The sequence below is a fragment of the Stutzerimonas chloritidismutans AW-1 genome, from assembly GCF_000495915.1.
Classification (GTDB): domain Bacteria; phylum Pseudomonadota; class Gammaproteobacteria; order Pseudomonadales; family Pseudomonadaceae; genus Stutzerimonas; species Stutzerimonas chloritidismutans.
The window spans coordinates 1-55,580 of record NZ_AOFQ01000029.1 but is presented as its reverse complement, the minus strand read 5'-3'; the positions used below and the strand labels follow the sequence as shown (position 1 = coordinate 55,580).

General features: G+C 64.3%; 57 protein-coding genes and 2 pseudogenes (1 of these 59 running past the window's edge). 21 read left to right on the top strand and 38 right to left on the bottom strand.

The genetic code is table 11. From position 1 onward, the window contains the following. From F753_RS34620 to bioB, 10 genes are all read right to left on the bottom strand, one after another. Positions 1-779, bottom strand: partial view of an acyl-CoA dehydrogenase C-terminal domain-containing protein gene (locus F753_RS34620; protein ID WP_023445084.1) — the beginning only. It extends 1,000 nt beyond the left edge of the window; the window shows 779 of its 1,779 coding nt (coding positions 1-779); its start codon is at positions 777-779; the stop codon falls past the left edge of the window. A gap of 139 nt (positions 780-918) precedes the next feature. Further along, the gene (locus F753_RS34615; protein WP_023445083.1) at positions 919-2,208 is read right to left on the bottom strand and encodes a GGDEF domain-containing protein; all 1,290 of its coding nucleotides are present in this window, start codon (positions 2,206-2,208) and stop codon (positions 919-921) included. Positions 2,209-2,391: 183 nt separating this feature from the next. Continuing rightward, positions 2,392-3,813, bottom strand: a complete 1,422-nt coding sequence (ltrA, locus tag F753_RS34610; protein ID WP_017517123.1) for a group II intron reverse transcriptase/maturase — start codon at positions 3,811-3,813, stop codon at positions 2,392-2,394. Positions 3,814-4,293: 480 nt separating this feature from the next. Further along, on the bottom strand, positions 4,294-6,099 hold the full coding sequence (locus F753_RS34605; RefSeq protein WP_023445082.1) for a phenylacyl-CoA dehydrogenase: 1,806 nt from the start codon (positions 6,097-6,099) through the stop codon (positions 4,294-4,296). A gap of 373 nt (positions 6,100-6,472) precedes the next feature. Next, on the bottom strand, positions 6,473-6,721 hold the full coding sequence (locus F753_RS34600) for a hypothetical protein (RefSeq protein WP_014818868.1): 249 nt from the start codon (positions 6,719-6,721) through the stop codon (positions 6,473-6,475). A gap of 87 nt (positions 6,722-6,808) precedes the next feature. Continuing rightward, positions 6,809-7,495: a dethiobiotin synthase gene (bioD, locus tag F753_RS34595; RefSeq protein WP_023445081.1), complete on the bottom strand. Its 687-nt coding sequence runs from the start codon at positions 7,493-7,495 to the stop codon at positions 6,809-6,811. Further along, entirely contained in the window at positions 7,495-8,310 is an 816-nt protein-coding gene (gene bioC / locus F753_RS34590; RefSeq protein WP_023445080.1) for a malonyl-ACP O-methyltransferase BioC, read from the bottom strand. The genes bioD and bioC overlap by 1 nt, the downstream gene beginning before the upstream one ends. Further along, the gene (locus tag F753_RS34585) at positions 8,303-9,028 is read right to left on the bottom strand and encodes an alpha/beta fold hydrolase (protein WP_023445079.1); all 726 of its coding nucleotides are present in this window, start codon (positions 9,026-9,028) and stop codon (positions 8,303-8,305) included. Before F753_RS34585 ends, bioC begins: the two co-directional genes overlap by 8 nt. Further along, complete coding sequence (bioF, locus tag F753_RS34580; protein WP_023445078.1) at positions 9,021-10,199, bottom strand: 8-amino-7-oxononanoate synthase; 1,179 nt, start codon at positions 10,197-10,199, stop codon at positions 9,021-9,023. Before bioF ends, F753_RS34585 begins: the two co-directional genes overlap by 8 nt. A gap of 117 nt (positions 10,200-10,316) precedes the next feature. Beyond that, positions 10,317-11,375, bottom strand: coding sequence for a biotin synthase BioB (gene bioB / locus F753_RS34575; protein WP_023445077.1), 1,059 nt, complete (start codon positions 11,373-11,375; stop codon positions 10,317-10,319). Between the two features lie 93 nt (positions 11,376-11,468). Between bioB and F753_RS34570 the strand changes: the two genes are divergently transcribed. Both F753_RS34570 and F753_RS34565 read left to right on the top strand, forming a co-directional pair. Next, entirely contained in the window at positions 11,469-12,173 is a 705-nt protein-coding gene (locus F753_RS34570; protein WP_023445076.1) for a ComFC family protein, read from the top strand. 71 nt (positions 12,174-12,244) lie between these two features. Continuing rightward, a complete protein-coding gene (locus F753_RS34565; RefSeq protein ID WP_023445075.1) occupies positions 12,245-13,219 on the top strand; it encodes a serine/threonine protein kinase in 975 nt (324 codons plus the stop codon). Positions 13,220-13,356: 137 nt separating this feature from the next. Here F753_RS34565 and F753_RS0124855 read toward each other — a convergent pair whose 3' ends face one another. Further along, a complete protein-coding gene (locus F753_RS0124855) occupies positions 13,357-14,196 on the bottom strand; it encodes a 23S rRNA (adenine(2030)-N(6))-methyltransferase RlmJ (protein WP_023445209.1) in 840 nt (279 codons plus the stop codon). Positions 14,197-14,331: 135 nt separating this feature from the next. Here F753_RS0124855 and F753_RS49075 point away from each other — a divergent pair. Then, positions 14,332-14,955, top strand: a pseudogene (locus F753_RS49075) (NAD(P)H-dependent flavin oxidoreductase); the annotation flags it as partial. On the opposite strand, the pseudogene F753_RS49715 reads toward F753_RS49075, so the two are convergent. The 6 genes and pseudogenes from F753_RS49715 to rutA all read right to left on the bottom strand — a co-directional run. Beyond that, positions 14,941-15,051 (bottom strand): annotated as a pseudogene (locus tag F753_RS49715) (FMN reductase); the annotation flags it as partial. The pseudogenes F753_RS49075 and F753_RS49715 overlap by 15 nt on opposite strands. Before the next feature lie 13 nt (positions 15,052-15,064). Then, the gene (locus F753_RS34560) at positions 15,065-15,655 is read right to left on the bottom strand and encodes a malonic semialdehyde reductase (protein WP_023445073.1); all 591 of its coding nucleotides are present in this window, start codon (positions 15,653-15,655) and stop codon (positions 15,065-15,067) included. Positions 15,656-15,665: 10 nt separating this feature from the next. After that, on the bottom strand, positions 15,666-16,463 hold the full coding sequence (rutD, locus tag F753_RS34555) for a pyrimidine utilization protein D (protein ID WP_023445072.1): 798 nt from the start codon (positions 16,461-16,463) through the stop codon (positions 15,666-15,668). A 64-nt stretch (positions 16,464-16,527) separates the two neighbouring features. Then, a complete protein-coding gene (gene rutC, locus F753_RS34550; protein WP_023445071.1) occupies positions 16,528-16,914 on the bottom strand; it encodes a pyrimidine utilization protein C in 387 nt (128 codons plus the stop codon). Between the two features lie 79 nt (positions 16,915-16,993). Next, positions 16,994-17,740: a pyrimidine utilization protein B gene (gene rutB, locus F753_RS34545; RefSeq protein ID WP_023445070.1), complete on the bottom strand. Its 747-nt coding sequence runs from the start codon at positions 17,738-17,740 to the stop codon at positions 16,994-16,996. Beyond that, complete coding sequence (gene rutA, locus F753_RS34540) at positions 17,740-18,822, bottom strand: pyrimidine utilization protein A (RefSeq protein WP_023445069.1); 1,083 nt, start codon at positions 18,820-18,822, stop codon at positions 17,740-17,742. The genes rutB and rutA overlap by 1 nt, the downstream gene beginning before the upstream one ends. A 282-nt stretch (positions 18,823-19,104) precedes the next feature. Here rutA and rutR point away from each other — a divergent pair, with 282 nt between their 5' ends. From rutR to F753_RS34520, 4 genes are all read left to right on the top strand, one after another. Then, complete coding sequence (rutR, locus tag F753_RS34535; RefSeq protein WP_031297577.1) at positions 19,105-19,815, top strand: HTH-type transcriptional regulator RutR; 711 nt, start codon at positions 19,105-19,107, stop codon at positions 19,813-19,815. A gap of 2 nt (positions 19,816-19,817) precedes the next feature. Beyond that, positions 19,818-20,282, top strand: coding sequence for a hypothetical protein (locus tag F753_RS34530; RefSeq protein WP_156924035.1), 465 nt, complete (start codon positions 19,818-19,820; stop codon positions 20,280-20,282). Positions 20,283-20,477: 195 nt separating this feature from the next. Then, positions 20,478-20,852, top strand: coding sequence for a VOC family protein (locus F753_RS34525; RefSeq protein WP_023445066.1), 375 nt, complete (start codon positions 20,478-20,480; stop codon positions 20,850-20,852). A 15-nt stretch (positions 20,853-20,867) separates the two neighbouring features. Next, the gene (locus F753_RS34520; RefSeq protein ID WP_023445065.1) at positions 20,868-21,317 is read left to right on the top strand and encodes a GIY-YIG nuclease family protein; all 450 of its coding nucleotides are present in this window, start codon (positions 20,868-20,870) and stop codon (positions 21,315-21,317) included. A gap of 34 nt (positions 21,318-21,351) precedes the next feature. Here F753_RS34520 and F753_RS34515 read toward each other — a convergent pair whose 3' ends face one another. The 3 genes from F753_RS34515 to F753_RS0124850 all read right to left on the bottom strand — a co-directional run bounded on the left by F753_RS34515 (position 21,352) and on the right by F753_RS0124850 (position 24,042). After that, positions 21,352-22,533, bottom strand: coding sequence for an MFS transporter (locus tag F753_RS34515; RefSeq protein WP_023445064.1), 1,182 nt, complete (start codon positions 22,531-22,533; stop codon positions 21,352-21,354). A 92-nt stretch (positions 22,534-22,625) separates the two neighbouring features. Next, entirely contained in the window at positions 22,626-23,615 is a 990-nt protein-coding gene (locus tag F753_RS34510) for a GlxA family transcriptional regulator (RefSeq protein ID WP_023445063.1), read from the bottom strand. 97 nt (positions 23,616-23,712) lie between these two features. Then, entirely contained in the window at positions 23,713-24,042 is a 330-nt protein-coding gene (locus F753_RS0124850; protein ID WP_023445062.1) for a glutathione S-transferase C-terminal domain-containing protein, read from the bottom strand. Between the two features lie 354 nt (positions 24,043-24,396). Here F753_RS0124850 and F753_RS34505 point away from each other — a divergent pair, with 354 nt between their 5' ends. Both F753_RS34505 and F753_RS34500 read left to right on the top strand, forming a co-directional pair. Further along, positions 24,397-25,521, top strand: a complete 1,125-nt coding sequence (locus F753_RS34505) for an alkene reductase (RefSeq protein WP_031297571.1) — start codon at positions 24,397-24,399, stop codon at positions 25,519-25,521. 88 nt (positions 25,522-25,609) lie between these two features. Further along, complete coding sequence (locus F753_RS34500) at positions 25,610-25,915, top strand: ArsR/SmtB family transcription factor (protein WP_014819114.1); 306 nt, start codon at positions 25,610-25,612, stop codon at positions 25,913-25,915. 93 nt (positions 25,916-26,008) lie between these two features. Here F753_RS34500 and F753_RS34495 read toward each other — a convergent pair whose 3' ends face one another. Beyond that, the gene (locus F753_RS34495) at positions 26,009-26,806 is read right to left on the bottom strand and encodes a helix-turn-helix transcriptional regulator (RefSeq protein ID WP_023445059.1); all 798 of its coding nucleotides are present in this window, start codon (positions 26,804-26,806) and stop codon (positions 26,009-26,011) included. A 94-nt stretch (positions 26,807-26,900) separates the two neighbouring features. On the opposite strand from F753_RS34495, the gene F753_RS34490 reads away from it, so the two are divergent. Beyond that, on the top strand, positions 26,901-27,359 hold the full coding sequence (locus tag F753_RS34490) for a carboxymuconolactone decarboxylase family protein (protein WP_015275696.1): 459 nt from the start codon (positions 26,901-26,903) through the stop codon (positions 27,357-27,359). 39 nt (positions 27,360-27,398) lie between these two features. Here F753_RS34490 and F753_RS34485 read toward each other — a convergent pair whose 3' ends face one another. Next, entirely contained in the window at positions 27,399-27,857 is a 459-nt protein-coding gene (locus tag F753_RS34485; RefSeq protein WP_023445058.1) for a hypothetical protein, read from the bottom strand. A gap of 275 nt (positions 27,858-28,132) precedes the next feature. Here F753_RS34485 and F753_RS34480 point away from each other — a divergent pair, with 275 nt between their 5' ends. Continuing rightward, entirely contained in the window at positions 28,133-29,158 is a 1,026-nt protein-coding gene (locus F753_RS34480) for a CNNM domain-containing protein (RefSeq protein WP_023445057.1), read from the top strand. Positions 29,159-29,205: 47 nt separating this feature from the next. On the opposite strand, the gene F753_RS34475 is transcribed toward F753_RS34480, so the two are convergent. From F753_RS34475 to F753_RS34455, 5 genes are all read right to left on the bottom strand, one after another. Beyond that, the gene (locus F753_RS34475; protein WP_023445056.1) at positions 29,206-31,434 is read right to left on the bottom strand and encodes an esterase-like activity of phytase family protein; all 2,229 of its coding nucleotides are present in this window, start codon (positions 31,432-31,434) and stop codon (positions 29,206-29,208) included. A 173-nt stretch (positions 31,435-31,607) separates the two neighbouring features. Continuing rightward, positions 31,608-32,006 carry an SMU1112c/YaeR family gloxylase I-like metalloprotein gene (gene gloA2, locus F753_RS34470; protein ID WP_023445055.1) on the bottom strand — a complete coding sequence of 133 codons (399 nt, stop codon included), beginning with the start codon at positions 32,004-32,006 and terminating at the stop codon, positions 31,608-31,610. Between the two features lie 69 nt (positions 32,007-32,075). Next, positions 32,076-33,002 carry a DMT family transporter gene (locus F753_RS34465; protein WP_023445054.1) on the bottom strand — a complete coding sequence of 309 codons (927 nt, stop codon included), beginning with the start codon at positions 33,000-33,002 and terminating at the stop codon, positions 32,076-32,078. A 105-nt stretch (positions 33,003-33,107) separates the two neighbouring features. Further along, entirely contained in the window at positions 33,108-34,400 is a 1,293-nt protein-coding gene (locus F753_RS34460; RefSeq protein WP_023445053.1) for a PQQ-dependent sugar dehydrogenase, read from the bottom strand. Beyond that, complete coding sequence (locus F753_RS34455; protein ID WP_014819122.1) at positions 34,397-34,846, bottom strand: DUF2231 domain-containing protein; 450 nt, start codon at positions 34,844-34,846, stop codon at positions 34,397-34,399. The genes F753_RS34460 and F753_RS34455 overlap by 4 nt, the downstream gene beginning before the upstream one ends. 380 nt (positions 34,847-35,226) lie before the next feature. Between F753_RS34455 and F753_RS34450 the strand changes: the two genes are divergently transcribed. The 6 genes from F753_RS34450 to F753_RS34425 are packed head-to-tail and all read left to right on the top strand — an operon-like array spanning position 35,227 to position 41,378. After that, the gene (locus tag F753_RS34450) at positions 35,227-36,237 is read left to right on the top strand and encodes an isopenicillin N synthase family dioxygenase (protein ID WP_023445052.1); all 1,011 of its coding nucleotides are present in this window, start codon (positions 35,227-35,229) and stop codon (positions 36,235-36,237) included. Then, positions 36,234-36,620, top strand: a complete 387-nt coding sequence (locus F753_RS34445; protein ID WP_023445051.1) for a VOC family protein — start codon at positions 36,234-36,236, stop codon at positions 36,618-36,620. Before F753_RS34450 ends, F753_RS34445 begins: the two co-directional genes overlap by 4 nt. A 25-nt stretch (positions 36,621-36,645) precedes the next feature. Continuing rightward, positions 36,646-37,749, top strand: a complete 1,104-nt coding sequence (locus F753_RS34440) for a BMP family ABC transporter substrate-binding protein (protein WP_023445050.1) — start codon at positions 36,646-36,648, stop codon at positions 37,747-37,749. Further along, positions 37,746-39,323, top strand: a complete 1,578-nt coding sequence (locus F753_RS34435; protein ID WP_023445049.1) for an ABC transporter ATP-binding protein — start codon at positions 37,746-37,748, stop codon at positions 39,321-39,323. Before F753_RS34440 ends, F753_RS34435 begins: the two co-directional genes overlap by 4 nt. Beyond that, positions 39,316-40,452, top strand: a complete 1,137-nt coding sequence (locus tag F753_RS34430) for an ABC transporter permease (protein ID WP_023445048.1) — start codon at positions 39,316-39,318, stop codon at positions 40,450-40,452. The genes F753_RS34435 and F753_RS34430 overlap by 8 nt, the downstream gene beginning before the upstream one ends. Then, entirely contained in the window at positions 40,452-41,378 is a 927-nt protein-coding gene (locus tag F753_RS34425; protein ID WP_023445047.1) for an ABC transporter permease, read from the top strand. Before F753_RS34430 ends, F753_RS34425 begins: the two co-directional genes overlap by 1 nt. A gap of 12 nt (positions 41,379-41,390) precedes the next feature. On the opposite strand, the gene F753_RS34420 is transcribed toward F753_RS34425, so the two are convergent. Then, the gene (locus F753_RS34420) at positions 41,391-41,771 is read right to left on the bottom strand and encodes a hypothetical protein (protein ID WP_023445046.1); all 381 of its coding nucleotides are present in this window, start codon (positions 41,769-41,771) and stop codon (positions 41,391-41,393) included. 217 nt (positions 41,772-41,988) lie between these two features. Here F753_RS34420 and F753_RS34415 point away from each other — a divergent pair, with 217 nt between their 5' ends. Next, positions 41,989-43,389, top strand: coding sequence for a diguanylate cyclase (locus tag F753_RS34415; RefSeq protein ID WP_031297565.1), 1,401 nt, complete (start codon positions 41,989-41,991; stop codon positions 43,387-43,389). Between the two features lie 10 nt (positions 43,390-43,399). Here the strand turns inward: F753_RS34415 and F753_RS34410 are convergent, their stop codons facing one another. Further along, positions 43,400-44,230 carry an NYN domain-containing protein gene (locus F753_RS34410; protein ID WP_023445044.1) on the bottom strand — a complete coding sequence of 277 codons (831 nt, stop codon included), beginning with the start codon at positions 44,228-44,230 and terminating at the stop codon, positions 43,400-43,402. 128 nt (positions 44,231-44,358) lie between these two features. On the opposite strand from F753_RS34410, the gene F753_RS34405 reads away from it, so the two are divergent. Continuing rightward, complete coding sequence (locus F753_RS34405) at positions 44,359-45,087, top strand: DUF1294 domain-containing protein (RefSeq protein ID WP_023445043.1); 729 nt, start codon at positions 44,359-44,361, stop codon at positions 45,085-45,087. A gap of 47 nt (positions 45,088-45,134) precedes the next feature. On the opposite strand, the gene F753_RS34400 is transcribed toward F753_RS34405, so the two are convergent. Beyond that, the gene (locus F753_RS34400) at positions 45,135-45,479 is read right to left on the bottom strand and encodes a zinc ribbon domain-containing protein YjdM (protein ID WP_023445042.1); all 345 of its coding nucleotides are present in this window, start codon (positions 45,477-45,479) and stop codon (positions 45,135-45,137) included. 119 nt (positions 45,480-45,598) lie between these two features. Then, positions 45,599-46,102: an acyl-CoA thioesterase gene (locus tag F753_RS34395; RefSeq protein WP_014819134.1), complete on the bottom strand. Its 504-nt coding sequence runs from the start codon at positions 46,100-46,102 to the stop codon at positions 45,599-45,601. A 335-nt stretch (positions 46,103-46,437) separates the two neighbouring features. Here F753_RS34395 and F753_RS34390 point away from each other — a divergent pair, with 335 nt between their 5' ends. Beyond that, positions 46,438-47,124, top strand: a complete 687-nt coding sequence (locus tag F753_RS34390; RefSeq protein ID WP_023445041.1) for a c-type cytochrome — start codon at positions 46,438-46,440, stop codon at positions 47,122-47,124. On the opposite strand, the gene codA is transcribed toward F753_RS34390, so the two are convergent. The 7 genes from codA to phhA all read right to left on the bottom strand — a co-directional run bounded on the left by codA (position 47,118) and on the right by phhA (position 54,070). Further along, positions 47,118-48,353: a cytosine deaminase gene (gene codA, locus F753_RS34385; RefSeq protein ID WP_023445040.1), complete on the bottom strand. Its 1,236-nt coding sequence runs from the start codon at positions 48,351-48,353 to the stop codon at positions 47,118-47,120. The genes F753_RS34390 and codA overlap by 7 nt on opposite strands. Before the next feature lie 13 nt (positions 48,354-48,366). Continuing rightward, a complete protein-coding gene (codB, locus tag F753_RS34380) occupies positions 48,367-49,644 on the bottom strand; it encodes a cytosine permease (protein WP_023445039.1) in 1,278 nt (425 codons plus the stop codon). Positions 49,645-49,993: 349 nt separating this feature from the next. After that, a complete protein-coding gene (cynS, locus tag F753_RS34375; protein ID WP_023445038.1) occupies positions 49,994-50,443 on the bottom strand; it encodes a cyanase in 450 nt (149 codons plus the stop codon). Positions 50,444-50,527: 84 nt separating this feature from the next. Beyond that, positions 50,528-51,289 (bottom strand): phytanoyl-CoA dioxygenase family protein, encoded by a 762-nt coding sequence (locus tag F753_RS34370; protein WP_023445037.1) that lies wholly within the window; start codon positions 51,287-51,289, stop codon positions 50,528-50,530. A gap of 201 nt (positions 51,290-51,490) precedes the next feature. Continuing rightward, on the bottom strand, positions 51,491-52,687 hold the full coding sequence (locus F753_RS34365; protein ID WP_023445036.1) for an amino acid aminotransferase: 1,197 nt from the start codon (positions 52,685-52,687) through the stop codon (positions 51,491-51,493). Further along, positions 52,687-53,043 (bottom strand): 4a-hydroxytetrahydrobiopterin dehydratase, encoded by a 357-nt coding sequence (locus F753_RS34360; RefSeq protein WP_011914586.1) that lies wholly within the window; start codon positions 53,041-53,043, stop codon positions 52,687-52,689. The genes F753_RS34365 and F753_RS34360 overlap by 1 nt, the downstream gene beginning before the upstream one ends. A gap of 241 nt (positions 53,044-53,284) precedes the next feature. Further along, positions 53,285-54,070, bottom strand: coding sequence for a phenylalanine 4-monooxygenase (gene phhA / locus F753_RS34355; protein WP_023445035.1), 786 nt, complete (start codon positions 54,068-54,070; stop codon positions 53,285-53,287). 250 nt (positions 54,071-54,320) lie between these two features. Here phhA and F753_RS34350 point away from each other — a divergent pair. Beyond that, positions 54,321-55,580, top strand: a 1,260-nt coding sequence (locus F753_RS34350) for a sigma-54-dependent transcriptional regulator (protein ID WP_023445034.1), incomplete at its 3' end; no start/stop codon positions are given.

Sequence of the window (55,580 nt, the reverse complement as noted above, 5' to 3'; positions counted from 1 at the left end):
CCCATCTTGTGCTCGATGGAACCGCAGGACAGCGAGTTGCGCTCACCCAGGGTGCCGTCCTCGTTGACCATCACCTTCGGCACCAGGAACAACGAGATGCCGCGGGAGCCAGCTGGCGCATCCGGCAGCTTGGCCAGCACCAGGTGGATGATGTTCTCGGTCAGGTCGTGCTCACCGCCAGTGATGAAGATTTTGGTACCGCTGACCTTGTAGGAACCATCGGCCTGAGGCTCGGCCTTGGTGCGGATGATGCCCAGATCGGTGCCCGCATGCGGCTCGGTCAAGCACATTGAGCCGGACCAGACACCGGCATACATGTTCGGCAGGTACTTCTGCTTGAGCTCCTCGCTGGCGTGGGCGTAGATCGACAGGCAGGCGCCGGACGTCAGCATCGGATAGAGGCCGAAGGCCAGGCTGGCGGAGTTCATCATCTCCTCAACCTGAGCCGAGATGACCTTGGGCATACCCATCCCGCCGAACGCCGGATCGCCACCGACACCGACCCAGCCGCCTTCGGCGTATAGCTGATAAGCCTCGCGGTAGCCGGCGGGCGTAGAAACCGCCCCGGCGTCCCAGCGGCAGCCTTCTTCGTCACCGCTGCGGTTGAGCGGCGCGATGCTGTTGGCGGTGATCTTGCCAGCTTCCTCGAGAATTGCATCGGCCGTCTCGGCATCGACCACCTCGGCCAGCGCTGGCAGCGACTGCCAGAGTTTCGGCGCGTCGAAGACTTCATTCAGGACAAAACGCATGTCGCGCAGCGGCGCTTGGTAGTCAGCCATGGCAAGGTTCCTCGCAAGACACTGGGTTGCGGCCACTATGGGCCGTTTCCAGCGAGTCTAACCGAATAACCAGGACAGGATTAAGCGTCTTTTTATGACCAGATAGTTTTGACCAGTCACTATCAATACCGATGCAACCCTAACGCGAATGCTCGGCCATGCGCACCGCGCCGCGGCCACTGCCATGCGCTCGCAAACAGTTTCTTCCTGCTTTTTTTGCACTGTACAGCGCTTGGTCGGCGGCCTTGATCACCTCTTCCGGACTGCGCTGCTCGCCTTGTCGCTCCGCCACTCCGATGCTGATGGTCACCGAGACCTGGTTCGCCGACGCCGCTCCCCGGGCCATACGGCCGCGCCGATCATCCTTCGGCCGATTGTCTGCGTCACGCAGCTGCAGGGCATAAGCCTCCACCGACTGGCGTACCGCCTCGAGGTGCGGCAGGCACTCCTCGATACTGTGCCCAGGAAATACCAGAGTGAATTCCTCACCGCCATAACGATAGGCGCGCCCACCGCCGCCGATCTTGCGCAGCCGGCTGGCAACCATCTTCAGCACCTGATCACCGACGTCGTGACCATAGGTATCGTTGAAGCGCTTGAAGTGGTCCACATCAGCCATCGCCAGCACATACTGCCGCCCCAGGCGCTGCAGTCGCTCATTCAGAGCGCGACGCCCAGGCAGGCCGGTCAGCTCGTCACGAAAGGCCATGAGATAAGCCTCATGAGCGATTGCCGTCACCAGCATCAGCAGCACATGGCTGCTCAGAATGTTGAGGGCGGCATAGCGGCTGAACGTCTGCGGCAGCATCAGCAGAATGCCGAGCAGCGCGATGATCTGCGCCGCATGGGAAGGTCGCGGCTGGCGAAGGTACTGGACGATCAGCAATACCAGCGCCACGAGGAACACCGGATACGCCAGCTGGATGAGCGGTAGCCAGTCGGCCTTGAGCGCGGGCCAGCGAATCACCACCAGCCAGGCATGTAACGCTTCCGGAAACCGCTTTGCCAGCGCCACGGCGACGACGCCGACGGCAAACAGCACGGCGGCACGGGCCAGGCCGTCCTGCGCCAGGTGACTGCGCTCTCGCCACACGCCATACAGGCCGTAAAGCAGCGGCAGTAGCAAGCTGCAGAGATGAAAGGTCAGTGCAGCATCGTCCAGCAGAGTGCCATGCGCCCGGTAGTGATCGGCGTGGATATCGAGGAGGAAATAGGCAAGATAGACGCAGAGCAGCAGAAACAGCTCGCGGATGCGGCCGTACATCATGCAAAGCGCACCGCCGAGCAACAGCAGTACGGTCGGCAGGACGTTATAGAGCGACGTGAAGAACTCGTTCAGCGAAACCTGACGCGCGATGACCTCTCCGCCGAGCAACAGGGCCAATGGCGCGAGAAAATGGCTGAAGCGAGGCGGGACGGTACGCGACACGGCAACTCCGGCATGCTGCCGAGAAAAGCTAGCATTTTGCCTTCTTGCTCCCAGTTGTGCAGCCGAAATACCGGCGAAGATGCGGCAAAAGCAGTACAACGTCTGGATCGGGATCGGGTAGGAGGCGGCCTCACGGCCGCCGTCCTCCCACACCACCGTGCGTACGGTTCCGTACACGGCGGTTCAGGCCATGCGGTTAAGCCGATTGATCGTATCCAGTATCGAGACCAGTCCAAGTCTGTCCCATAGCTTCTTCGGCAGCGCCTGATTCATATGCGGCGCTCCTGAGTTCCACCACGGGCCTCGGCCATTGAAGGCCGACTTGCAGGCACGCTCCTCGCTCAATCCCAGGCGCATCAGGTTGCGCGCCCTCGTAGAGGGCTGCTTCCATTGCCGCCAGATGACACAGCGAAGTTTGTGCCTGACCCAGCCATCCAGCTCTTCCAGTGGACGCTTGCTCTGGCTGAGCTTGAAGTAGCCTGCCCAGCCTCGCAGCACCGGGTTTACCCGCTCGATGACATTCGCCATCTTGTGGCCCCGCACCCCTCGCAGCAGTTCCCTGAGACGGTCGCGCACACGGCGCAGGCTCATGGTTGCCACTCGCAGTCTAGGCAGCGAGTGCCAACTCATCCCATACCCCAGGTAGTCGCATTTCCACGACCCAGCCACGCGACTCTTGTCCCGATTCAGTCTCAGTTTCAGACGGTGATTCAGGAACCGCTCGACACTGGCCAGCACTCGTTCGCCAGCACGCGGACTACGGACATAAATGTTCGCGTCATCGGCATAGCGCACGAAGCGATGGCCTCGCCGCTCCAACTCACGGTCGAGTTCATCGAGCAGGATGTTCGACAGCAGCGGCGAAAGCGGGCCGCCTTGCGGCGCCCCCTCCTGCCGATGGCTGACAACCCCGTCCGACATGACGCCCGCTTCGAGGTAACGGCGGATGAGTCTGAGCACCTGTTTGTCTTCGACATGGCGCTCAACACAGAACATCAGGATGTCGTGGTTGACCCGATCAAAGAACTTCTCCAGATCGAGTTCCACGCAACACCTATGACCCGCCGCCACATGGGTGCGGGCCATCTCGACAGCCTGGTGAGCGCTTCTGCCCGGACGGAAGCCGTAGCTATAGTCCGAGAACAGCGGATCGAAGATCGGCGTGAGCTGTTGCAGCAGGGCTTGCTGGATCAGGCGATCCACGACACTGGGAATGCCCAGTTGCCGCATACCGCCCTGCGGTTTGGGAATTTCGACCGCCCGCACTGCCTGGGGATGGTATTCACCTGCCAGCAGCCTGACCTTCAGGATGGGCCAATACTGTTTCACGTAGCCTGCCAAGTCGGCGACCGTCATGCCATCGGCACCCGGCGCCCCCTTGTTGCTGACCACGCGCTGATACGCACGCTTGAGATTCGCCGGTGCAAGCACCCGCTCCATCAGCGTGTCCGGCTCCGCGTTCATCCACGTCACCGACGCCGCCGATACCTCTGCGCTGTCAGGCGTCATCCTCGGCCTCTGGCCGGGACTCGGGGTGACAGTCTTCTCTTGGAGAAATTTCTGCATTTCGGTTATCGACGAGACGCTGACGCCTACTGGCGGCATGACCTGTTCGGCCCTTGATGGCGTGGTTGACCGCCACTTACTACGGCCTCGGCTGACTTCTGCACGCCCATCCCGTCGCCTCTCGACAATCGGTAGCACAATGGCAAGCGTACAGATCTCCCAGGGTAATTCGCGCGACCTTCCTGCTTATGCCTGTCGGATCTACGTCGCAGCGTTCCGTGCAAGTATCGGGCTTTGGCGATTATGGCCACCTCACCCCGCTGCGCCGCCTCATCCGCTTCCTGTTCGTCAGGCCAGCATTTTGCCTCGGGCTTCCTTCAGATTCGCAGTCGCCCGCGACACCCTTGCCTTCAGCTAACACTTCCCCTTGCCGGGTGTGTAGAGGACTTTCACCTCCAAGTCGCCAGGCTCACCACCACAGTGAACCCGACAGCGCCAGTCACGGCGCTACGCGCCATGCCTGGCGCACCACAAAAAAGCCGCTGCAAAGCAGCGGCTTTTCTTTACAACCTCAACCCGTCAGTAACCGAGAGCGAAGTCTTCCTCAGCCATCTGCATCAGGTTGTCGGCACCGGACAGCATGGCGTCGACATGCATGCGGGTACGCGGCAGGATGCGCTGGAAGTAGAATCGCGCGGTCTGCAGCTTGGCCTTGTAGAACGCCTCCTCGGAGGTGCCCTCAGCCAGTTTCTCGGCAGCAACCCGAGCCATGTCAGCCCAGAAATAGGCGAGACAGGCGTAGCCGGAATACATGCAGTAGTCGACCGACGCCGCACCGACCATTTCACGATCCTTCATGGCCGCCATGCCGATCTTCATGGTCAGCTCGCCCCACTCCTTGTTCAGCTGATTCAGGGGGGTAACGAACTCCTTGATGGCTTCGTTGCCTTCCTGGTTCTGGCAGAACTTGTGCACGATCTTGGTGAAGGACTTCAGCGCCTCGCCCTGGGTCATCAGCACCTTGCGGCCCAACAGATCCAGCGCCTGGATACCGGTGGTGCCCTCGTACAGCATGGAGATACGCGCGTCACGCACGTTCTGCTCCATGCCCCACTCGGCGATGAAGCCGTGACCACCGTAGATCTGCACGCCGTGGTTGGCAGCTTCGAAGCCCACTTCGGTCATGAACGCCTTGGCGATCGGCGTGAGGAAGGCCAGCAGCGTGTCGGCCTGCTTCTTCTGCTCTTCATCCTGGCTGTTCTTGACGATGTCGACCTGCTTGGCGGTGAAGTAGACCATCGCGCGGTTGCCCTCGGCGAACGCCTTCATGGTCAACAGCATGCGACGCACGTCCGGATGCACGATGATCGGGTCGGCTGGCTTTTCCGGCGCCTTGGGGCCGCTCAGCGCGCGCATCTGCAGGCGCTCACGAGCGTACTTGATGCCGCCCTGGAAACCGATCTCGGCATGTGCCAGACCCTGCAGCGCGGTACCCAGACGTGCGGTGTTCATAAAGGTGAACATCGCGTTCAGGCCCTTGTTCGGCGGACCGATCAGAAAACCGGTGGCGCCGTCGAAGTTCATGACGCAGGTCGCGTTGCCGTGGATGCCCATCTTGTGTTCAAGCGATCCGCAGTTCACACCGTTGCGCTCGCCCTTCTCGCCTTCGGCGTTGGGCAGGAACTTGGGCACGATGAACAGGGAGATGCCCTTGGTGCCAGCCGGAGCATCGGGCAGGCGAGCCAGAACGATATGGACGATGTTCTCGGCCATGTCGTGTTCACCGGAGGAGATGAAAATCTTGGTACCGTTCAGCTTGTAGCTGCCGTCGGCCTGGGGCTCCGCCTTGGTGCGCAACATGCCCAGATCGGTACCGCAGTGCGGCTCGGTCAGGCACATGGTGCCGGTCCACTGGCCGGACACAAGCTTGCTCAGATAGGTGTGCTTCTGATCGTCGGTACCGTGGGTAGCGATGGTGTTCATGCAGCCATGAGACAGGCCGGGGTACATGCCCCAGGACCAGTTGGCCTGACCGATCATTTCGCTGATCGCCAGACCGAGGGACTCGGGCAGACCCTGACCGCCGTGGTCGACGTCATGGGCCAGGCTCGGCCAGCCGCCTGCCACGTACTGTTCGTAAGCTTCCTTGAAACCGGTCGGTGTCTTCACGCCCGACTCGCTCCAGGTGCAGCCTTCGATGTCGCCGACGCGATTCAGCGGAGCGAGTACCTGCTCACAGAACTTCGCGCCCTCATCGAGAATCGCGTTGACCATGTCCGGGGTGGCGTCTTCACATCCCGGAAGGCTCTGATAGTGCGCTTCGTAGCCGAGCAGCTCGTCACGTACGAAACGGATATCGCGCAAGGGGGCCTTGTAGTCGGGCATAGCGTAAACCTCAGCGGTGAGTTCTTGTAACAAGCTGACCGGGCGACCCAGCCATCTGAATTCGATTTCGACCGTCGGACTACCAGCCCGAAGGGTCAAACAGGCGTTTGAAACATACGTTTCGACCTGAGCGATGTCAAGCGCGGAACAGGGCACCACTTATCGGCTGAATCAGCCAAATTCAGGTCGAGCGAAGGCCACGCCTGGCGAATTCGGGAACAGGAAATCTGATGTTGCAAAGACGCAGCAAGCCCGGCGCCTGCCGAGCTGACTGGCGGATACGAAGATGCAGGAAGGAGAAAGCGAAGCTGGCCGAGCGCATGAATGACGACTCGAATCAGCAAGGAGAATCGATGAGCGCCGGAGTACGCGATCAGGCCTGGGTATCGATCAGCGTGCCGAGGACTTCGTCAGCGCTCTGGATCATACGGGCACCTGCCTTGGCACTGTGTTCACCGACCTTCAACTGGATTAGCTGCTCGGTGATTTCGGTGACCGCCTGGGAGTTGCCCAGCACTGGCGCGTTGGCGGAGGCAATGGACGAAGCGGCCTGCTCGACGCGCTGCTGACCGCCCTGGTAGGCACTGAGGCCCGCGCCCAGAAGATTATTGGTGATTTGCATGGTGACTCCACGCGCTATCAGGTTGCCAGCATTCAAGCAGATGCCGACACGTACCGCAAGGCGCGAGTCGCCGCAATGCGCGTCCGCTCACACCGGCTGCAACGCGGGCAACGTCAGGTAGCGCGCGACCTGACGCGCCGTTGGCGCAGTGAGGCGAGGCACCTGGCCAAGGCAGGGTGCCGGTAGCAGCTCAGCGAGCGTGGCGAGGTTGTCATCCAGCCGCGACGTGGCAGGGTCGATGATATTCGCCACCCAGCCAGCCAGCGCCAGCCCGTCGCGGGCGATCGCTTCGGCACTGAGCAACGCATGGTTGATACAACCCAAGCGCACCCCTACTACGAGAATGACCGGTAAACCCAGCGCCGCGGGCAATGCCGACAGATACTCACGCGCATTCAGCGGGACTCGCCAGCCTCCCGCGCCCTCGACCAGAGTGACGCCGGCCTGCCGGGCCATTACCGGTTGCACGGCCTCGATCAGACGAGCGACGGTCAGTTCGACACCCGCTTCGCGGGCGGCTATGTGCGGGGCAATGGCCGGCTCGAACGCGAACGGATTGACCGTCGCATAGTCCAGCGCAAGGCTGCACTCGGCCAGCAGGGCCAGCGCATCGCTGTTACGTAAACCCTGCTCGGTCCGCTCGCAGCCTGAGGCGACCGGCTTCACCGCCGCGGTGGACAACCCCGCCAGGCGCGCTGCATGCAGCAGGCCCGCGGCGATAGTGGTCTTGCCAACATCGGTATCGGTGCCGGCAATGAAGAAAGCGCGATGCATCATGGCTCCTTGTGCAGAATGCCGTAGATCACCTGATAGGTCGCCGGAAGCCCCTCGGGACGGCGGAATCCTTCGTAGGCCTCGACCAGCGCGCGGATGCGTGCACGCCCGGTCAGTCCATCCGGGCGACCCGGGTTCAGGTTGTGCGCACCCAGCGCCTTGAGCTCATGGGTCAGCTGGCGCAGATCGGGGAAATGCAGCACTTCCGGGCGCACTTCGAGACTCGCCAATCCCAGACCGCAGCCCCTACACAGCGTCTGGTAGGCCTCCCGCGAGCGGAAGCGGTTGACGTGAGCGAAGCCGTCCACCGCCTGCCAGCTGTCCCGCAGCTCCTGCAGGGTACCGCTGCACAGACTGGTGAAGGCAAAGATGCCGCCCGGACGCAGCACCCGCCGCACTTCGCTCAGCACGCTGGCGAAATCCTCGCACCACTGCAGTGCCAGGCTCGAATAGATCAGGTCGACAGTGCCATCACGCAGCGGCAGCCGCTCGGCGTCACCGGTGACGAAATGCCGTGCGCCGCCCTGCGGCCGTGCATGGCGCAGCATGCCCTCGGCGATATCCAGTGCCAGGCCATCGGCCTCCGGAAAGGCCGCAGCCAGGACGCGGGAGAAGTAGCCGGTGCCGCTGCCAAGATCGAGCCAGCGGCCAGGTTGCCGAGTGGAGGGCAGTCGGGCCAGCAATTGATTGCCAACCTGTCGCTGCAGCGCGGCGACGCTGTCGTAACTGCCCGCAGCACGGGAAAACGATGCCGCGACCTGGCGCTTATCAGGCAACCGCGCCGGCGGACGCTCGCTGAGCGATGCTTCAGTCATCCTCGCCATCACCCATAAACGCCAGCATTGCCGTCGCCACGTCGTCGGCACGCTCCAGCGGCAGGCCGTGGCTGGCATTGGCCAGCACATCGACTTCCACATCCGGCAGACAGGCCAGCAGCGCATCTGCCGCTGACGCCGGCACCAGCGCATCACCATCGGCGAACAGATGCAGCTGTGGCCCCACATAACCTTGCAGCGCCTCGCGGCCGTCCAGCTCGGCGAGCAGACGCAGCCCGGCGGCAGCCACTGACGAAGGCTGCTCGAGCAGGCTAACCTGCAGTTGCCGCGCCAGCGTCCGCGGATCGTAGGCACTGCGGCTACACAGCAGGCTGAAGCGCTTGAGCGTGTCATCCGGCCCGAGTCGGAAGGCCTCCTCGAAGGCATCGAACGCTTCGGCAGGCATCGCCGTCGGCCAGTCGTCACGGCTGCGGAAGCAGGGATTGCTGCAGAGGGTGATCAGCCCCGGACAGTTGTCGCCACGCCGCGCGGCCAATTGCGTCGCCAGCATGCCGCCCAGCGACCAACCGGCGAGCCAGCTGTCGACGGGCAGCCGCGCATCCAGCTCATCGAGCCAGGCCTCGGGGCGATCCAGCGTCGGCAGCGGGGCAATGTCGACCTGCAGCCGTGGCTCGCGGTCGCGCAATAGCTCGGCCAGGGGTTCAAGGGCGGCCGAGCTGAACGCCCAGCCCGGCAGAAGAATCAGTCGATCACGCATCCTCGTTCTCCTTGGGCAACAGGGCCCAGCACTCGGCCAGCGCTTCCAGCAGGCGGTCCAGCTGTCCCTCACTGTGGCTCGCCGTGAAGGTGATCCGCAGCCGTGCGCTGCCGGCCGGAACGGTTGGTGGGCGAATCGCGCCGACCAGGATGCCGCGCTCACGCAGCAATGCCGACAGCCTCAACGCCCGTTCGCTGCTGCCGACCAGCACCGGCTGGATCGGTGTCGGGCTGGCCATCAGTGTCAGGCCGATCTGCACCGCGCCTTCGCGGAAACGCGCCACCAGCCGGTTCAGCTGATCGCGGCGCCAGCCCTCGCTACGTAAAAGCTCCAGGCTTTTCAGTGTGGCACAGGCCACCGCAGGCGGCTGGCTGGTGGTGTAGATGTACGGTCGCGCGAACTGGATCAGCGTTTCGATCAGCTCCTCGCTACCGGCGACAAAGGCGCCTGCGGTGCCAAACGCCTTGCCCAGCGTGCCGACCAGTACCGGAACATCATCCATGCCCAGACCGAAATGCTCGACGATGCCGGCGCCCGTCGCGCCCAGCGGACCGAAGCCATGGGCATCGTCGACCATCACCCAGGCGCCACGCTGCTTCGCCGTGGCACAAATCGCCGGCAGTTCTGCGAGATCGCCGTCCATGCTGAATACGCCATCGGTCACCACCAGAGTATTGCCGCTGGCTTTCTCCAGGCGCTTGGCGAGGCTTTCGGCATCGTTGTGCAGGTAGCGCGAGAAGCGCGCGCCGGAGAGCAAACCGGCGTCGAGCAGGGAGGCGTGATTGAGGCGATCCTGCAGCACCGTATCGCCCTGCCCGACCAGCGCCGTCACCGCAGCCAGATTCGCCATATAACCGGTGGAAAACAGCAGCGCCCGTGGTCGGCCGGTGAATTCGGCAAGGGCTTCCTCGAGCTGGTGATGCGGCGTGCTGTGGCCGATCACCAGATGCGAGGCGCCGCCGCCCACACCCCACTTCGCAGCGCCCTGCTGCATGGCGTCAATCACCTCGGGATGATTGGCGAGGCCCAGATAGTCGTTGGAACAGAACGCCAGCAGGCGGTCGCCATCGACCATCACCTCCGGCTGCTGCGGCGCTTCCAGCAGCGGCCGTTGACGATAGAGATGGGCCGCGCGGCGCTCGGCGAGACGGGCGGAGATATCGAAGCTCATGGGTGCACCGAGAGGAGATGGATGACCACGCGCGGGTCATCCAGCCTGCAAATGGGTTGGCCTGGCCAGCGGCGGATGCGTGCAACCGATGCCGCACTCATCCACCGGACCCGATCATCAGACCGCGGCGTTGTAGAACAGCTTGCTGTCGCGCTGCTCGATCAGCGCCTGCTCGATGGCCGCCTGGTGTACTTCGTCGGCATGCTCGTGGCGCTCTTCCGGCTTGATGCCCAGACGCGCGAACAGCTGCATGTCCTTGTCCGCCTGCGGATTGGCGGTGGTCAGCAGCTTCTCGCCGTAGAAGATCGAGTTGGCACCAGCGAAGAAGGCCAGGGCCTGCATCTGCTCGTTCATCGCCTCACGACCGGCGGACAGCCGCACATGGGATTTCGGCATCATGATCCGCGCCACGGCTAGCATGCGGATGAAGTCGAACGGATCGACGTCCTGCTCTTCGGCCAGCGGCGTGCCCTTGACCTTGACCAGCATGTTGATCGGCACAGATTCCGGGTGCTCCGGGAGGTTGGCCAGCTGGATCAGCAGGCCGGCGCGATCGTCCAGCGACTCGCCCATGCCGAGAATGCCGCCGGAGCAGATCTTCATCCCCGCCTCGCGCACGTAGCTCAGCGTCTCCAGACGCTCACCGTAGGTGCGGGTGGTGATGATGTTGCCGTAGTACTCCGGCGAGGTGTCGAGGTTGTGGTTGTAGTAGTCCAGCCCCGCCGCCGCCAGCGCCTTGGTCTGCTCCTGATCGAGCTTGCCGAGGGTCATGCAGGTTTCCAGGCCCATCGCCTTGACCCCTTCGACCATCTTCAGCACGTAGGGCATGTCCTTGGCCGACGGGTGCTTCCAGGCGGCACCCATGCAGAAGCGCGTCGAGCCGATGGCCTTGGCTTCGGCCGCCGCCTCCAGCACCTTCTGCACCTCCATCAGCTTTTCCTTGTCCAGGCCGGTGTTGTAGTGGCCGGATTGCGGGCAGTACTTGCAGTCTTCCGGGCAGGCGCCGGTCTTGATCGAGAGCAGCGTGGAAACCTGCACGCGGTTGGCATCGAAGTGCTGGCGGTGCACGGTCTGCGCCTGGAACAGCAGATCGTTGAAGGGTTGCTCGAAGAGCGCCTTGACCTCGGCGAGGGTCCAATCGTGACGCGTAATAATAGAGGCGGAGGTGGCGCTCATGGGCATTCCTTGTAATTAATAGCGGCTCGGCGGCCTGGCACGGATGCGGAATGTTTAGCCAAGCTCGATACGCTGTCAACCAGGAAAGGAATCATGGTTTACAACTGGTCAATTAATATACAGCACTGCCTGCTGTGCGATGAACCTTGCGACGGTCACCCACTGTGCGGCCCTTGCGAAGCCGAACTGCCCTGGCTCGATGGCCGGTGTGCAACCTGTGCCGTGCCACTGCCGACACGCGGGCTGGTCTGCGGCGAATGCCAGAAAAGGCCGCCAAGCTATGACCACGTCGAGGTGCCCTGGCGCTTCGCCTTTCCCGTGGATGCGCTGATCACCCGCTTCAAGCACCAGGCGCGCTGGCCATTCGGCCGCCTGCTTGGCGAGCGCCTGGCGCTGCATCTGCAACATGCATTCACCGACGGGCTGCCGCAGCCGGACCTTCTTGTACCCGTGCCGCTGGCACGCCGACGCCTGCGCCAACGCGGCTTCAATCAGGCGCAGATGCTGGCCCAGTGGCTGGGCGGCGCGCTGAAACTGCCGGTCGACGAGCATCTGCTGGAACGCGTCGTCGATACGCCCCCGCAGCAGCAACTGGACGCCGCCACGCGACGGCGAAATCTGCGCCAGGCGTTTTGCCTGGCGCCGGGCAACGACATCAAGGGCCGCCATCTGGCGCTGATCGACGACGTGCTGACCACCGGTGCGACCGCCGAGGCGCTGGCGCGACTGCTCAAGCGTGCGGGTGCGGTGCGAGTGGACGTCTACTGCCTGGCACGCACGCCCAAGCCAGGCGACTGATAGCGGCGGACGCGCGGTTGTTTAAAAGCCCCGGTGCAATACACTGATCGGTCTATTCTGCGGAGCCGGTCATGTCTCATCCCTTCGATACACTCACGCCGGACCTGGTCCTCGACGCTGTGGAAAGCATCGGTTATCTCAGCGATGCCCGCGTGCTGGCGCTCAACAGCTACGAGAACCGCGTCTATCAGGTGGGCATCGAAGACGAGACACCACTGATCGCCAAGTTCTACCGGCCCGGTCGCTGGAGCAACGAGGCGATTCTCGAGGAGCACCAGTTCAGCCTGGAACTGGTCGAGCACGAGGTGCCGGTGGTGGCGCCGCTGGAACGCAACGGCACGACGCTATTCGAGCACGCGGGCTTCCGCTTCGCGCTCTTTCCACGCCGCGGTGGTCGCGCGCCGGAGCCGGGCAATCTCGACCAGCTCTATCGTCTCGGCCAGCTGCTGGGGCGGATGCATGCGATAGGTGCAAACCGGCCGTTCGAGCATCGCGAAACCCTGGACGTACAGAATTTCGGCCACGATTCGCTGAATAGCTTGCTGGAAGGCGGCTTCGTGCCCAAAAGCCTGCTGCCGGCCTACGAGTCGGTGGCACGCGATCTGCTCAAGCGGGTCGAAGACGTCTTCGCCAACACAGACTTCACCCCGATCCGCCTGCATGGCGATTGCCACCCGGGCAACATCCTCGCCCGCGACGATGCCTTTCATCTGGTCGATCTCGATGATTGCCGCATGGGCCCATCGGTGCAGGACCTGTGGATGATGCTCGCCGGCGAGCGCCATGAACGTCTTGGTCAGCTGGCCGAACTGGTCGACGGCTACAACGAATTTCATGATTTCGCCCCGCGCGAGCTGCCGCTGATCGAGGCGTTGCGCGCGCTGCGGCTGATGCACTACAGCGCCTGGCTCGCCCGCCGCTGGGACGATCCGGCCTTTCCGATGAGCTTTCCCTGGTTCGGCAGCGAGCGTTACTGGGGCGACCAGGTGCTGATCCTGCGCGAACAGATATCGGCGCTGCAGGAAGAGCCGCTCAGGTTGTTCTGAGGCATGGTGTGGCTGCGGACCCGTGACTGTGGATGTGAAAAGCGACATCCACCCTACGAATCCCGGCGTCTGCGTAGGGTGGATCGCGCTTTATCGATCCACCGTGTGGACGTCCACACGGTGGCGGTCTCCGCGACTCAGGCCTCCTCGATCAGCCAGTCCAGCCGCCAGCTGCCCTGGCTCTGCGCCAGCTGCTCGACCAGCCACGGCAACAGCTCACGCAGCTCTTCCTCCACCCCCCACGGCGGGTTGACGATAGCCAGACCCGAACCGCTCAGGCGGCTGGCGTCGTCGGCGGGGTGGACGAACAGTTCGGCACGCAGCAACTTGGGCGCCCCGCTGCGCGCCAGGTCCTGATAGAAGCGCTTGAGCTGGCGCTCGTCCTTGATCGGATACCAGATCACGCCGATGGTCTGGCGCATACGGCCGAGCGCTTCCTTCAGCGCCGTCACACAGCGGCTCAGTTCGTCGGCCTGTTCGAACGGTGGATCGATCAACAACACCACGCGCTTTTCCTGCGTCGGCATCAGGGCCCGCGGCACATGCCAGCCCTCGCCGCGGTGCACGGCCACGCGGCGGTCGCCGGCCATGTTGTCCTTGAGCAGCGCGCCGTCCTCGGGATGCTTTTCGTTGAGCTGCAGACGATCCTGCTCGCGGGTCAGTTGTCGCGCCAGCTCCGGCGAGCCGGGGTAATAGCGCAGCGCCCCGCCCGGGTTGAGCTGGCGGATCACGCCGAGGTAGTCATCGAGCAGCGCCGGGTGCGCCTCGGCCTGCCAGATGCGGGCGATGCCCTGCAGCCACTCGCCGGTGCGGCTGGCCTGGTCGCCGGCCAGGTCGTAGAGGCCGACGCCGGCATGGCTGTCGAGGTAGGCGAAGGGCGCCTCCTTGCGCGACAGCAGGGCGAAGATCCGGCTCAACACCAGGTGTTTGAGCACATCGGCGTGGTTGCCGGCATGGAAGGCGTGGCGGTAGTTCATCTGATCCTCCTCGAGAGCCGCGCAGTTTACCCGTCCGCCTTGCGCCGCGCAGGTCCGGCATGACCGGCGTCGTTTTCCCCGGCCACCGACTAGGGCTACAGTGCCCACCCACGACGACTGAACGGAGCTGACCTCATGGACCTGCGCGATCTTTTCGGCATCGAGCACCCGATCATCCAGGCGCCCATGGCCGGCGCGCAGAATCACCTGCTGGCCGCGGCGGTCTGCGAGGCCGGCGGGCTGGGCTCGATCCCGGCCGGCATGCTCAATGCCGAGGCGCTGGACGCCGAGCTGACCGCCATCGAGGCGCTGACCGACCGACCCTACAACGTCAACTTCTTCTGCCACCAGACGCCAGCCGCCGACCCGACGGCCTTCGACGCCTGGCACCGGATGCTCGCACCCATGTTCACCGAGTTCGCCATCGACCCGGCAGGCATTCCCACCGGCGCCACCCGCCAGCCGTTCGATGCGGCAATGGCCGCGGTGCTGGAGCGGCACAAGCCGGCGCTGGTCAGCTTCCACTTCGGCCTGCCGGCGCCCGATCTGCTGCAACGCGCCCGCGCCACCGGGGCGAAGATCGCCTCCACCGCGACTACGGCCGCCGAAGGCCTCTGGCTGCAGCAGCACGGTGTCGACCTGGTGATTGCCCAGGGCCTGGAAGCCGGCGGCCACCGTGGCATCTTCCTTAGCGAGGACCTGACCACCCAGCTCGGCACCTTTGCCCTGCTGCCGCAACTGGTGGGTGGTGATGATGTTGCCCGCCGCGCCCAGCCGCGCCATGGCATCACGATAATCTTCACGAATCACTGGAGCGCTGAATTGACTGGTGGTTTCGCATTGAGCCAGTTGCATGATCGGTTCTCCATCAGGCGAGGACGCAGGCGCGGTCGAAGGGCAGGCGTGGCAGGCGGTCGCGCAGCTTGCTGGCGTCGCCGTAGCCGAGGTTGATCAGCAGATTGGATTTCCAGCTCGTACCGGCGAAGAAGGCCTCGTCCAGTGCCTTGCCGTCGAAGCCGGACATCGGTCCGCAATCGAGCCCCAAAGCGCGGGCGGCGAGGATCAGGTAGCCGGCCTGCAGCGAGCTGTTGCGCAGCGCGTTCTCGGTGATCAGTGCCGGTTGCCCGGCGTACCAGCTGCGGGCGTCGGCAAAGGGGAACAGCTCTGCCAGGGTTTCCGGAAAGTCCTCGTCATAGGCGACGATCACCGTGACCGGCGCGGCCATGGTCTTTTCGAGATTGCCCTTGGACAGGCAGGGCGCGAGCTTTGCCTTTCCCTCCGGCGTGCGTACGAAGACAAAGCGGCCGGGGCAGCTGTTGACGGCGGTGGGGCCGAGGCGGACGTGCTCGTAGAGTTGTTCGAGCAGGGCATCCGGCACTGCTTTGTCGAGCCAGGCGCTGTGGGTGCGGGCCTCGCTGAACAGCGTGGCGAGGGCATTCGAGTCGATGGGGGCGTGCATGTTCGGGTCCTCAGGCTGCTGCGACCTGGCCGCATTGCTCGGCAAGATGGTCCAGCAGGATCTGGTTGAAGGGTTCGCTGTCGCTGACGCTGGACGCGTGGCCACCGTAGTTCAGCAGTGCCAGCTGTGCGTTGGGCATGACGTCGGCCAGGTGCTGCGAACGCTGCCACGGCACCAGCATGTCGTCGCGGTTGGCGATCAGCAGGGTCGGGGTGGTGATGCGCGGCAGCTCGGCCTCGATATCGAAGGCCAGCAGTGCCTCGATACGCCGCACCAGATTCATCGTCGCTGGGAAATGCGCCAGTGCATGGGCATCGTCGCGTGCCAGTCGCTCGCTGTTGGCTGCGATCCAGTCGGCCGGGTAGAGGAACAGCGACTGCGCCTGCACATAGGCCGCCGGGCCGCTGTCGTGCAACAGCTTCAGGCGTACTGCGAAACAGCGGGCGCTGTGCGGGTTGGGGCTGCTCCAGGCATTGATCGGCACCAGGCTCTGCAGCAACTGCGGCCGCAGCAGGGCGATCTGCAAGCCGACCAGCCCGCCGAGTGCATGGCCGATGAAATGGCAGCGGCGGATGCCCAGGGCGTCCAGCAGCTCCAGTAATTCCACTGCCATGGACTCGATGGAATAGCCCGCCGGCAGGTTCGCCGGGCTCCTGTTGGTCCCCAACTGGTCGTAGACCAGCACCCGGTAGTCCTGGGTCAGCGCCGGCAGCTGCGGTGTCCAGAAGGCGGCGGCGCCGCCGAGGCCGGAGCTGAGCACCAGGGTCGGCGCATCCGGCTTCATGCGGCCATGAAGTTCGTAGTGCATGTCATACCTCCGCGAGGTCGATCAGCGGGCCGCCGGCGTGCCGGCTGGCCCGCTCTGGCAGGCGCTATTGGCCGACGTGGGCGATGCTGGCGATCTCGATCAGGGCATCGGGCTTCACCAGCCCGCACTGGATGCAGTAGCGCGCGGGCTTCTCGCCGGGGAAGTACTCGGCGTACACCTCGTTGACCTTGGCGTAGTTGGCCCAGTCGGTGAGCATGATCATGTTGAAGGTGACGTCGTGCATGCTGCCGCCAGCGGCTTCGACCACGCCCTTGATGGTTTCCAGCACATGGCGGGTCTGCGCGGCGGCGTCGCCGACGTGGACCACGTTGTTGTCCTTATCGAACGGCAGGGTGCCGGAAACGTAGACCACGCCATCGGCCATGGAGCCGGGCACGTACGGGGCGAGCGGTTTGCCGGAGCCGGCGGGGATGATGGATTGCTTGGGCATGTCGTTGATTCCTTGCAAGGCATTCAGGCGAACCCGGCGGACGCCTCTGCGGGCGCCGCGGTCGGGCACTCGGGTGTAATCAGCTGGCGACCGCCACCTCTGGCGCGGTCGCGAAGCTCCGGCAGAAGGCGTCGACGCTGGAGACCCAGCCGAAGAACGTCTCGATGTTGTACAGCGCCGCCTGCTGGGCGAACTCCGGCCCGGCCTGGTGCGTGGCATCGGCCAGCACCACACCGAAGTACTCCAGGTGGAACCCGTCGCGCAGGGTCGACTCCACGCACACATTGGTGGCGATGCCGGTGAACACCAGGTTGCGGATGCCACGGGCACGCAGGGTGCTGTCCAGCTGCGAATTGAAGAAACCGCTGTAGCGCGGCTTGGGCACCAGGATGTCGCCGGGCTGCGGCGCCAGTTCATCCACCAGCGCGTAATCCCAACCGCCCTTGGCCAGCAGCGTGCCGGCCAGTTCCGGGCGCTTGCGCATGGTCTTCAGCGCGTTGGACTTGTGCCAGTTCGGCGAACCCGGCCCGCCCGCCTCGACATAGCCTGCGTCCCAGCCGTTCTGCAGAAAGATCACCTGTATGCCGGCGGCGCGAGCCGCGCATAGTGCCTGGCGGATTTTCGCGATCACCGGCTGGGTCGCCGACACGTCGAAGCCGGCCAGATCCAGGTAGCCGCCGCGGCTGGCGTAGGCGTTCTGCATGTCCACCACGATCAGCGCGGTTTCGCTGGGCTTCATTGCCAGCGGCTCGGGCCGCGCCGGCAGCCGCACGGGTTCGTCGGGCGCGCTCAGGCCGTAGCCCGAGATCTGTTCGACGGCGCTCATCAGGCCGACTCCTTCAGCGCGTTGATGTGCCGGCGGCTCTGCATCAGCGGCTGGATCTTCTGGCCAAAGGCTTCGACGCCCTCGAGAAAGTCGTCGAAGGTCAGCATCACGCCCTGCATGCCCGGCACCGTGGCGATCTCGTCGAGCATCCGCGCTACGTTGGCGTAGGAGCCCACCAGCGTGCCCATGTTGATGTTCACCGCCGAGGTCGGATCGGCCATCTGCCGGATGTTGCTGTCCGCGCCCTTGTCGGCTGCGCCCTGCTCGCCGAGCCAGGCGATGGCTTCCTCGTCGGCGCCGGCCTTGTAGTGCTCCCACTTGGCCCGAGCGGCTTCGTCGGTTTCGTCGGCGATCACCATGAACAGCACACAGGAGGTGACATGTCGGCCGGTCTTGGCGCAGGCCGTCTGCAGCCGTTCGGCGGCCGGGGCGAAGGCGGTGGGAGTGTTCACGCCCTTGCCGAAGCAGAAGTTGTAGTCGGCGTACTGCGCCGAGAACGCCATGCCGGCATCGGATGAGCCGGCGCAGATGATCTTCATGTCCGCCTGCGGTGTCGGGCTGACGCGGCAGTCTTCCATCTGGAAGTGCTCGCCCTTGAAGTCGCTGCGGCCGGTGGCCCAGAGGTCGCGCAGCACCTGGGCGTACTCGCCGAGATACTGATAACGGGTGCCGAAGAACTCATCGCCCGGCCACATGCCCATCTGCGTGTATTCCGGTTTCTGCCAGCCGGTGACGAGATTCACGCCGAAGCGGCCGCCGGAGATCGAATCGATGGTCGAGGCCATGCGCGCGACGATGGCCGGCGGCAGGGTCAGGGTGGCGGCGGTGGCGAACAGCTGGATCTTGCTGGTGACCGCGGCCAGGCCCGCCATCAGCGTGAAGGATTCCAGGTTGTGCTCCCAGAATTCGGTTTTGCCGCCGAAGCCGCGCAGCTTGATCATCGATAGGGCGAAGTCGAAACCGTAGCCCTCGGCCTTCTGCACGATGGCCTTGTTCAGCTCGAAGCTCGGCATGTACTGCGGCGCATTCTCGGAGATGAGCCAGCCGTTGTTGCCGATCGGAATGAAAACACCAACATCCATGGGTAGCACCTCTGTACGCAATGGCTAGAAAGCGCTGCCCGAACGTGACGGGCAGGGTCGAAGGTGCGTTAGCAGGATGCAGGCCAGAAAGCGAATTGCCTTTCTTATCAACGATATAAGTTGCTTGTGTGGTGCGATGTGGACCATTTGGTCTGAATCGGAGCACCTGGTTTGTGCGCGGCGCACGAAGATCGTGCAGCAGTCGCAGCCGCCTTCGTCGCTCGTGCGCCACACGCTCACCGCGCTACAGTAGCGACTCGTTCGAACCCAGCCGGTAATCCCGTGACAGATCAGCCTCCCGTTCCGCCCCGCAAGCGCCTCACTGCCAGCAAGACCCCTCGGCTCAAGGGCGCGACCCGCGTACCGAGTGCCAGCGCGCAGGACCGGCGCCTGCGCATGATCGAAAGCAAACGCGCCAGCATCCTCCAGGCCGCGCTGGAGCTGTTCTCCCGTTTCGGCCTCCACGGCACCAGCCTCGATCAGGTGGCGACTCAGGCCGACGTTTCCAAGACCAACCTGCTGTACTACTTCGGCAGCAAGGAAGAGCTGTACACCAACGTCCTGCGCCAGCTGCTGGAGGTCTGGTTGCAGCCGCTGCAGGCGTTCTCCGTCGAGCAGGACCCGATCGAGGCGATCCGCGATTACCTGCGGGTCAAGCTCGAACTCTCCCGCGACCATCCCGCCGAATCGCGGCTGTTCTGCATGGAGATCATGCAGGGCGCGCCGCTGCTGCTGGGCGAGCTGCAGCAGCCGCTGCACGATCTGGTCGAGAACAAGGTCGCGGTGATCCAGGCCTGGATCGACGCCGGCAAGCTCGCGCCCATCGCGCCGCATCACCTGATCTTCTCGCTCTGGGCGACCACCCAGCACTACGCCGACTTCCGCGTGCAGGTCGAGGCCGTGGCCGGCAAGACGCTGGATGATCCGGCGTTCTTCGAGGAAACGCTCAAGAGCCTGCAGTCGCTGATCCTCGATGGGGTGAGGCCGCGATGAGCATGCTTTCCATCAAGCCGCCACGCTCCACGCTGAGCTGGCTCGGCCTGAAACTGCTGTCGATTACTCTGATCGCGCTGAGCCTTTCCGCCTGCTTCGAGGAGGCGCCGCAAGCAAACCCGCGGGCTAAGGACGTCACCGTGTCGACCGCCACCAACTTCGCCCGCGCGCTCGTTTCCAGCGACTTCACCGAGGCTCATACTCTTCTCTCAACGCAGGCGCACCAGCGATATTCCGCAGCGGAACTGCAGCAGGCTTATGCCGACATGACCTCCTACGGCGATGGTCCGGGCGCAGTGGATGGCCACGTCGAATTCATGGACGACTGGCCCGCCCGGCAGTCGCAGGACATCGGTTGGGCCTACGTTTCGATTACCGGTGCAGGCTTCATCGAGGCCGTGACGGTAGTCGTAGCCGAGGAGAACGGCGCCGCAAAGATTCGCGAGATCGAATGGGGGCGTCCCTGACTTGCCCCGGTCAACGCTAACGTTCTAGCGGCGAAGAACCGCTGCCTAGCGGCTGCCGTACGCTGCGTTCACCGGCTCACCCGCTGCAATCACCTTGCACGAATAGCCGCTGCTGTCTGTACTGGCTGGTCTAACCGTGCGCGGGCCGGAGCGCCTTGGGCACCTCCGGTATCAGCGCCCTCATGGAGTGAAACGATGAAACCGACATTCCAGCCTGGCCGAAATATCGCGATGAAGGTGCCTGCCCACGAATACCAGCGGACGCTCGCGTTCTACCGCGAGACGCTCGCACTGGAAGAACTCACCCCGGCGGGCGCTGAAGGTGAGCACACGCCGCGCTTCGATTTCGGCGGCAAGGTGCTCTGGCTGGACTGCGTGCCGGGCATCAGCCAGGCGGAGATATGGCTGGAGGTCGTCACGGATGACCTGAAAGGTGCTGCCGCCCACTTTGAGGACCACGCCTGCACCCGCCGGGACGAAATCGAACCGCTGCCGGAAGGCTTCAGGGCGTTCTGGATATCGAGCCCGGCCAATATCATCCATCTGGTTTCCGAAGGCACTGCGTCCTGACATACAGGCGGCATGATGACGAACGCTGCCTGTGATTCCGGGACTATGACGTGCATCCGCTTTTCGGAAATCGAACGGTACGTGCCTGCTCTGCCGGGACTCTATGAGATATACAAGGACGACGGCGCGGCGTTGAAGGTTGGAATCGGCGTCAACCTGCGCAAGCGGCTGATTCAGCACCGGAAGTCTCGCCAGAGCAGACTGATCCTCAGGGCTGGCGGTTACTGGAACAACCCTGCCGATGTCAGGAGCGCCCAGTCGATACTGGCTAAACATCTGTACTTTGCCGGCAGCATCGACGGATACGACCTCCGAGCGGAAGCGGGTCGGCAGGCGTTTCTCGAAGAGCGTTGCTACATCCGCGTCCGGATTACTTCGAGCCGTGAGGAGGCGCGTTCGCTGGAACGTGTGCTGGAGGCCGGCGGAGCCTTTCCTTTTCAGGGACGGGTTAATTCTGAGCGTTGAGCTCCGCCGGGTGGTGCCAGCAGTCGCCGCGCCTTCAAACCGCCTGCCTTTGCCGGTAGCCCTGCGCAACCTGCGCCAGCACCACCAGCGTCACGATGGGCAGCAGCCCGATGTTCACCGCCGCCCAGCCAGCCTGAGCGATCAACGCGCCAGAGGCGAAGGACATCACCGCGGCGACGCTGCCGTTGCTCAGCTCCATCAGGCCCTGTGCCCGGGCGCTCTCGCTTGCGGCATGGCCCTGGCCCAGCTGGGTGGTGCCGGCGACCAGCATCAGGTTCCAGCCGATGCCTAGTAGGCAGCTGCTGAGCAGGAAATGCCAGTGGCTGACGCCGAGCAGCGCGACCACCGCGCTGGCAATCAGCAATCCTCCACCCACACAGGCGACCAGCCGGCAGCCGAAGCGGTCCACCAGCGGCCCGGCGACGAATGCCGGGAGGAACATGCCGAGCATGTGCCACTGGATGACCTGACCGCTGGCCTGCAGATCCAGACCTTCGCCATGCATCGCCAGGGGCGTGGCGTTCATCACCAGAATCATCAGGCCGTGGCCGGCGGCGGTGGTCAGCACCGCGGCGCGAATGGTCGGCCGTGCAAGCAGCGCCTGCCAGCCGACAGTGGCCGCATCGGCCCGGGTCGCCGGCATTCCCGAGGTCGCCGGCAGCCCGGCCAAGATCATGAACCCCAGTGCCGCCAGAATGGCGATCAACAGATAGGTGCCGGCGAATGGAACGCTGGCGAGATCACGCGCCATGTGACCGAGCGTGGGCGCGATCAGCGCCGCCAGCACGCCACCGCCGATCACGCATGCCGTGGCGCGCCCCTTGAAGGCTTCGCTCACCGCTTCCAGCGCGGCGAAGCGGTAGTACATCGCCGAGGCCTGGTAGGCGCCGATGGGCAGAGCGCCGAGACAGAGCAGGGTGAAGCTGTCGAGCCAGAGCGACAGCGCGCTGATCAGTCCGCCCAACACGCCGGCCAACGCACCGATGAGAAAGCCGGCGCGACGGCCGCGGCGCTGCATCAGCCCCGCCAGTGGTTGCAAGGCGAGCAGGCCGCCGAGCATCAGCAGGGCCAGCGGTAGGGTGGCGAGACCGGCCGCCGGCGCCAGGCGCAGCCCGACGATGGAGGTGAAGATGATCCCGGTCATCGAGCAGGACCAGAACAGCGCCTGGGCGATGAACAGGCGCAGGACCTGAGGGTTGCTGAACAATAGGTGCATGGCGAGGCCCCTTGAGGGTGATGAGCGGGCACAGCGCTGCCTGGCGATAAGCCGGGCAAGCTGTGAACGGTGAGTGAGGTTCGGACGAAGCGTCAGCCGAAGCGCTGATAGAAGTCCCGCGGGCTGATCGACAGGTGTTTCTGGAAGCTGCGCCTGAGGTTCTCCGGATGGCCGAAGCCGGTCAGCCGCGCCACCGTCGCGATCGAGGCCTGGGCGTCGAGCAGCAGATTGCGCGCGGCTTCCAGGCGCACCCGTTCGATGTACTGGCCCGGCCCCATGCCGGTTTCCTGGCTGAACAGACGGCACAGGGTGCGCGGCGTCATATGCGCCTGGGCGGCCAGCGCCTCGATGGACAGGTCGTCGCCCAGGTGCCCGGGAATCCATTCCAGCAGCGCGGCAAGACGCGCCACGCCGCCACTCGGCGCCGCCAGCATCGGGCTGAACTGGGTCTGCCCACCCGGCCGGCGCAGAAACATCACCAGCCGCTGCGCAACCGAAAGCGCCAACGCGCGGCCGAGATCGGCCTCGACCAACGCCAGCGCCAGGTCGATGCCCGCCGTGACGCCCGCCGAGCTGAACAGATGCGCCGCCTGCGGATCGGTCGGGTCATAGGTGTGCAACCGGTCACCCTGCACCTCGATGGTCGGGTACGTGCCCAGCGCAGCGAGGTCCGCCCAGTGCGTGGTCGCCTTGCGTCCATCGAACAGCCCGGCCTCGGCCAGGATCAGCGCGCCGGAACAGACCGAGCCCAGGCGCCGCACCCTGGGTTCGGCGGCCCGCAGCCAGTCGAGCAGCGGTTGGTCGTGCTTCTGCGCATCCACGCCGACACCGCCCGGAACCAGCAAGGTATCCAGCGTGGCCGGATCGCACACGGCCCAGCTCGCATCCGCCACCAGCTTCAGCCCCGCCGAGGTGGCGACCGGGCCGACGCTGGCAGCGAGCAGCATCAGCTCGTAATGTCTCGGCAGGCCCTGACGCTGCCGCTCGACATTGGCCGAGGCGAACACCTGCATCGGGCCGGTGACATCGAGGCTCATCACATCCGGGTAGATCAGGCAGGCGACGGTGCGGGTGGCGTCCATGGTGCAGCTCTCAGGGTGGATGCCTGCAGTCTGCTGCCGAGGCGCCGCTGTCGCAATGACAAGGTTCCCACGGATCTTGCCATTTGCATTTCCTGATTTAGCGAGCCGGAGTGCTTTGCAGAACAGCGCAACCAGACGGTCGTGTTCGCATCCGCTCCAGATAGTCACGCAGCCGCGGCCATTGGCTGAGTAAGCCCGCTGGTTCGGTGATGAGCATCAGATAGTCGAGCATGGGTGTCAGCAATGCGTCTGCGATGCTCCAGTGCTCTGTGCAAAAGAAGAACTGCTCGCCCAGTTGCGTGTGCAAATGGCCGTTGCGCTCATTGGCGGTTTGGTATTGGCTCGCGCTGTGGAAGAACCCGATCTGTCCGAAGAGATTCTTGCCGCCTGCCGGTCGGACTGTCATGGCCTGCTTGCGCAGCAGCACTCGCTGAGTGCCAATGACGTCTAGTGGATCTACGCGACACGCCAGATGCTTCTCTAGCAGTGAGTGTTTGCCACGTTCGAACACGGGGATAGCGCGCTTCCGGCCGCTGTAACCGTTACCGTCCAGATAAGCCGCCGCCACCGAGCGCCTGCTCCCCCAGAAAAGGTTTCAGACAGCTATGTCCAGGCATACGCGCATCTGGATATTGACATTTATCGATATGAGGTCGAGGATCATCCGCTCGGCAGTGACGGTAGTACCGGACTGCACAGCCCTCACGGGGCCGTACTCACATTCGGTGAGGCAGCCTCCATCATTTAATATCTAGAATTCACGATATCTAAATCTTACGTTATGAATCATAAAGCACTTTTTACTCCCGGCTCCCTTGGCTCCTTCACGCTACGTAACCGCATCGTGCTGCCACCGCTGACACGCTCGCGCAGCTCGCAACCGGGCAATATTCCAAACGCCGTAATGGCGACCTACTACCAGCAACGTGCCAGTGCAGGGTTCATGGTGACGGAAGGCATTCAGATCGAGCCGCGAGGCCAGGGATATGCCTGGACGCCCGGGATCCACAGCCCTGAGCAGGTCGAAGGCTGGAAGGCCGTTACCCAGGCGGTGCATGACGAGGGCGGCGTGATTTTCGCCCAGCTCTGGCATGTCGGCCGTGTCTCGCACACCTCGCTGCAACCCGGCGGTGCGCAACCTGTTGCGCCGTCCGCCATTGCGGCGACCAACGTCAAAGTCTTTATCGAAACGGGACCGGGCGAGGGCGCGCTGGTCGAGCCCTCGATGCCGCGGGCGCTGTCCAATGCCGAAGTCAAAGAGCTGGTACAGCTCTATGCCGAGGCCGCACGCAACGCGATTGAAGCAGGCTTCGATGGCGTCGAGATTCACTGCGCCAACGGCTACCTGGTCAACCAGTTCATTTCCGCCCACACCAATCGCAGGACTGACGAATACGGCGGTTCGCTGCAGAACCGACTGCGTTTTCTGCACGAAGCGGTCCAGGCGATAGCCGACGCCATCGGTGCCGAGCGCGTGGGGGTTCGTTTTGCGCCGCTGTTCGCCAGTACGGATGAGGAGCGCGTCTACCTTGGCCTGGTGGAGCAAGACCCGCATGAGACCTACATCGAAGCGGTGAAGATTCTGCAAACCATCGGCGTCGCGTACGTATCACTGGCCGAGGCCGATTGGGACACCGCGCCCGAACTGCCCGGCAGTTTCAGAGAGGCGGTTCGTGCGGCGTTCAACGGCGCGATCATCTACGCAGGCAAGTACACCCCGGAGCGCGCCACCGCGGCGATCGAAGCCGGTTGGGCGGACCTGATCGCCTTCGGCCGTCCGTTCATTGCCAACCCGGACCTGCCGGCGCGCATTGCCCGTGGCTGGCCTATGAACCCGCTGGATGCCAGCAGCATGTACGGCGGCACCGAAAAGGGTTACATCGACTACCCGGTGTACGCGCACTGAGTCGGCGTGCGTGCACGGCCGTGGCGTGCACGCAGCCAGCACCGACAAAGTATCGTAAGATCGCGAAAACCCATTACCTGCCGCGGATATGAGCATAGACATCAGTGAAGCGCTGAAGGCCCTGGATAACCCCACACGCCTGGCCATTCTTACCCTGCTGAAGGACCCGAAGACCAACTTCCCCGAGCAGGAAGCCGATCCCGAACAGCTGGGTGTCTGCGTCAGCATCATCCAGGAGCGTGTGGGGTTGTCGCAGTCCACCGTTTCGAATTACCTGGCGGCGCTCCAGCGCGCGCAGTTGGTGACGTCGCAGCGTATCGGTCCCTGGACCTACTACAAGCGAAACGAAGAGAAGATCGCTCAGCTGCTCGAGGCGCTCAGCAAAGCCATCTGAGCTGGCTGTGAACTGCGTGTCGCTGGCGTCAGCAGCATGTGAGTCGATCGTTTTTTCCGCCGGACGTGACGGGTCGCCCGCAATGGGGCGCAGTTATCGACTGACCTTGCTCGCCCGATATCGACCCGGCGTCATGCCGACCACCGTCTTGAAGTCATGAATGAAGTGCGCCTGATCGCTGTATCCGCAGGCCAGGGCGGTGTCCAGTAACGGCTGGCCGGCGCGCAGCTGGTTGCGCACCAGCGCCACGCGCTGGATGCGGCTGAACTGCTTGGGTGTCATTCCTACATGATGGCGGAACAGGCGCTCCAGCTGGCGCTGGCCGAGCGGTACGGACTGGAGGAGGTCGGCCAGGCGTGCACGGCCCTCGGTCGCGGTGATCTCCGACAGTAGCTGTTGCACTGGGGAGCGTCGCTCCTGAGTCGCCTGCAGACGTCTGATCAATTCCTGCTCTACCAGCAGTTGCTGCGCCTCGCGGCTCAGCTCGGCCAGTTGGTCGACCATCCCGGCAAACCCCAGTCGCTGCCAGTCGGAGCTATGAAAGCCCGCCAGCTCATCCAGGCTGATGACAAAGAACGCCGCGCCCATCCCAGGGCGAAAGCGCACGCCCATCAGCCTCACCTGCCCAGCCAGTTGCAATCGCGAACTGGCAAGCTGCGGCCCGGCGATCAATGCACGCGGCTTGTGCAGATGACCATCGAAGGCCAGCGGGTCGGCGAAATTGAAGATGACCCCACAGGCGCCGTCCGGATGCAGCATCTGCTCGTCGTACACCGTGGCGGCGTCACCCTCCAGCCACCAGAAACGCTGCACGTAGGCAGCCAGTGCTGGCGCAGGCGGGCGAGTCAGGAAGCCACTGATGTGTGGCAGTCGTTCGTGCAGGGCGGACATGGAAGGCGGCGTTCAAAGATGTCGAAAATCTACAATAGCTCAGCTCGGCGGCTGCGTAGCCTTGGCTGCACATTCAAACCGAGGAGTGACCACCATGCGCATGAACTACCAGGCCGCCGCCCCCGATGTGATGACCGCCATGATCGGGCTGGAAACCTACCTGGCGCGGCAGAGTCGCCGCGAGGACGGCGTCGACAAACCGCTGATGGAGCTGGTCAAGATCCGCGTCTCGCAGATCAACGGGTGCGCCTACTGCCTTGACATGCACACCAAGGACGCCCGCGCCCTCGGCGAAACCGAGCAGCGCATCTATGCCCTGAGCGCCTGGCGCGAAACCCCGTTCTTTACCGACCGCGAACGCGCCGCGCTGGCCTGGGCCGAGGCCAACACCCTGTTGCCGCAAGGCGTTTCGCAACAGCTGTTCGAGGAGGTGCGTGAGTATTTTTCCGAAGCCCAGCTCGCCAACCTGACCCTGGCCATCGCCACCATCAACGCCTGGAACCGCTTTGGCGTGTCCTTCGCGCCGGTGCCGGGCAGCTACCAGCCGGGATAGGGCGGATGCCTGCCGCCACTCGGCCGGAAGGTCGGGCGGTCAGGGCTTGATCTGCTGGTTGCCCATGGCGCAGAAGCTCTGCGCCTGCCGGGCAGCCGGCAGCGCGCGCAGGCGGCTCATGCATTGGGCCTGGCTTGGCGTCCGCTCCACGCTGAGCATCGCGTTCTCGTCGACAGCGATCAGGTAGGGCTGGTTGTAGCGCGGGCCATCGTGCCAGCTGCTGAACTGCAGATCGCTGAAGGCGCAGCGATAGTGCATGTGGCCGGCGAAGCCCTTGAAAAGATCGTTCCGGAAGATGTGATGGTATTTCTGCCAGTCACGGGCGCGCTGGCCCTCGCGCACCGCTTCGCGGCACCCCTCCAGTTCGGTGATATCCGCTTCATGTAGAAACGCGCTCTGCGCCAGGCTGGTGCCGTCCAGCTGTACCGTGGCGACCAGATAGACCCGCTGTTCGGCCGCCTGTGCCGTGAGCGCCATCAGCAAACCCAGCGCCAACATCCCTGTTCTGATCAATCTGCAATGCTCCTGAAGGGCCGTTTCGTCGAGGACCGCACCCTAGCCGAGGAGCGCGTCGGGAAACAAGCGTGCGAGTTGCCGGAAAAGGGCGCCGATCGAGGGGATGAACTCCATTGTCGGCTGCTGTCGAAATCAGTGTGTCCAGCGCGTTCGTTCATACGGGGAAATGAAATGTTGCAAGCCCATCGCGGCATCCGGCTAACGCTCGGCGGCTTTGCTGTAAATTGGCCTGCCATTGGCAATGAAATCTCCCTTACATGACCCTCCTGATAGCGTTCGCTGTCTTATCCATCCTCGTTTCATTCATCTGTTCGATCCTCGAAGCCGCACTGCTCTCGCTGACACCGAGCTTTATCGCGCACCAGAAGACGACCCGTCCGAAGCTGTACGAGCGCCTCAAGGAACTGAAAGACAAGGTCGACCAGCCACTCGCGGCCATCCTGACCTTGAATACCGTCGCCCACACCGTTGGCGCGACCGGTGTCGGTGCGCAGGTCACCGTGGTATTTGGCAACGGCTATGTCGGTATCGCCTCGGCGGTGATGACGGTACTGATCCTGGTGCTTTCGGAAATCCTGCCCAAGACCATCGGTGCCCGTTACTGGCGCACGTTGGCGCCGTACCTGCCGCCTCTGCTGAACGGCATGATCTGGATTCTGAAGCCCTTCATCTACCTGTCCGACATGATCATGCGGCTGGTCGGTGGCAAGGAGCCGGAGCACGACATCCGCCAGGAGATCAAGGCGTTGACGGTGCTTGGTCGCGAGAACAAGAGCCTCGACGAGGACGAGCAGCGTGTCATCAGGAACATCCTCGACCTGCACGAGATCAAGGTCCGTGACGTCATGACACCGCGTACGGTGTGCGACTACACGTCGCCGGAGACCAGCATTGGCGCATTCAAGGAGCAGGTTGCCGACAGCCAGTTCTCGCGCTACCCGGTGATTGGCGATGACGAGAGCCCGCTGGGTGTGGTGTTCCGCTATGACGCCCTGTCAGCGACCGATGACGAGGCGCCGGTCTCGACGATCATGAAGCCGATGAAAGTCGCGCCGGAAATGACCAGCGTCGAGAACCTGATGACTCAGCTGCTGCACGAGCGCCAGCACATGTGCCTGGTCTACGACGAGTTCGGCAGCTGGCGCGGCCTGGTGACGCTGGAAGACATCATGGAAACCATCATCGGCCAGCCGATCATGGACGAAACGGACGACATCCCGAACATGCGCCGCTTCGCCAAGCGCCGCTGGGATCACCGCATCAAGCGCGCCCGCGACAGCTGACCGAGCATGCGGAGCGGGTCTGCCGCTCCGCATGAAGCTGCCGGATATCAGCGCTTGACCGTCCCGAACCGCATGAAACGCGTCTCGCCGCTGGCATCCTCGACCCCGTCGTTATCGGTGACGACGAACAGACGCCCCTGCTTGTCGACCGCCGCACCTTCGACCTTGTCCAGCACCCAGCCACCGGTGCTCTTCAGATCAGGTAGCAGATCGCGCTCCAGACGCTTGCTTGCGAGCGGGAAGCGCTGACCTTCGGCGGCGGGCTGCAGGCCATTCAGGTCGATGCGGTACAGACGCTTGATCTGTGCCGCCGGGCCCTGCTGGTTGTCGCGCTCGATCACCAGGAACTGGCCGTTGCCGATTGAAGTGAGTTCGGACAATCCGACCCAGCCGCCCTCGGCTGCGGCGTCGAGCGGGTAGTGGATGAAGCCCCATTCACCAGTGCCCGGGTTGAACACGCCGATGCGCACCCGCCCGGCGGGGTCGTTCTTCCACTCGCGTTGAAAGGCCACGTAGACGCGGGTGCTGGCGCCTTCGCCGACCACCGCGACGCCCTCGAAACCGTTGCTGGTCTGCTGGGCGGCGACTTCCGCGGGCAGGGCGAACTCGTCCAGTACTTCGCCTCTGGCGTTGGCGTGGATCAGCAGGTTCGGCCTGGCCTTGCCGTTACCTTCCGAAGCCAGCCAGAAATCGCCATTGCTGGCCTGGGCGATGCCTTCCAGATCGTAGTCGACGCTTGCGCCAGCCTTGCGCAGTTCGATCTGGCGGTCGATCAGTGCCGGTGTCTGGCTGGTGTCGATGCTGAAGATCCGCGACGCCTTGTAGTAGCTGTCCGGCACCGCATAGAGGCGGTCGGACTGGCTGCGGTCCGCGACCAGGCCGCTCAGAGCGCCCCAGGGGATCAGGTCGCGATCAGTGGAGCGGATCTCCGGGTAAGGTGCGGTCTTGGCACCGTATTGGTAGATCGAGAGCGTCGACCGGTAGCCGTCCTCGGCCGAATCCTCCTCGCTGCTGACCACCAGCAGGTTGCGCGACGGGATCGGCAGGATGCCCTCCGGCCCCATGCCCGTCGGCAGCAGCTGATGCATCACCGGCGCCCAGGGGCGAGCCACGTCGTAGACGGCGACCGCATTGCCGCGCTCGCTGCCGACGAACAGCAGGCTGTGCTTGCGGAAACGCGCCGCGGCGATGCCTTCCGGCTCGATGCCCTTGTTCTCCGAGCGGTTTTCCGGGTAGTGCCCGGCGCGGATGAAGGCGTGTTCCAGCGAGGCGCCGGCCTCGTGCCAGACGTGGCCGTTGTAGTCGAACAGGGTGAAGCTGCGGCTGCCGCCTTGCGCGCCTTCGGCATCCTCGTAGTCGCCCTCGTTGGCGGTCGCCAGCAGCGGCCCGACCCAGGCGATCGAATCCGGCTCGCGACGCTTGCCAGCGAGCACGCCGACCGGTTCGATGCGGTCGTTCTCCTCGACGTCCACACCTTGCAGATCCACCTGGCCGGCGCTGAAGTGGCGCATCACCCGGCCACGACGCAGGTCGACCAGCACGATGTGGTTGTTTTCCTGCAGGGTGACGGCGGCCACGTCCTGGTCGTTGATGCTGACGTACTCAGGCTCCGGATCACCCGGCGCGACCTCGGCCAGGCCGGTCAGGTCGACGTCCCGCGTGCGCCAGCGCGACGGCTGACCCTTGAGGTCGACGATGCGCAGAAAGCCGGCCGGCAGCTGTGGGATCAGCCCGTCGTTGAGGTCCTCGTCGCGCTCGTTCTCGATCGCCACCGCGGCATAGCGGCCCCGCGGGCTGATGGCGATGGAATCCGGCTGGCCACCCATGGGCAGCGTGGCGACGCGTTTGGGTTGCGCCGGATTGCGAATGTCGAACACCGCCAGCACACCATCGGGCTGGGTGAAGCCGAGCGAGGTGTTCACCGCGACCAGCGCGTAGTGGCGATGTACGGCGACCGAGGTCGGCTCGCCTTCCAGCTGGATAAAGCCCGCCGGCTGCGGCGCTTTCGGATCGCGAATGTCCACCAGGCCGATGCGCTCGCCAGGGCTGTCGGTGTAGATCAGCGTGCGGCCGTCGCGACTCACCGCGGTGATCTCGGCTACGGTCTGCCGGGTGGCATCCTCATCGGCACCCAGGTTGCGAAAGACCGGGAAGGTCGCGACCCGCTCGAAGTAGTCTGCGGCGCGGAGAGGTGCCGCCTGCGAGGCCAGCGGCAACAAGGCCAAGGACAGGGCAGTGGACAATACGGTGCGGGTCAGGCGGGTCGGAGTTCTCATGCGGGCCTCGGCGGTCAGTGTGGGGGACAGCCAGAACACGCTAGGGCCGGATTGTTACGTGGCGGTGACGGCGAGGAGGTCGAGCATTACGGGAGGAGATGCGGGTGGCATCGGTTCTGCGTTGCCGGCGCGTTGGTTATCGCTCCCGCTGGCAGGCGGATACCCGTGCAGGCTCAATCGACGGCCGGCACCGCTTCGTACAGCTCCAGCGGCAGGCCGTCCGGGTCCGCGAAGAAGGTGAATCGGCGACCGGTGTACTCATCCAGCCGAATCGCTTCCACCGCAACGCCCTGACGCTCCAGCCATGCCTTGCACTGCGCGACGTCGTCCACCGCAAACGCCAGATGCCGCAATCCCTGCGCCTCCGGTCGTGAAGGGCGCGGCGGCGCATCGGGAAAGGAAAACAGCTCGAGCTGAGCGCCATCCGGCAGCGCGAGGTCGAGCTTGTAGGAGCGACGCGCCTCGCGGTAATGCTCGGCAATCACCGTCAGCCCCAGCGTCTCGGTATAGAAGCGCTTCGATACGACATAGTCCGAGCAGATGATCGCGACGTGGTGGATGGAGCGGAGCATGCGCAAGGTCCAGCGGGAATTGTCGGGTAGAGACTGTCAGGAAAGGCGAGTGTTCGACGAGCCGGATCGTTACATCTCGTTCGGTTCTCTGCCCTGGAGGCCCAGCGCAGTCACCGTCAATAGAATCAGCCCCATGCCCAGGATCTGCAGCGCTGCCAGACTCTCATCCAGTACCACGACGCCGAAGAGCGAAGCGGTTACCGGCTCGACCATCGCCACGATGGACGCCACAGCCGGTGCGGTATGTCTGAGCCCGACGATGTAGAGAATGAAGGACAGCCCTGCGCCGACCACACCCAGAACGATGAACATTGGCCAACTCGGGGCGCCTGGCACCGCCGCTGCCTGTTGCGCGTCGCTCATCGAGGCGAGTATGCCAACGAGCACGGCGAACGCTATGACGAGAATCGCCTGAGGACTGCCGTGGGGCGCCGCGTACTTGAACGCAAAAATAAAAGTCGCATAGGACAAACCGGATAGCAGGCCGGCTCCGACTGCCACGAGTGTAATGTCGCTCGCGCCGACGTCATGGATACCGGTCAGCAAGATGACGCCGAGCATCACCGTTGCGATTGCTGCCCATTTGAACAGCGTCGGCCTTTCGAGTCCGAATGCGAAGGATGCCAGGTAGACGAACACCGGCGCTGAGTACATCAGGGTCGCTGCCACCGCAACGCTGCCCTCAGCGATGCTCAGGAAGTAAAAAGAGAAGTTGCCCGCCACGCCGATGCCGGCGATTACCGACCAGAACCACAGCCTGTGGCTCGTCATTCCACTGCCGGCCGGGCGTAATGCCAGCCAGATGAGCACGCTCACGAGGCCGATCAGGCCCCGGTAGAGCGAGACTACGGTGGGACTCCAGCCCTCGCTGATGAGGATGCCGCCTATCCCACCCGATAGTCCCCAGCACAGTGCCGCAAGCACCACCAATAGCGCGCCCAGGCTTGCCGGTTTCCCCTGAGTTCTTCCATTTGTTCGCGGCGAGCGCTGCGCCATAAGGTCATCTATGCCTTGAAGAAAGCCGCAAGGGACCAACCTGCAGCGCCCGCCGGGGCGCATGAGGAGCAGCCGGTAACTGCGCGGTCACCGGCCTGCTACTCGTCACTGGTTGCGCGTCACCCGCCAGACCACATTGGCCAGGTCGTCCGCGACGATCAGGGCTCCGCTGGGGTCGACGGTCACGCCCACCGGACGACCGCGGGTTTTGCCGTCCTTGCGGAAGCCGGTCATGAAGTCGACAGGTTCGCCTGCCGGGCGGCCATCGCGGAACGGCACGAAGACCACCTTGTAGCCGGACGGATCTTCCCGGTTCCAGCTGCCGTGCTCGCCGACGAACGCGCCTTCGGTGAATTGCTCGCCCATGACATCCGAGGAAAAGTCCAGGCCCAGCGCGGCGACGTGGGCGCCCAAGGCGTAGTCCGGGGTGATCGCCTGCTTGACCTTGTCCGGGTCCTGCGGACGGACGCGATCGTCGACGTTCTGCCCCCAGTAGCTGTAGGGCCAGCCATAGAAACCGCCTTCCTGCACCGAGGTCAGGTAGTCCGGCACCAGGTTTTCGCCCAGTTCGTCGCGCTCGTTGACCACCGACCACAGCTGGTCGGTGCCGGGCAGTATCGCCAGGGCCGTGGGGTTGCGCAGGCCGGTGGCGTAGGGCTTGTAGGCGCCGGTTTCGGTGTTGATCTGCCAGACCATGGCGCGGTCGACCTCGGCTTCCATGCCGCGCTCGGTGATATTGCTGTTCGAGCCGATGCCGACGTAGAGGTACTGGCCATCGGGGCTGATGGTCATCGCCTTGGTCCAGTGGTGGTTGATCTCCGAGGGCAGGTCAACGACCTTGGTCGGCGGACCGCTGGCTTCGGTCTGACCTTCCTCGTATTCGAAACGCACCAGTTCGTCCTGGTTGGCGACGTAGAGGTTGCCATCGTGGAAGGCCAGTCCATAGGGGGCATTAAGTTCATCGGCGAAGACGTTCTGCATTTCGTAGCGGCCGTCGCCATCGGCATCTCTCAGCAAGGTCAGCCGGTTACCGCTTTTGACCGACGTGTTGCCCTTCGCCTTGATGTAACCGGCGATCACGTCTTTCGGTTTCAGCTTGGCTGCATTGCCGCCACGACCTTCGGCCACAAGGATGTCGCCGTTGGGCAGCACCAGGGTCTGGCGCGGGATCTGCAGGTCGGTGGCGATCGCCGTCACGCTGTAGTTTTCCGGCACCGTGGGTGTTGCATCGCCCCAGGGTGTCGGCTCGGCGATCTTCATGCTCGGCAGCATTCCGCGGTCGGGTTCCGGCAGTTTGGGGTTGGCACCGTACAGGCTGGCGGCGTCCTGCTCATCGCCACCGCAGGCGCTAAGAAACAACGCGATGGTCAGTGCGGAGAGTGCATTGGTGTGCTTCATGCTTCACCTCCGTCACGCAGGTTGGAAAGGCCGATCCACGCGGCGGCGCAGGCCAGCAGAGTGACGATCACCGAGAGCACCAGGCCGGTCGGCATAACTGCCCAGGCGTCCTTGGCGTGCTGCAGTGCATTGATGAAGCCGAGTACCCAGGTCGCCACGAGCAACAGCAGATAGATCAGCGGTCGCCCTGCCCTGTGCCTGGCCTTGATCAGGTTGACGACCGCGAACAGGATCGCCAGTCCGCAGAACACCAGCCCGCCGGCGATCAGCCAGGAGGCGAAGTTGCTCCATTGAATCTGGTAGCTGCGAAAGTAGGCGACGTCGCTCAGCAGTGCGCCGAGAAACAACGGCACGCTTCCGGCCAGTAGGATCGAGTGCAGCGGATGCGGCACATGGCGGGAAACGCTGTGAGTGGTTTCTGTGGTGCGGTGGGTAATGACGGTCACAAGGAACTCCTCATTGCTTTCGACCAGCCCTGCGCGGCGCGGATCGCTCTGAAGGTGCTTAAGAGGGGATCGTGTCGTCGGGCCGTTAGTTCACTCCTATCGCTGAGCGGCGGGGCTGACCTCGGCTGCTGCAGCCCTCGCCCGCTTTTCGTGCCTCATGCACAAACCAAGTGCTCCGAACCGGACCATTTGATCCGTTATTTTCCCGCCATAACGCTAAACCACTGATCTAAAAGAGAATCGATCCGGTGGCACGCTTTCTGCTCTCTCCTCGAAAGTCGCCCGTGTGCAAAGGGCGGCGGCATCGCACATACAGAGAAGCGCCTGCGCCACTGGCGACGCGCTCAGTTTCCGCCCTGCGTCAGAGGAGTGCGTCACCCATGACTCTGCAATACGTTCCCATCATCGACCTGGCGCCGTACTTTTCCGGCACCCCGGAGGGCAAAACCCAGGTAGCCAAGGCCGTCGACCAGGCCTGTCGTGACATTGGATTTCTGGTCATCACCAACCATCAGATCCCCACAGAACTGATTGAGCGCGTGTCGCGGCTGACGCGGCAATTCTTCGCTTTGCCACTCCCGGAAAAGCGCAAGGTCGACCGGCCCAGCCCCGACATGGTGCGCGGCTACAGCGCGGTGGCGGAGGAGAGCCTGTCGTACTCACTGGAGGAGGCGGCGCCGGGCGATCTCAAGGAATCCTTTTCCATCGGCCCCAGCGATGTGCCGGCTGAGGACTACTACCGCTGCGCCGCTGCCGGCCCGCATTTCGCGCCGAATGTCTGGCCGGCCGACATTGAAGGCTTCGAGCGGGCCTATCGCGACTATTTCGCCGCGATGAGCGAATTGGCGCAGTCGCTGATGCGCATCTTTGCCCTGGCGCTGGACCTGCCGGAAACCTTCTTCGACGACAAGATCGACAAGCACATCAGCATGTTCCGCAGCCTGAGCTATCCGGACCTAAAGGGTGAAGTCGAGCCAGGTCAACTACGCGCCGGTGCCCATACCGATTACGGCAGCCTGACCATCGTCAAGCCGGACAACGCGTTGGGCGGTCTGCAGGCGCGCAACCGCCAGGGCGACTGGGTGGACGTGCCTTATGTGGAGAACGGATTCGCGGTGAACATCGGCGACCTGATGATGCAGTGGACCAACGACCAGTGGATTTCCACTCTGCATAGGGTGGTCAACCCGCCGGCCGACAGCGCCGCCGACAACGGTCGCCAGTCGCTGGTGTTCTTCCATCAGCCCAACTACGACGCGCTGATCGAGTGCCTGCCGAGTTGCTGCAGCGCCGCCAATCCCCCGCGCCACGCGCCGGTCACCTCCGGCGACAACCTGCTCTCCAAGTTCGTCAAGCAGACCACCTTCGGCAAAGGCCTGGAGGTCGCATGAGCACGCTGTCCTACGTCAACGTTTTCGCCCGCGACATCGAAGCCCTGAGCGGCTTCTACCGCGAGCTGTTCGGCTTCCGGAACATTCCTGATATCGCCTCACCGATCTTTCGCGGGCTGGATACCGGCAAGAGCTGCATCGGCTTCAACGCGCCGGACGCCTACGAGCTGCTGCATCTGGATGAGTACGCCGACACGCGCGGCTGCAAGTTCCTGCTGAACATCGATGTCGACTCGAAAGACGAGGTCGACCGCCTGGTGCCCGTTGCCGTCGCCATGGGCGCGACGCTGATCAAGGCACCCTACGAGACCTATTACCACTGGTATCAGGCGGTGCTGCTGGACCCGGAAAACAACGTGTTTCGCATCAACCACATGCTTTGACGTGCCAACCTCAGGAAGACCAAAAATGCTCAATCAGATGAAACGGACCTTGTGTGCGGCGGTGGCTCTCGGCCTGGCGACGACTGTTGGCGCCGCCGCGGCGCAGGAAGGGCAGGGGCTGACCCTCGATAAGCCGGCGAAGATCGCCATGCTCTACATCAGCCCGCGCAACGACGGCGGCTGGACCCAGGCCTTCGACGAGGCGCGGCAGAAGCTCGAAACCGAGCTGGATACCAAGATCCAGTACGTCGAGAGCGTGCCGGAGAACGCCTCTTCTATCCGCCCAGCCGTGGACCGGCTGATCCAGCGTGGCGCCAACGTCATCATCGGCACCGCGTTCGGCTACTCGGACACCTTCAAAGAGCTGGCCGAAAAATACCCGGACGTGGCGTTCCTCAACGGCTCGGGCACCACCAACAGCGGCAATCTCGAATCCTTCTATGGGCGCACTTACGAGAGTCAGTACCTGTGCGGCATGGCCGCGGGCGCGGCGTCGAAGACCGGCAAGCTCGGCTTTGTTGCGGCCAATCCCTTCGGTCAAGTCAACTGGACGGTCAACGCCTTCGCCCTCGGCGCCCAGCAGATCAACCCGGACGCCACCGTCACCGTGGTCTACACCGGCGCCTGGAACGATCCGGTCAAGGAACGCGCCGCCGCCATGGCTTTGATCGACGCCGGCGCCGATGTGCTCGGCCAACACGTCGATAGCCCGACACCGCAGATCGTCGCCCAGGAGCGCGGCGTGCACGGCACTGGCCACCACCGAGACATGCGCGAGTTCGCCCCGGACGCCACCGTCTGCTCCTCGGTCTGGGTGTGGGACAAGTTCCTAGCCCCGGAGCTGAAGAAGATCAGTGCCGGCAACTGGACGCCACCGGAAAACGGCGCGCTGCTGTCCATGGCCGAAGGCGGCACCGATGCTGCCTGCTGCGGCCCTGCGGTTTCCGAAGCAGACAAGGCGAAGATCATGGCCGCCCGCGAAGAGCTGCTCAAAGGCGAGAAGAAGATCTATGCCGGGCCCATGGTCGACCGTGACGGCACCGAGCGCATCGCCGCCGGCGAGGTCATGGCCGACCCTGCGCTGTGGCAGATGGACTGGTTCGTCAAGGGAGTGATCACCCAGCAATGAGCAACCTCAACGCGATCCAGCTGACCGGGGTGAGCAAGTCGTTCGACGGCTTCATGGCCCTGTCCCAGGCGGACTTCACCGTCAAGTGGGGCGAAGTGCACGCGCTGCTTGGCGAGAACGGCGCAGGCAAATCCTCGCTGATGAACATCGCCGCTGGCTTGTACGCACCGGAAAGCGGATCGCTGTTGATCAATGACAATGCGGTGCGGCTCAGCGGCCCGCGGGATGCTGGTCGCTACCACATCGGCATGGTTCACCAGCATTTCAAGTTGGTGAAGCCCTTTACCGTGGCCGAGAACATCCAGCTGGGGCTGCCCGTGGGGCCCGGCAATCATGCTTTCGCGGGCAGCCATCGGCAGCGCTTGGCTGCATTGGAGCAGCGGATCAGCGACAAGGCAGCAGAGCTGGGTTTCACCATCGACCCGCGCAAGGTCACCGAGTCGCTGTCGGTGGCCGAGCAGCAGCGGGTGGAAATTCTCAAGGTGCTGCTGGCGGGGGCGCGGATATTGATTCTCGACGAGCCAACAGCGGTGCTGACCGATGGGGAAGCCGAGCGCCTGCTGGAAACGGTGCGCGCCTTTGCTCGTCAGGGCGCAGCGGTGATCCTTGTCACCCACAAGATGAGCGATGTGAAACGCTTTGCCGACCGCGTCACCGTGATGCGCGGCGGACGGACGATTCAAACCCTCGATCCGCATACGGTCTCCGTGCCGGAGTTGGTGCGCCTGACCGTGGGCGAATCCGCACCGGCCAGCGAGTATCAACCGGCGACGCCCGGCGAGGTGCGGCTGCAAGTGCGTGATCTCAGATCGACCGGCGGGGGCGAGCATGGCGCACTCAATGGCGTGACGCTGAGCCTGCGCGCGGGCGAGATCTACGGCATCGCTGGCGTCGGCGGTAACGGCCAGAGCGAGTTGGCGAACGTGTTGATGGGCTTGCCCGAGTCCTGCGAAGGCACGTTGGAATTGACCGGTTTTGGCGATCTGCGCCGGGCCAGCCCTGAGCAGCGCCGGGAGTTGCGCATCGCCTCGATTCCGGCCGATCGCTACGGCACCGCGCTGGCTGGCGAGCTCTCGGTGGCCGAGAACTTCGGTGTCGGGCAGATCCACAGTGGGCGCTATGGTTCGTTCTTCAATCTCCGGCGCAAGCGTCTGGAGGCCGACGCCGCAGAGGCGGTGGCCGGATTCGACGTGCAGGGCGTGCGCTCCCTGAAGCAAAAGGCCGCGCTGCTCTCCGGTGGCAACGCGCAGAAGCTGGTGATCGCCCGCGAATTCTCCCGCGACCCGCAACTGGTGTTGGTACACAGCCCCAGTCGCGGGCTCGACGTACGCGCCACCGCTGCCGTGCATGGCCGCCTGCGCGCCGCCCGCGATGCCGGTGCGGCCGTGCTGGTGATCAGCGAAGACCTCGACGAAGTGCTGGCCCTAGCGGATCGAATCGGCGTGATGAACGCCGGGCGCATTGTTGCCGAGTTCGACCGGCCCGCGGATCGCCAGGCCATTGGTAGGGCGATGGTCAGCCATGGGGAGCTGAGCCATGGCGAGTTGAATCTAGAAGGGGTAAACCATGAATGAACAGGTGCGCCCCGTGATGCTGGAGCAGGCTGCGCAAGCGGCCGAGCGCCCGAAACAGCCGCTGCTGTCGCGGCGTTACGCACTGGAGATCCGCCAGCAACTGGCTTGGCATTGGCAGGCTGTGATCATCGGTCTCGCCCTGCTGTTGGGGCTGGGTATTTCCGCCGCCATCCTGATCGCTGCTGGCGTACCGGCCGGTGAGCTGCTCAATGAGTTTGTCATCCTCACGGTATTCGATGCACAGAGCCTGAAAGCGGTCTTGTTTCAGGCATCGCCGATGATCCTCGTCGGCTTGGCCGGCTGCATGGCGTTCCGCGCCAAGTTCTGGAACCTCGGGCTTGAGGGTCAGATGATCTGGGGCGCCATCGGTGCGACGGCGATCTCGCTGTTCGAGATCGGCCCGCAGGCGCTGCGTCTGCCGCTGATGCTCGCAGCGGCGATCTTTTGCGGGCTGCTCTGGGCGCTGGCGCCGGTGTTGCTCAAGCTGCGGCTGAAGGTCAACGAGATCATCTCGACGCTGATGCTCAACTACCTGGCGATCAATTTCCTGCTGCACCTGCTGTACGGCAGCTGGAAGGACCCGAGGAGCTCGTTCCCCTATTCGCCGCAGTTCCAGCCGTTCGAGCGCTTGCCCGAACTGTTCGATGGCATCAGCGCGGCCGTGCCACTGGCGGTGGTCGTCGCGCTGCTGGCGCTGTGGTTTCTCGGCATCTCCCGCGCCGGGCTGTACCTGCGCTTTGTCGATGCCAACCCGCGGGTGGCCGGCGCGGTGGGCGTGCCGGTGCAGAAGATGATCATCGGCACGGTGCTGATTTCCGGCGCCATCGCCGGGATCGCCGGATTCCTCGTCACAGCAGGGCAGGAGGGGCGGCTGACCCAGTCGTTCTATCAGGGCTACGGCTTCTCCGGCATCCTCATCGCCTTTCTCGCCCGCAACAACCCGGTGGCGGCACTGGTGGTGGCGCTGCTGATGGCGATGCTGTTCGTTGCCGGGCGCAGCCTGCAGGTGTTCTACCAGATCCCCTTTTCCATGGTGCAGCTGATCCAGGCGATCCTGGTGATCTGCGTCGCCTCTTCGGATTTCTTTATCCGCCACCGTATCCGCCGCGTTCAGGGAGGCGAAAGCTGATGGACATGATCGCCAACTGGCTTGGGAACACACCGGACTTCGCCGTACCTTTCGCCCTCGCGGCGCTGGGGCTGATTCTCACCGAGCGTGCCGGGGTGCTGTCGCTGGGGGCCGAAGGGCTGATGCTGGTCGGCGCGTTGGCCGGTATCGGCGCGCAGCTGACCTACGGCACGCCGGGCATCTCCCTTTTCCTGGCCATGGTTGCAGCCGCGGTGGTGTCGTTGCTGTTCGCACTGATGGTACTGGTGCTGCGGATCAACCAGGTGATCGCAGGGTTGGCGCTGGTGTTCTTCTGCCAGGGGCTGACCGGGCTGCTCGGCACGCTGCTGGACTGGACCAACAAGCCGGTGAAGGGGTTGGGCGCGGTCGAGCTGTGGCCGCTGTCGGAGTTGCCGCTCCTGGGCAAAGTCTTCGTGCAGAACCCGCTGGTGTTCATTACGCCGCTGATCTTTCTCGCCGTGATCTGGTTTCTTACCCGCACCACCACCGGCCTGCGGATGCGTGCGGTGGGTGAGAACCCGCAGGCGGCGGACGCGGCGGGCATCTCCGTGCTCGGCTATCGGCTGGCGGCGATTCTCGCCGGCGCCGCGCTGATCGGACTGGCCGGCGGCTATATCTCGGTGCTCAGCACCAAGCTGTGGATCGCCGATATGACTGGCGGACGCGGCTGGATTGCCGTGGCGCTGGTGATTTTTGCCCGCTGGTCGCCGTGGAAGGCGCTGGCCGGTGCGCTGCTGTTCGGCTGCATCGAGGCGCTGATCCCGCAACTGGCCGCCTCCGGCGTGCGTCTGCCGCAGTACTTCGTGCTGATGACGCCCTACGCCGTGACCCTGGCGGTGATGATCTGGGTCGCCAGCGGCAAGAACGTTTCCGGCAATCAGCCGGGCGCGCTGGGTATTCCCTTTATCCGCGAGGAGCGCCGCTGAGGGTCACGGCGCTTATTGCGCCGGGCTCTGGTCGCTGGAGCGGCAGGTGATCTCCGCGTAGGGCTCGTCCGGCGAATAGTCCCCAGGCACCCGCTCGGTGCGCTGGGTATTTGGCGCGACGGTGAAAACCGGCGACGCCGAGGTATCCGAGCGCGCGTCATTCGGTACATGGAACTCGCAGGTAATCTGGCCGCCCGTGCGGTTCATCACCTTCACCGCCCGCACGCCAAGCAGCTCGCCTTCGACCCCTTCGGATTTGGCCGGCACGCCCATTGGGCTGATCTCAACATCGAGGCCGTTGAGGTGGGTGACCACTTCCGGCGGCGGCGTTTGTGCGAACGCCAGCGGGGCGCAGAGCGCCAGACCGCAGGCGAGAAATAGCTGCTTGCTCATTGAAACCTCCAATATTCGGTCCCCTTTAGAAGAGCTGACCGGGGGTCGGTTCGATCGCTGCGCCAATCAATGATTGCAAATGATTAGAAGCGTCAAAAAAATGGTTGGCATGATTTGTGATGGCTGAAAGCCATGATTGATCTTGCCGTGCCATTTGCGCCGTGTTGAACTGCAGCCGTCGCCAATGTTACGTGCGCTCCTCCCGAGGGTGGCTGAAGTGACTAGGTATCTGCTTCTGGCGTTGCTGGCATTTGCAGGTGGTGCAGCGGCAACGGCCGATGTAACGCTCGAGCTCGACGCAGCCGAACGTGACTGGCTGGCCGGCAACCGCTCGGTCAGCATCTGTGTCGACCCGGACTGGCTGCCGTTCGAGATGCTCAATGCCCGCGGGGAGCATGAAGGGATCGCTGCCGACCTGCTGCGGCTGGTAGCACAACGGGCGGGGCTGCAACTGGATATCGTGGCGACCAGCGACTGGGGCCAGTCGGTGGCATTCTCCCAGGCCGGCCGCTGCCAGCTGCTCAGCTTCCTCAACCAGACGCCCGTGCGCGATACCTGGCTGATCTTCACCCAGCCGCTGTTCACCGACGCCAACGTGGTCATCGCGCGGGAAGATCATCCGTACGTGGCCGATCTGTCTGCTCTCGATGACGTGACCGTCGCGCTGCCGGTCGGCACCTCCGTCGAGGAAAGCGTGCGGCGGGACTTTCCCCGGTTGCGCGTCATCAGCACCGACACGGATGCCCAGGCGCTGGCGCTGGTGAACGAGCGCAAGGCCGACCTCACCGTGCGCTCGCTGACCGTGGCTGCCTACACCATTCGCCGCGAAGGCTGGTTCAATCTGAAGATCGCCGGGCAGCTGACGAGTCTCGACAATCAGTTTCGCATCGGCGTGCTGAAGAGCGAGCCGGTGCTGCGCGACATCCTGGACAAGGCGATCGCGACGATCACGCCGGGCGAGCTGAACCAGATCGCCAACAGGCATGCGCCGATTCGCGTCGAGTCAGGCACCGACTACCGTCTGGTCGTGCAGATCGTCGTGGTCTTTTCGGTGATGCTGCTGACCAGCCTGTTCTGGATCGGCCGGCTGCGTCGGTTGAACGAGCAGCTGCAGGTCAAATCGCAGACCGATCCGCTCACCGGCCTGGCCAACCGCGCCGCCCTGGATCGGCGTTTCGCCAGGGCGCTGGAGCAGGCGCGGCGTTACAGCCGGCCGCTGTCGATCGTCATGCTGGATATCGACCATTTCAAATCCATCAACGACGAGTTCGGCCATCAGATGGGGGACCGCGTCCTCAAGGAGTTCGCCGACCTGCTGGTATCCGGTCTGCGCGGCAGTGACGCCGTGGGCCGCTGGGGTGGGGAGGAGTTCCTTCTGCTGTGCCCGGAAACCAGCAGCCAGCAGGCTGCAGCGTTTGCCGAGCGCCTGTGCGAGCAGTCGCGGGCGCTGTCTTTCAGTACTGGCCAGACGCAGACCCTCAGCGCCGGTGTCGCCGAGCTAAACGCGACGGACACGGTGGACAGCCTGCTGCGCCGTGCCGATGCTGCGCTGTACCGCGCCAAGCATGAGGGCCGGGACCGCGTCTGCTGCCATGCGCCGGACGAGCAGGCAAGCTGAGTGGCGGTGCTCAGTGCTTGCCGGGTTTGCGTAGGCGCACGTAGAGGTCCTTGCCGCCGGTGGCGCTGCTGCCCCGTGATTCCAGGTCGAAGCGCTTGGGCTGGTTGGCGATCAGGTCGCTGAGCTTCTTGCAGCCATACAGCCGCGGATCGAAGGCCGGACGCAGCTTGCTGATGTTCTGTCCGAGAGTGCCCAGCTGAATCCAGTCGTCTTCCTCCGAAAGGTCGTCGAGCACCTTGGCGATGAAGTCCACCGGCACCTGCTGACATTTGATGGTGTCGCCCTTGTCGCCGGCCTTCGGCGGTTTGCTGCTTTCTTCCACCTGCGCCGCGGCCGCGGCGAGCTTTTCCGATGACGGTGGCTCGGATGTCGTTTTGGCGGCATCGGCGCGCAGGATTTCGGTGTAGATGAACTTGTCGCAGGCAGAGACGAAGGGCGAGGGCGTCTTCTGCTCACCAAAGCCGTACACCGTCAGGCCCTCTTCGCGGATGCGCGCGGCCAGACGCGTGAAGTCGCTGTCGCTGGAAACCAGGCAGAAGCCGTCGAAACGCCGCGTGTAGAGCAGGTCCATGGCGTCGATGATCAGCGAGCTGTCGGTGGCGTTCTTGCCCGAGGTGTAGGCGAACTGCTGGATCGGCTGGATCGAGTAGTCGAGCAGCACCTTCTTCCAGCTGCCGAGGTTGGGTTTGGTCCAGTCGCCGTAGATGCGCTTGACGCTGGCGACCCCGTATTTGGCGATTTCCTCGAACAGCCCTTCGACGATGGCGGCGGGCGCGTTGTCGGCGTCGATCAGCACGGCGAGGTGCTTCTGCTTGTTCGAACTGTTGGGCTTGCTGGCCATGCTTCTTCCCTGGACTGGAGATCGTCCGACCATAACGCCGACCACCGTGCCCTGGCCATAGCGGCGTGCTGCCAACGCCTGCCGAACTCGGTTAGCATGCGCGGCTTTGATCACATGGATTGCGGTGCATGGAACAGCGAGGCACGCTGAAAAGCTGGAACGACCAGAAGGGCTTCGGCTTCATTCGCCCGGAGCAGGGCGGTGAAGATGTCTTCGCGCATATCTCGGCCGTGCATGGTGAGCGTCGGCCGCTGGTTGGTGATCGTGTGCTCTACGTGTCGGGGCGCGATCCCCAGGGTCGGCTGCGTGCCGAGCATCTGCGGCTGGATGCGCCGCTGACGCTGGACCAGCCAGCGATTCGCCAGCGCCCGGGCAGTCAGCGCAAGCCGGACGAGCAACAGGCCCGTCCGCGCGCGACGGCGCGGGCCGCTGGCAAGCCTGCTCGCCAGTTGGTCGCCGGCAACATCCAGCAGCTTCCCCTCAAGCTGGTGCTGTTCGGGCTGCTCTGTCTGCTGCCGTTGGCGGGTAGCCTCCTGCGCCTCGGTGCGGTGTTGCCGTTGGCGATCTATGCCGTCGCCAGCCTGCTGACCTTCGTCCTCTACTGGCGCGACAAGCACAGCGCGCTGAAGGATCGCTGGCGCACACCGGAAACCACACTGCATTTCTTCGAGCTGGCCGGCGGCTGGCCGGGTGCGCTCGTGGCGCAGCAGGTCTTTCGCCACAAGACCCGCAAGCTGAGCTATCAGCTGGCGTTCTGGCTGATCGTGGTGCTGCACCAGGCGTTCTGGATCGATCTGCTGTTCGTTGGTAGCGGCTTTACCCGCGAGCGGCTGGACTGGCTGTTGCGGCTGCTGTGAAACGCGAAAGCCCGGCGAATGCCGGGCTTTCGGACGAGCATCGCGGCTCAGACTTTTCTGACGAACTCGGACTTCAGTTTCATCGCGCCGATGCCGTCGATCTTGCAGTCAATATCGTGGTCGCCGTCGACCAGGCGGATGTTCTTCACCTTGGTGCCGACCTTGACCACCAGCGACGAGCCCTTGACCTTGAGGTCCTTGATTACCGTGATGGTGTCGCCATCCTGCAGTGTGTTGCCTACCGAGTCCTTGATCACCTTGTCGCTTTCGCTCGCGGCAGCCGCGCCGTCAGTTGCGGACCACTCATGGGCGCACTCGGGGCAGACCAGCATCTGGCCGTCTTCGTAGGTGTATTCGGAGTTGCATTTGGGGCAGGGTGGCAGCGAGCTCACGGCAGATCCTCAGGGGGCGGGATGCGGAAAGCCGTGCATTGTATAAGGTTTTGTTACAAATTTGGGGCCGCCGTGGAATCCAGGCTGGCCGGATTCCACGTGGTTTCACGGAGTAGCGCTTACTTCACGGCGGTGAGGCGCTCGTTGCCAGCGCGTAGCTCGCTGTAGCGATGTTCCAGTTCGCGGCGGATTTCGCGGCGCTGGTAGGCCTGGGCGAAACGACGCTGCTGTTCAGGCGTCTTCGGGTTTAGCGGCGGTACCGGTACCGGTTTGCCGTCTTCGCCGAGGGCGACCATGGTGAAGAAGCAGCTGTTGGTGTGGCGTACGGTCTTCTCGCGAATGTCTTCGGTGACGACCTTGATGCCGATCTCCATCGAAGTGGTACCGGTGTAATTGACCGAGGCGAGGAAGGTGACCAGTTCGCCAACATGCACGGGCTGGCGGAATACCACCTGATCCACCGAGAGGGTGACGACGTACTGCCCGGCGTAGCGGCTGGCGCAGGCGTAGGCGACCTCGTCGAGATACTTGAGCAGCGTGCCGCCATGTACGTTGCCGGAAAAATTGGCTTTGTCCGGCGTCATCAGCACGGTCATGGTCAGCTCTGCATGTCCATCTAGCATGGGGGTTACGGCTCCTCGGTGGTGAAGGGTTGCTACTTTAGTCGAATGCCTCCTTCCTGTCTGGCGTTTCCATCAAAACGCTTCATCGATTTTTTCTATCGTCAATGCGGCAAAGGCGCGCACTTCTGTCATTTGGCGGAAAAAGCGCCAGCTACGGCATGAGTGTCCTGCTCCCTGGGCAGGGCCGGCAGCGGTCTGTGACGTGGCGCACGGATGGCGCCGGCGCCTCGCACAACAGCACTTTTGTTGACCTGTGCCGGGGTCCGCTGGCCTGGCGCTTCTTATAGTCGGATGCCCACAAAATCCCTGACTATTTCAGTAACGGATGCCTCCTCATGCGTACGCTCGCTCTTGCCCTGCTCGCCTGCTTCGTTCCGCTGACTCATGCCAGCGAGGCGGTCGTCGAGCGCTTCAACTACGTCATGGCCGATGAGCAACGGCGCGAGCAGGCCAGCCTGGCCGGTCAGGAACGCGCCGTGTTCTGTTCCTATTGCCACGGCGAAACCGGCAACAGCAAGCGCAAGCACATTCCCAATCTTGCCGGGCAGAATCCGCGATACCTGTTCCACGCCTTCGAGAAGTTCGCCAGCGGCGAGCGCACCGACTTTGTCATGTCCAAGCTGGCGCAGAATCTCAGCATGGAGGAGCGGGTGAACATCGCGGTGTTCTTCAGCCAGCAGAAGGTCAATCCGCCGGAAGGTGCGACGGATGCAGCCTTGCGCAATACCGGCGAGAAGATCTTCCAGACCACCTGCACCGGCTGCCATGGCGCGCATGCGGAGGGCATGGAGACCATGCCGCGGCTGGCCGGACAGCCCGACGAATACATCCGCAAGGCATTGACGCGTTTCCGCGAGAACGATCCCAGCCGCGCAGGTTCGGTGATGATTGGCGTCGCCGCGCAGCTTTCCGCGACAGACGTGGAGGCGCTGGCGGCCTATCTCTCGCAGCTGAAGCTGACGCCGGCCGAGGAGATGGCCAACATCAACCGTTTGCGCAACGTTACAGCCGCCGCTCAGTAACGCTGGATCTGCGCCGGCGTGCGGCGCATCAGTACTTCGCCATTGCGCACCGAAAGCAGGGCATGGCCCTGGGTGCGCAGCATCTCGTAGTCGTCCGGCGCCGACAGCACCAGCAGGTTGGCCGGGCGCCCCACTTCCAGTCCGTAGCGCTCGCCCAGGTTCAGCGTCCGTGCGCTGTTGTCGGTGATCAAGTCCAGGCCGCGCTGCAGGTCCTCGTAGCCGAGCATGTGACAGATGTGCAGCCCGGCTTCGAGGATGCGCAGGATGTTGCCGTTGCCCAGCGGATACCAGGGGTCGACGATGGAATCCTGACCGAAGCAGATGTTCATCCCGGCGCGGTCGATCTCGGCCACACGGGTCAGGCCGCGGCGCTTGGGGTAGGTGTCGAAGCGGCCCTGCAGGTGGATACTCTCGGTCGGGCAGGAAACGAAGTTGATCTTCGACATCTTGAGCAGGCGGAACAGCTTGGAGCAGTAGGCGTTGTCGTAAGAGCCCATCGCCGTGGTGTGGCTGGCGGGGACGCGCTCGCCCATCTCGCGCACACGGGCTTCCTCGGCGAGCACTTCGAGAAAGCGTGACTGTGGGTCGTCGGTTTCGTCGCAATGCACGTCCACCATGCAGCCGCTGCGCTCGGCCAGGTCCATGAGGAACTTGATCGAGCTGACGCCCTGGTCGCGGGTGTTCTCGAAGTGCGGAATGCCGCCGACCACATCGGCGCCCATGCCGATCGCCTCGGTCATCAACTCGCGACCGCCCTTGAACGACTCTATGCCCTCCTGTGGGAAGGCGACGATCTGCAGGTCGATCAGGTGGCGGGTTTCCTCGCGCACCTCGATCATCGATTTGAGCGCCGACAGCGTCGGGTCGGTGACGTCGACGTGGGTTCGCACATGCTGGATGCCGTGGTCGACCAGCATGTCGATGGTCTTCTTCGCCCGCGCCTTGGTGTCCTCGTGGGTCACCAGCGCCTTGCGCTCGCCCCAGCGTTCGATGCCCTCGAACAGCGTGCCGCTCATGTTCCATGCCGGCTCGCCAGCGGTGAGGGTGGCGTCCAGGTGAATGTGCGGCTCGATGAAGGGTGGCACCACCAGATTGCTGGCGGCGTCGATGTCGCCCTCGTTGGCTTCGGCTGGTGCCTGCTGCGCGCTGATGGAAGCGATGCGTGCGCCGTTTAGTTCGATGCGGTAGAGGCCGCTGCGGCCGCGCAGGCGGGCGTTGAGGATGTTCATGGTGACTCCTTGATCAGCGTGCGTCGGTTTGCGTCAGCACCGTGCGCGACAGGGCCAGGCGCTGACCCTCGTACAGCACAATATAGGCTGCGGCGGCCACCAGTATGCCGACGATGGGCGCCACCCAGGGCGAGAAATAGGCGCAGGCGGCGCCCAGCACATAGGCCGCCAGGCCCAGGCTGTTGTATTTCGGCAGGCGCGCCTCGGCCAGTTTCGGGTATTGCCCGCGATGACGGTAGAAGTAGTCCGCCATGATCACGCCGCCGATGGGCGGAATGATCGAGCCGAGCAGGATCAGGAAGGGGATCAGCAGTTCGTACATGCCGCCCAGCGCCAGCAGCGTGCCGACGAAGGCGCCGCCAAGGGTCACCAGGCGGCGGCGCTCGGTGCGCAGCAGGTTGCAGCCGGCCGCGGCAAAGTTGTAGATGGTGTTGTCCTGCGTGGTCCAGAGGTTGAGAAAGAGCATCACCACCGCGGCCATCGACAACCCCTGCAGCACCAGCACTTCGACGATATCCGGCTGCTGGTAGACGATTGCTCCGTAGGCGCCGGCAACGATCATCAGGCCGTTGCCGATGAAGAAGCCGATCAAACTGGCCCATACCGCGACCTTGCTGCTGCGGGCGAAACGCGTCCAGTTGGTGGCCTGGGTCGCGCCGCTGACGAAGGTGCCGAAGATCATGGTGATGGCCATGCCGAGGGTCAGGGTATCGCCCGGTTGCACGGCGAGCAGGCCGTCCAGCCCGCCAATGTCACGGGTGGCGGTCCACAGCGAAGCGATCAACAGGATCAGCATCGCTGGCACCGCGATGCGCGAGAGCAGGTCGAGGCCCTTGTAGCCGACGAAGGCGGTCAGGCAGAAGCCGAAACCGAACAGCACCATCAACGGCAGCGTCCAGCTTTCCGGCAACTCCAGCAGCCGCACCAGGACGATGGCGATGGTCGCCGTTCCCCAGGCGTACCAGCCGATCTGGGTGAAGCCGAGCAGGAAGTCGGACAGCCGGCTGCCGACTTCACCGAAGCAGAAGCGCCCCATCAGTACCGAGTTCAGCCCGCTGCGGCAGGCGATCAGACCGAGCACCGCGGCATAGGCGCCGAGCAGCAGATTGCCGATCACCGCTGCCCAGAGCATGGTCTTGAAGTCGAAGGCGAGGCCGATCTTGCCGCCGGCGAACATGGTGGCGGTGAAGAAGGTGAAGCCGAACAGCAGGATTGAGGTGGACCACAGCCCCTTGCGCGCGCCGGCTGGCACTTCGCTCAGGGGGTAGTCGGTATCGACGGGCTGTTTCATGGTGGATGCTCCGCAAGGTGGATGCAGCCAGATTGCAGATGCCATGCCATTGCTGACCGATCGGCCAACTCAGCGCGTGGCGCTATGACGCCGTCATCAAGGCTGGCTCGTGCTGGTGCAACGAGCTGGCTGCGCGCACCGGAATGGCGCCCTAGCGCGAAGCACCCACAAGCGGAGCGACATTCTCTCCCCTGCTGGCCAGCGAGTGCGATCCCGGCCAGCGCAAGGCATTGCTCCAGGCGCTGCGCGGACGTGGTGCGGACCTGAGTGCCACCCACCCGCCGGGCAACAGCGTGGAAAGCCGGCGCGCGGCGAGATCCGCACCCGCTGACTGGCTTGGCTGGGCGTCTCAGTAGCTCTTGTAGGGCAGGAACTTGCCGGACAGCACGACGTTGACGCGGTCGCCCTTGGGGTCGCTCTGGCGCTGGATATCCATGGAGAAGTCGATGGCGCTCATGATGCCGTCACCGAATTCCTCGTGGATCAGCTCCTTGATGGTGGTGCCGTAGACGTTGACCAGCTCGTACCAGCGGTAGATCAGCGGGTCGCTCGGCACTGCGGTGGGCAGCGAGCCTTTGTAGGGCGCGATCTGCAGCCAGGCGACGGCTTCGTCGGAGAGCTCGAAGAGCTGCCCCAGGGTTTCGGCCTGGGCCTTGTCGAAGGCCATCTGACCGAGGCAGCCGGCGGTGGTCCACTCCTTGGACATGCCGATGCTTTCGGCGACATGCGCCCACTTCAGGCCCTTGCGCACTTTGGCGGAGACGATCATCTGGGTGACCTGTTCACGACTGCTGATCATGGCGAATCCTCATCTGGCGAATGCGAGTCGATGGCCGCACGGGCGCGGCGGGCCTCGGTCGATGCAGGTTCGGTGCCAGGGGATTCAGTCGTATTCGGCCGCTTCGTGCTCGCCGAGCAGACGACGCTGGCGCGGCGTGGCGGCAGCCAGCACCTCGGGATTGAAACGGAAGTGCAGGTAGGGCGAGTACTTCTGCGCCACCATGCGCCGACCATAGTGGATCTGCAGCAGGTAGCGGCTGCGCACGGCGCTGCGGTTGCGGCTGCCGGCGTGCCAGAGGTCGCTGCGAAACAGCAGCACGTCGCCGGCCTTGCACAGCACCGGCTCGGCCGCGCGGCCGCGCCACTGCGTTTCGCCCGGGCGCGGCCTGCGTCCGGCGCGGTGGCTGCCGGGAATCACCAGGGTCGGGCAGAGGTCGGCGTCGATGTCGTCCAGGTACAGGTGCGCGGTGCAGACCTGCATCGGCAGCTCGAAGGCGGGGTCGGCCAGCAGGCTTTCCGGCAGCTCCATGGCCAGGTAGTCGGCATGCAGCTCGCCGCCGATAAAGCCCGGGCGGCTGCGCCAGGCGGTCTGGCCGATGATGTGGCAGTCCGTGCCGAGCGCCGACTCGGCCAGTTCGATCACGCCGGACAGATCGAGAAAGCGCAGCCAGAACGGCGAGCGATTGAAGACGCACGTGTAGTGGTCGTCGACCAGGCCCTGGTAGTCCCAATGGATGGGTTCGAGCCGGTCGATGGCTTCACGCAGTTCCATGATCGTTGGCGGATCGATCACCGCGGGCAGCAGCACGAAGCCATGTTGGTGCAGGGCGGCGAGCTGTTGCTGGAGGTCGCTGGATTCAGGCATGGCGGCGCTGGCGGATGACTTTCGCTCAGCATAGGCAGCGTGGGCACGCGTTGAAAGCCGGCTGAAAGCTTGCTGCGCTACTGTGCCGGCGCTGCTTCGGCAGCCAGCTGCGTGGTCACGAGCCGCGCGACTGTCTCCTCGCTCCGGCGCACCCGGCGGCGTCGCCAGAAGCGGCGTCACCGGCGCGCACCTTCACATCGTTCAGGCCTGCACCACCCGTGCAATGGCCCTGGCCAGATCGTCCAGGCGCTCGGCATCCAGCCCGGCGACGTTGGCGCGACCGCTTTCCACCAGATACACCGAATCTTCGGCGCGCAGCCGGCGTACCTGCTCGGCGGTCAGGCCGGTGTAGGAGAACATCCCGCGCTGCTGGGCGATATGCGCAAAGCGCTCGGCCAAGCCGTATGGCATCAGCGCCTCGACCAGACCGCCGCGCAGGCTGGCGATGCGCCGGCGCATGCGCTCGACCTCGTCCTGCCAGATCTGCCGCAGCGGCTCGTCGGCGAGGATCGTCGCCACCACCGCGGCGCCGTGGGCCGGTGGCGTCGACCAGAGGTTGCGGGCCAGCGACGCGAGCTGGCTGCGCACGTCGAGCAGACGCTCGGCATCGCTGGTGACGGCGATCAGCGCTCCGGTACGCTCGCGGTAGAGGCCGAAGTTCTTCGAGCAGGAACTGGTGATGAGCATCTCCGGCAGCGTTTCGGCGAACAGTCGAACTGCCCAGGCGTCCTCTTCCAGTCCGTCGCCGAAGCCCTGGTAGGCGAAGTCGAACAGCGGCAGCAATTCGCGTGCGCGCACCACGTCCAGTACCCGCAGCCAATCGTCGTGACTCAGGTCGAAGCCGGTGGGGTTGTGGCAGCAGGCGTGCAGCAGCACCACGTCGCCAGGCGGCACCTGTTGCAGCGTGGCGAGCATGCCGTCGACATCGAGGCGGTTGTCGGCGCCGACGTAGGGGTAGTGCTGCACGCGCAGGCCGGCGGCGGCGAACAGGGTTTCGTGGATCGGCCAGGTGGGATCGCTCAGCCAGATGCTGCGCCCGGGCAGGCATTTGGCGATGAACTCGCCGGCCAGGCGCAGCGCGCCGGTGCCGCCCGGCGCCTGGGTGCAGCCGGCACGCTGCTCGCCGAGGGCAATGGCGCGGCTGCCGAGCACCTGACGCAGCAAGAGGGCACCGAACTGGGCGTCGCCGTGGCCGCCGATGTAGCTCTTGGTCTGCTCACTGTCCACCAGGCGCTGCTCGGCCAGCTTCACCGCGCGCGGGATCGGCGTCAGGCCCTGGGCGTCCTTGTAGACGCCGACGCCGAGGTCGAGCTTGGCCGGGTTGGTGTCGGCGCGATACAGGTCCATCAGGCCGAGGATCGGGTCGCCGGGCACGCGGGGAATCTGGCCGAAGTGCATTACTTGCGGCCCTCCGCGCTGGCGGCGAGCTGGTCGGTACGCGCGGCCATGATGAAGTCGTTGCGGTGCAGGCCGCGCATCTCATGGCTCCACCAGGTGACGGTGACCTTGCCCCATTCGGTGAGCAGGGCGGGATGGTGGCCGACCTCCTCGGCGATGGCGCCGACGGCATTGGTAAAGGCCAGGGCGTGGCGGAAGTTGCGGAACAGGAAGACACGCTCCAGCTCCATGTGGTCGCCGCGCACTTCGATGTTCCAGTCGGGGATTTCGCGGATCAGTTCGGCCAGTTCTTCATCGGATACCTTGGGCGCATCGGCGCGGCAGGCTTCGCACTGGGCTTGGGCGAGGGCGGTCATGTTAGTGGTCCTTTTGTTTGATGATTGGAAAGGGTAGGTGAAATGGCGAGGCTTACTGGCCGCGTGGATAAGCCTTCGGCGTTATCCACCCTACAAAGTAGGAGGCTTCGCGGCCAGGTTCCTTCCGCAGGGTTTAGATCAGCGTAGGGTGGATGGCCACCCCGTGGAAAACCGCGAAGCGTTTTCCACGCGTCGGCTTCGACCAGCGAAACGCGTGGACAAGCCTGCGGCGTTGTCCACGCTACGCCGCCTTCGGCGGAAACTTCGGCTGGTGCAGGCCCATGCGCATGGCCTCGCGCACCATCGCCATGATGTCCTGCTGGGCGAGGTCGAACAGCTGCTTGAGGTCCGGCAGGACGAAGTACAGCGGCTGCAGGATGTCGATGCGATAGGGCGTGCGCATCGCCTCCAGCGGGTCGAACGGCTGGTGCTCGGGTTCGGCGGACAGGCTGTAGAGCGTTTCCTTCGGCGAGGAAAGGATGCCGCCGCCATAGATGCGCCGGCCGGCGGGCGTATCCACTAGGCCGAACTCGACGGTCATCCAGTACAGGCGGGCAAGGAACACCCGCTCCTCCTTGCTGGCCTCGAGGCCGAGCTGGCCGTAGGTGTGGGTGAATTCGGCGAACCACGGATTGGTCAGCAGCGGGCAGTGACCGAAGATCTCGTGGAAGATGTCCGGTTCCTGCAGGTAGTCCAGCTCTTCCGGGGTGCGGATAAAGGTGGCGACGGGAAAGCGCTTGCTCGCCAGCAGTTCGAAAAAGCGTTGGAAGGGGATCAGCGCCGGTACGCGCTCCACCTGCCAGCCGGTGGTTGCCTCCAGCACACGATTGATCTCGCCGAGCTGCGGGATGCGCTCGCGGGGCAGGGCGAGCTGGTCGAGGCCGTCGAGGTATTCCTGGCAGGCGCGTCCTTCGAGCAGCTTCAGCTGCCGCTCGACCAGCGTCTGCCACACCGCGTGTTCGGCGTCGGGGTAATGAATGTGCCCCTGCGCGTCCGGTTCGCGGGCTACGTAGTGGGTCGTCTTCATCGGTACTCCTGGCCGCTTGGGCATCTTGTTGTTGCCCTCATTCGAACGCGAAGACGTACCCTCGGCGAGTCCCGCTGTGGCGCGATGTCGCACCTTGCCTGGTGTTGTCTGTAAGGAAAGTCTGACGTTTTCGTCAGTGGCCGGATCGGCGGCATTGCCAGGCGGCTTATCTGGCAAATAATCTTGACGGAAATTTGCGGCGCTCGACCGAAGCGCCGTCGGCCCCACAACAAAACAACAGGGCTTCGCCATGCGTATCAAGATTCTCTGCCAGAACCGCGTCGGCATCCTGCGCGACATGCTCAACCTGCTGGTCGACTACGGCATCAACGTCGCCCGCGGCGAGGTCGGCGGCGAGCAGGGCAACGCCATCTACCTGCACTGTCCCAACCTGATGAACCTGCAGCTGCAGGCCCTGCGGCCGAAGATCGAGGCGCTGCCCGGCGTTTTCGAGCTACGCAAGGTCAGCCTGATGCCCAGCGAGCGGCATTCCCTGGAACTCAACGCGCTGCTCGGCGCGCTGGAATTCCCGGTCCTGTCCATCGACATGAGCGGCGCCATCGTCGCCGCCAACCGTGCTGCCGCGCAGTTGCTCGGCGTGCGCGTCGACGAGGTGCCGGGCATGAGTCTGTCGCGCTACGCCGAGGACTTCGACCTGCCCGAACTGGTGCGTGCCAACAAGGCGCGGATCAACGGCCTGCGGGTGAAGATCAAGGGCGACGTGTTTCTCGCCGACATCGCCCCGCTGCAATCCGAACACGACGACAGCGAGGCATTGGCCGGCGCGGTACTGACCCTGCATCGCGCCGACCGGGTCGGCGAGCGGATCTACCAGGTGCGCAAACAGGAGCTGCGCGGCTTCGACAGCATCTTCCAGAGCTCGAAAGTGATGGCCGCGGTGGTACGTGAAGCGCGGCGCATGGCACCGCTGGATGCGCCGCTGCTGATCGAAGGCGAGACCGGCACCGGCAAGGAGCTGCTGGCGCGCGCCTGTCACCTGTCCAGCCCGCGCGGGCAATCACCGTTCATGGCGCTCAACTGCGCCGGCCTGCCGGAGTCGATGGCCGAGACCGAGCTGTTCGGCTACGGCCCTGGTGCGTTCGAGGGTGCGCGCCCGGAAGGCAAGCTCGGTTTGCTGGAACTGACGGCTGGCGGCACGCTGTTTCTCGATGGCGTCGGCGAGATGAGCCCGCGGCTGCAAGCCAAGCTGCTGCGCTTTCTGCAGGACGGCGGCTTTCGTCGGGTCGGCAGCGACGAGGAGGTTTATCTCGATGTGCGGGTGATCTGCGCGACCCAGCTCGATCTCTCCGAGCTCTGCGCCAGCGGACAGTTTCGCCAGGATCTGTATCACCGGCTGAACGTGCTGTCGCTGCATATCCCGCCGCTGCGCGATTGCCTCGACGGCCTGCAGCCGCTGGCGCTGCACTTCATCGACCAGGCCAGCCGGCAGATCGGCTGTCCGCTGCCGACGCTCTCGCCGCAGGCGCTGGAGCGGCTGGGCGGCTACCAC

Bases quoted from the DNA above. Each gene is read 5' to 3' on its own strand.
- F753_RS34420 (WP_023445046.1), bottom strand. From the start codon at position 41,771: ATGAGCAAGCAGCTATTTCTCGCCTGCGGTCTGGCGCTCTGCGCCCCG.
- F753_RS34565 (WP_023445075.1), top strand. From the start codon at position 12,245: ATGTCTCATCCCTTCGATACACTCACGCCGGACCTGGTCCTCGACGCT.
- F753_RS34480 (WP_023445057.1), top strand. From the start codon at position 28,133: ATGACCCTCCTGATAGCGTTCGCTGTCTTATCCATCCTCGTTTCATTC.
- F753_RS34405 (WP_023445043.1), top strand. From the start codon at position 44,359: ATGGAACAGCGAGGCACGCTGAAAAGCTGGAACGACCAGAAGGGCTTC.
- codA (WP_023445040.1), bottom strand. From the start codon at position 48,353: ATGAACATCCTCAACGCCCGCCTGCGCGGCCGCAGCGGCCTCTACCGC.
- F753_RS34525 (WP_023445066.1), top strand. From the start codon at position 20,478: ATGAAACCGACATTCCAGCCTGGCCGAAATATCGCGATGAAGGTGCCT.
- F753_RS34485 (WP_023445058.1), bottom strand. From the start codon at position 27,857: ATGTTGGCGCTGGGTTTGCTGATGGCGCTCACGGCACAGGCGGCCGAA.
- F753_RS34500 (WP_014819114.1), top strand. From the start codon at position 25,610: ATGAGCATAGACATCAGTGAAGCGCTGAAGGCCCTGGATAACCCCACA.
- bioB (WP_023445077.1), bottom strand. From the start codon at position 11,375: ATGAGCGCCACCTCCGCCTCTATTATTACGCGTCACGATTGGACCCTC.
- codB (WP_023445039.1), bottom strand. From the start codon at position 49,644: ATGAAACAGCCCGTCGATACCGACTACCCCCTGAGCGAAGTGCCAGCC.
- cynS (WP_023445038.1), bottom strand. From the start codon at position 50,443: ATGATCAGCAGTCGTGAACAGGTCACCCAGATGATCGTCTCCGCCAAA.
- F753_RS34585 (WP_023445079.1), bottom strand. From the start codon at position 9,028: ATGCGTGATCGACTGATTCTTCTGCCGGGCTGGGCGTTCAGCTCGGCC.
- F753_RS34390 (WP_023445041.1), top strand. From the start codon at position 46,438: ATGCGTACGCTCGCTCTTGCCCTGCTCGCCTGCTTCGTTCCGCTGACT.
- F753_RS34505 (WP_031297571.1), top strand. From the start codon at position 24,397: ATGAATCATAAAGCACTTTTTACTCCCGGCTCCCTTGGCTCCTTCACG.
- F753_RS34510 (WP_023445063.1), bottom strand. From the start codon at position 23,615: ATGGACGCCACCCGCACCGTCGCCTGCCTGATCTACCCGGATGTGATG.
- F753_RS34360 (WP_011914586.1), bottom strand. From the start codon at position 53,043: ATGACCGCCCTCGCCCAAGCCCAGTGCGAAGCCTGCCGCGCCGATGCG.
- bioD (WP_023445081.1), bottom strand. From the start codon at position 7,495: ATGCATCGCGCTTTCTTCATTGCCGGCACCGATACCGATGTTGGCAAG.
- F753_RS34570 (WP_023445076.1), top strand. From the start codon at position 11,469: ATGGTTTACAACTGGTCAATTAATATACAGCACTGCCTGCTGTGCGAT.
- rutB (WP_023445070.1), bottom strand. From the start codon at position 17,740: ATGAGCGCCGTCGAACAGATCTCGGGCTACGGCCTGAGCGCGCCCGAC.
- F753_RS34365 (WP_023445036.1), bottom strand. From the start codon at position 52,687: ATGCACTTCGGCCAGATTCCCCGCGTGCCCGGCGACCCGATCCTCGGC.
- phhA (WP_023445035.1), bottom strand. From the start codon at position 54,070: ATGAAGACGACCCACTACGTAGCCCGCGAACCGGACGCGCAGGGGCAC.
- bioC (WP_023445080.1), bottom strand. From the start codon at position 8,310: ATGACTGAAGCATCGCTCAGCGAGCGTCCGCCGGCGCGGTTGCCTGAT.
- F753_RS34530 (WP_156924035.1), top strand. From the start codon at position 19,818: ATGCTTTCCATCAAGCCGCCACGCTCCACGCTGAGCTGGCTCGGCCTG.
- F753_RS34495 (WP_023445059.1), bottom strand. From the start codon at position 26,806: ATGTCCGCCCTGCACGAACGACTGCCACACATCAGTGGCTTCCTGACT.
- F753_RS34490 (WP_015275696.1), top strand. From the start codon at position 26,901: ATGCGCATGAACTACCAGGCCGCCGCCCCCGATGTGATGACCGCCATG.
- F753_RS34520 (WP_023445065.1), top strand. From the start codon at position 20,868: ATGACGAACGCTGCCTGTGATTCCGGGACTATGACGTGCATCCGCTTT.
- ltrA (WP_017517123.1), bottom strand. From the start codon at position 3,813: ATGCCGCCAGTAGGCGTCAGCGTCTCGTCGATAACCGAAATGCAGAAA.
- gloA2 (WP_023445055.1), bottom strand. From the start codon at position 32,006: ATGCTCCGCTCCATCCACCACGTCGCGATCATCTGCTCGGACTATGTC.
- F753_RS34370 (WP_023445037.1), bottom strand. From the start codon at position 51,289: ATGCCTGAATCCAGCGACCTCCAGCAACAGCTCGCCGCCCTGCACCAA.
- F753_RS34435 (WP_023445049.1), top strand. From the start codon at position 37,746: ATGAGCAACCTCAACGCGATCCAGCTGACCGGGGTGAGCAAGTCGTTC.
- F753_RS34460 (WP_023445053.1), bottom strand. From the start codon at position 34,400: ATGAAGCACACCAATGCACTCTCCGCACTGACCATCGCGTTGTTTCTT.
- F753_RS34425 (WP_023445047.1), top strand. From the start codon at position 40,452: ATGGACATGATCGCCAACTGGCTTGGGAACACACCGGACTTCGCCGTA.
- F753_RS0124855 (WP_023445209.1), bottom strand. From the start codon at position 14,196: ATGAACTACCGCCACGCCTTCCATGCCGGCAACCACGCCGATGTGCTC.
- rutA (WP_023445069.1), bottom strand. From the start codon at position 18,822: ATGGATGTTGGTGTTTTCATTCCGATCGGCAACAACGGCTGGCTCATC.
- F753_RS34430 (WP_023445048.1), top strand. From the start codon at position 39,316: ATGAATGAACAGGTGCGCCCCGTGATGCTGGAGCAGGCTGCGCAAGCG.
- F753_RS34600 (WP_014818868.1), bottom strand. From the start codon at position 6,721: ATGCAAATCACCAATAATCTTCTGGGCGCGGGCCTCAGTGCCTACCAG.
- F753_RS34440 (WP_023445050.1), top strand. From the start codon at position 36,646: ATGCTCAATCAGATGAAACGGACCTTGTGTGCGGCGGTGGCTCTCGGC.
- F753_RS34475 (WP_023445056.1), bottom strand. From the start codon at position 31,434: ATGAGAACTCCGACCCGCCTGACCCGCACCGTATTGTCCACTGCCCTG.
- bioF (WP_023445078.1), bottom strand. From the start codon at position 10,199: ATGAGCTTCGATATCTCCGCCCGTCTCGCCGAGCGCCGCGCGGCCCAT.
- F753_RS34410 (WP_023445044.1), bottom strand. From the start codon at position 44,230: ATGGCCAGCAAGCCCAACAGTTCGAACAAGCAGAAGCACCTCGCCGTG.
- F753_RS34605 (WP_023445082.1), bottom strand. From the start codon at position 6,099: ATGCCCGACTACAAGGCCCCCTTGCGCGATATCCGTTTCGTACGTGAC.
- F753_RS34395 (WP_014819134.1), bottom strand. From the start codon at position 46,102: ATGCTAGATGGACATGCAGAGCTGACCATGACCGTGCTGATGACGCCG.
- F753_RS34445 (WP_023445051.1), top strand. From the start codon at position 36,234: ATGAGCACGCTGTCCTACGTCAACGTTTTCGCCCGCGACATCGAAGCC.
- F753_RS34560 (WP_023445073.1), bottom strand. From the start codon at position 15,655: ATGCACGCCCCCATCGACTCGAATGCCCTCGCCACGCTGTTCAGCGAG.
- F753_RS34465 (WP_023445054.1), bottom strand. From the start codon at position 33,002: ATGGCGCAGCGCTCGCCGCGAACAAATGGAAGAACTCAGGGGAAACCG.
- rutC (WP_023445071.1), bottom strand. From the start codon at position 16,914: ATGCCCAAGCAATCCATCATCCCCGCCGGCTCCGGCAAACCGCTCGCC.
- F753_RS34450 (WP_023445052.1), top strand. From the start codon at position 35,227: ATGACTCTGCAATACGTTCCCATCATCGACCTGGCGCCGTACTTTTCC.
- rutD (WP_023445072.1), bottom strand. From the start codon at position 16,463: ATGCACTACGAACTTCATGGCCGCATGAAGCCGGATGCGCCGACCCTG.
- F753_RS34515 (WP_023445064.1), bottom strand. From the start codon at position 22,533: ATGCACCTATTGTTCAGCAACCCTCAGGTCCTGCGCCTGTTCATCGCC.